General features: G+C 40.1%; 52 protein-coding genes, 1 tRNA gene and 1 pseudogene (1 of these 54 running past the window's edge). 19 read left to right on the top strand and 35 right to left on the bottom strand.

What is annotated here, in order from left to right; all coding sequences use genetic code 11:
* The 5 genes from I2F62_RS04970 to sdhC all read right to left on the bottom strand — a co-directional run.
* Positions 1-801, bottom strand: the start of a protein-coding gene (locus I2F62_RS04970; RefSeq protein WP_324625922.1) for a 2-oxoglutarate dehydrogenase E1 component. The gene continues 2,022 nt to the left of window position 1, outside the view; 801 of the gene's 2,823 nt are visible here — the first part of the coding sequence; its start codon is at positions 799-801; its stop codon lies off the left edge, out of view.
* 569 nt (positions 802-1,370) lie between these two features.
* Positions 1,371-2,081 (bottom strand): succinate dehydrogenase iron-sulfur subunit, encoded by a 711-nt coding sequence (locus I2F62_RS04965; RefSeq protein ID WP_324625921.1) that lies wholly within the window; start codon positions 2,079-2,081, stop codon positions 1,371-1,373.
* A 14-nt stretch (positions 2,082-2,095) separates the two neighbouring features.
* The gene (locus I2F62_RS04960; RefSeq protein ID WP_324625920.1) at positions 2,096-3,991 is read right to left on the bottom strand and encodes an FAD-dependent oxidoreductase; all 1,896 of its coding nucleotides are present in this window, start codon (positions 3,989-3,991) and stop codon (positions 2,096-2,098) included.
* Between the two features lie 12 nt (positions 3,992-4,003).
* Complete coding sequence (gene sdhD / locus I2F62_RS04955) at positions 4,004-4,369, bottom strand: succinate dehydrogenase, hydrophobic membrane anchor protein (protein ID WP_324625919.1); 366 nt, start codon at positions 4,367-4,369, stop codon at positions 4,004-4,006.
* The gene (gene sdhC / locus I2F62_RS04950) at positions 4,369-4,770 is read right to left on the bottom strand and encodes a succinate dehydrogenase, cytochrome b556 subunit (RefSeq protein WP_324625918.1); all 402 of its coding nucleotides are present in this window, start codon (positions 4,768-4,770) and stop codon (positions 4,369-4,371) included. Before sdhC ends, sdhD begins: the two co-directional genes overlap by 1 nt.
* A 902-nt stretch (positions 4,771-5,672) precedes the next feature.
* Here sdhC and gltA point away from each other — a divergent pair.
* The 3 genes from gltA to I2F62_RS04935 all read left to right on the top strand — a co-directional run bounded on the left by gltA (position 5,673) and on the right by I2F62_RS04935 (position 9,421).
* Complete coding sequence (gene gltA, locus I2F62_RS04945) at positions 5,673-6,947, top strand: citrate synthase (RefSeq protein ID WP_324625917.1); 1,275 nt, start codon at positions 5,673-5,675, stop codon at positions 6,945-6,947.
* Between the two features lie 69 nt (positions 6,948-7,016).
* Entirely contained in the window at positions 7,017-7,547 is a 531-nt protein-coding gene (locus I2F62_RS04940) for a hypothetical protein (protein WP_324625916.1), read from the top strand.
* A 248-nt stretch (positions 7,548-7,795) separates the two neighbouring features.
* Positions 7,796-9,421, top strand: a complete 1,626-nt coding sequence (locus I2F62_RS04935; protein WP_324625915.1) for an NAD+ synthase — start codon at positions 7,796-7,798, stop codon at positions 9,419-9,421.
* Between the two features lie 109 nt (positions 9,422-9,530).
* On the opposite strand, the gene I2F62_RS04930 is transcribed toward I2F62_RS04935, so the two are convergent.
* Both I2F62_RS04930 and I2F62_RS04925 read right to left on the bottom strand, forming a co-directional pair.
* Positions 9,531-9,607, bottom strand: a tRNA-Met gene (locus I2F62_RS04930).
* A 189-nt stretch (positions 9,608-9,796) separates the two neighbouring features.
* Entirely contained in the window at positions 9,797-11,275 is a 1,479-nt protein-coding gene (locus I2F62_RS04925) for a sodium:alanine symporter family protein (RefSeq protein WP_324625914.1), read from the bottom strand.
* Positions 11,276-11,723: 448 nt separating this feature from the next.
* On the opposite strand from I2F62_RS04925, the gene I2F62_RS04920 reads away from it, so the two are divergent.
* On the top strand, positions 11,724-12,431 hold the full coding sequence (locus I2F62_RS04920) for a nitroreductase (RefSeq protein ID WP_324625913.1): 708 nt from the start codon (positions 11,724-11,726) through the stop codon (positions 12,429-12,431).
* Positions 12,432-12,481: 50 nt separating this feature from the next.
* On the opposite strand, the gene I2F62_RS04915 is transcribed toward I2F62_RS04920, so the two are convergent.
* From I2F62_RS04915 to I2F62_RS04905, 3 genes are all read right to left on the bottom strand, one after another.
* Complete coding sequence (locus I2F62_RS04915; RefSeq protein ID WP_324625912.1) at positions 12,482-12,886, bottom strand: NUDIX hydrolase; 405 nt, start codon at positions 12,884-12,886, stop codon at positions 12,482-12,484.
* 2 nt (positions 12,887-12,888) lie between these two features.
* Positions 12,889-13,476, bottom strand: a complete 588-nt coding sequence (locus tag I2F62_RS04910; RefSeq protein WP_324625911.1) for a DUF2939 domain-containing protein — start codon at positions 13,474-13,476, stop codon at positions 12,889-12,891.
* 70 nt (positions 13,477-13,546) lie between these two features.
* Positions 13,547-13,885, bottom strand: a complete 339-nt coding sequence (locus I2F62_RS04905; protein ID WP_324625910.1) for a YegP family protein — start codon at positions 13,883-13,885, stop codon at positions 13,547-13,549.
* A 259-nt stretch (positions 13,886-14,144) separates the two neighbouring features.
* Between I2F62_RS04905 and I2F62_RS04900 the strand changes: the two genes are divergently transcribed.
* Positions 14,145-14,870 carry a folate-binding Fe/S cluster repair protein gene (locus I2F62_RS04900; protein ID WP_324625909.1) on the top strand — a complete coding sequence of 242 codons (726 nt, stop codon included), beginning with the start codon at positions 14,145-14,147 and terminating at the stop codon, positions 14,868-14,870.
* 157 nt (positions 14,871-15,027) lie between these two features.
* Complete coding sequence (locus tag I2F62_RS04895) at positions 15,028-15,741, top strand: DsbC family protein (RefSeq protein WP_420713725.1); 714 nt, start codon at positions 15,028-15,030, stop codon at positions 15,739-15,741.
* 43 nt (positions 15,742-15,784) lie between these two features.
* Here I2F62_RS04895 and I2F62_RS04890 read toward each other — a convergent pair whose 3' ends face one another.
* From I2F62_RS04890 to I2F62_RS04875, 4 genes are all read right to left on the bottom strand, one after another.
* Positions 15,785-16,771 carry a bile acid:sodium symporter family protein gene (locus I2F62_RS04890; RefSeq protein ID WP_324625907.1) on the bottom strand — a complete coding sequence of 329 codons (987 nt, stop codon included), beginning with the start codon at positions 16,769-16,771 and terminating at the stop codon, positions 15,785-15,787.
* 80 nt (positions 16,772-16,851) lie between these two features.
* Complete coding sequence (locus I2F62_RS04885) at positions 16,852-17,775, bottom strand: AEC family transporter (RefSeq protein ID WP_324625906.1); 924 nt, start codon at positions 17,773-17,775, stop codon at positions 16,852-16,854.
* Positions 17,776-17,795: 20 nt separating this feature from the next.
* Positions 17,796-18,938: an NADH:flavin oxidoreductase/NADH oxidase gene (locus I2F62_RS04880; protein ID WP_324625905.1), complete on the bottom strand. Its 1,143-nt coding sequence runs from the start codon at positions 18,936-18,938 to the stop codon at positions 17,796-17,798.
* Between the two features lie 12 nt (positions 18,939-18,950).
* Positions 18,951-21,020: a TonB-dependent receptor gene (locus I2F62_RS04875; RefSeq protein ID WP_324625976.1), complete on the bottom strand. Its 2,070-nt coding sequence runs from the start codon at positions 21,018-21,020 to the stop codon at positions 18,951-18,953.
* Between the two features lie 284 nt (positions 21,021-21,304).
* On the opposite strand from I2F62_RS04875, the gene mutM reads away from it, so the two are divergent.
* Both mutM and I2F62_RS04865 read left to right on the top strand, forming a co-directional pair.
* Complete coding sequence (gene mutM, locus I2F62_RS04870; RefSeq protein ID WP_324625904.1) at positions 21,305-22,138, top strand: bifunctional DNA-formamidopyrimidine glycosylase/DNA-(apurinic or apyrimidinic site) lyase; 834 nt, start codon at positions 21,305-21,307, stop codon at positions 22,136-22,138.
* 14 nt (positions 22,139-22,152) lie between these two features.
* Entirely contained in the window at positions 22,153-22,437 is a 285-nt protein-coding gene (locus I2F62_RS04865; RefSeq protein WP_324625903.1) for a peptidylprolyl isomerase, read from the top strand.
* A gap of 56 nt (positions 22,438-22,493) precedes the next feature.
* On the opposite strand, the gene I2F62_RS04860 is transcribed toward I2F62_RS04865, so the two are convergent.
* The 3 genes from I2F62_RS04860 to typA form a co-directional block, all read right to left on the bottom strand.
* The gene (locus I2F62_RS04860) at positions 22,494-22,835 is read right to left on the bottom strand and encodes a gamma-glutamylcyclotransferase family protein (RefSeq protein ID WP_324625902.1); all 342 of its coding nucleotides are present in this window, start codon (positions 22,833-22,835) and stop codon (positions 22,494-22,496) included.
* Between the two features lie 136 nt (positions 22,836-22,971).
* Complete coding sequence (mscL, locus tag I2F62_RS04855) at positions 22,972-23,412, bottom strand: large conductance mechanosensitive channel protein MscL (RefSeq protein ID WP_324625901.1); 441 nt, start codon at positions 23,410-23,412, stop codon at positions 22,972-22,974.
* A 273-nt stretch (positions 23,413-23,685) separates the two neighbouring features.
* On the bottom strand, positions 23,686-25,521 hold the full coding sequence (gene typA / locus I2F62_RS04850; RefSeq protein ID WP_324625900.1) for a translational GTPase TypA: 1,836 nt from the start codon (positions 25,519-25,521) through the stop codon (positions 23,686-23,688).
* A 170-nt stretch (positions 25,522-25,691) separates the two neighbouring features.
* Here typA and I2F62_RS04845 point away from each other — a divergent pair, with 170 nt between their 5' ends.
* From I2F62_RS04845 to I2F62_RS04835, 3 genes are read left to right on the top strand one after another with little or no spacing between them, the layout of a single operon-like run.
* Positions 25,692-27,065, top strand: coding sequence for a nucleobase:cation symporter-2 family protein (locus I2F62_RS04845; protein ID WP_324625899.1), 1,374 nt, complete (start codon positions 25,692-25,694; stop codon positions 27,063-27,065).
* 59 nt (positions 27,066-27,124) lie between these two features.
* Positions 27,125-28,144, top strand: a complete 1,020-nt coding sequence (locus tag I2F62_RS04840; protein ID WP_324625898.1) for a class I SAM-dependent methyltransferase — start codon at positions 27,125-27,127, stop codon at positions 28,142-28,144.
* Between the two features lie 15 nt (positions 28,145-28,159).
* On the top strand, positions 28,160-29,623 hold the full coding sequence (locus I2F62_RS04835) for an amino acid permease (RefSeq protein WP_324625897.1): 1,464 nt from the start codon (positions 28,160-28,162) through the stop codon (positions 29,621-29,623).
* Between the two features lie 395 nt (positions 29,624-30,018).
* Here I2F62_RS04835 and omp38 read toward each other — a convergent pair whose 3' ends face one another.
* A complete protein-coding gene (gene omp38, locus I2F62_RS04830) occupies positions 30,019-31,086 on the bottom strand; it encodes an outer membrane protein Omp38 (RefSeq protein ID WP_324625896.1) in 1,068 nt (355 codons plus the stop codon).
* A 358-nt stretch (positions 31,087-31,444) separates the two neighbouring features.
* Here omp38 and I2F62_RS04825 point away from each other — a divergent pair, with 358 nt between their 5' ends.
* Complete coding sequence (locus I2F62_RS04825) at positions 31,445-31,969, top strand: GspH/FimT family pseudopilin (protein ID WP_420713723.1); 525 nt, start codon at positions 31,445-31,447, stop codon at positions 31,967-31,969.
* Positions 31,970-32,034: 65 nt separating this feature from the next.
* Here the strand turns inward: I2F62_RS04825 and I2F62_RS04820 are convergent, their stop codons facing one another.
* The 4 genes from I2F62_RS04820 to I2F62_RS04805 form a co-directional block, all read right to left on the bottom strand.
* The gene (locus I2F62_RS04820; protein ID WP_324625894.1) at positions 32,035-32,520 is read right to left on the bottom strand and encodes a DUF934 domain-containing protein; all 486 of its coding nucleotides are present in this window, start codon (positions 32,518-32,520) and stop codon (positions 32,035-32,037) included.
* Entirely contained in the window at positions 32,513-34,156 is a 1,644-nt protein-coding gene (locus I2F62_RS04815; protein ID WP_324625893.1) for a nitrite/sulfite reductase, read from the bottom strand. Before I2F62_RS04815 ends, I2F62_RS04820 begins: the two co-directional genes overlap by 8 nt.
* A 167-nt stretch (positions 34,157-34,323) precedes the next feature.
* Entirely contained in the window at positions 34,324-36,729 is a 2,406-nt protein-coding gene (locus I2F62_RS04810; protein ID WP_324625892.1) for a glucose/quinate/shikimate family membrane-bound PQQ-dependent dehydrogenase, read from the bottom strand.
* 226 nt (positions 36,730-36,955) lie between these two features.
* Positions 36,956-38,203: a carbohydrate porin gene (locus I2F62_RS04805; protein WP_420713722.1), complete on the bottom strand. Its 1,248-nt coding sequence runs from the start codon at positions 38,201-38,203 to the stop codon at positions 36,956-36,958.
* A gap of 482 nt (positions 38,204-38,685) precedes the next feature.
* On the opposite strand from I2F62_RS04805, the gene I2F62_RS04800 reads away from it, so the two are divergent.
* Positions 38,686-39,636 carry an AraC family transcriptional regulator gene (locus I2F62_RS04800; RefSeq protein ID WP_324625974.1) on the top strand — a complete coding sequence of 317 codons (951 nt, stop codon included), beginning with the start codon at positions 38,686-38,688 and terminating at the stop codon, positions 39,634-39,636.
* A gap of 60 nt (positions 39,637-39,696) precedes the next feature.
* On the opposite strand, the gene I2F62_RS04795 is transcribed toward I2F62_RS04800, so the two are convergent.
* Positions 39,697-40,911 (bottom strand): SAM-dependent methyltransferase, encoded by a 1,215-nt coding sequence (locus I2F62_RS04795; RefSeq protein ID WP_324625891.1) that lies wholly within the window; start codon positions 40,909-40,911, stop codon positions 39,697-39,699.
* 103 nt (positions 40,912-41,014) lie between these two features.
* Between I2F62_RS04795 and trhA the strand changes: the two genes are divergently transcribed.
* On the top strand, positions 41,015-41,656 hold the full coding sequence (trhA, locus tag I2F62_RS04790; RefSeq protein ID WP_324625890.1) for a PAQR family membrane homeostasis protein TrhA: 642 nt from the start codon (positions 41,015-41,017) through the stop codon (positions 41,654-41,656).
* An 82-nt stretch (positions 41,657-41,738) separates the two neighbouring features.
* On the opposite strand, the gene I2F62_RS04785 is transcribed toward trhA, so the two are convergent.
* Genes I2F62_RS04785 through ppx form a run of 5 tightly spaced genes read right to left on the bottom strand, consistent with a single transcriptional unit; the run spans position 41,739 to position 46,852 of the window.
* Positions 41,739-42,308, bottom strand: a complete 570-nt coding sequence (locus tag I2F62_RS04785) for a YggT family protein (RefSeq protein WP_324625889.1) — start codon at positions 42,306-42,308, stop codon at positions 41,739-41,741.
* A gap of 13 nt (positions 42,309-42,321) precedes the next feature.
* Positions 42,322-43,164: a pyrroline-5-carboxylate reductase gene (gene proC / locus I2F62_RS04780; protein WP_420713724.1), complete on the bottom strand. Its 843-nt coding sequence runs from the start codon at positions 43,162-43,164 to the stop codon at positions 42,322-42,324.
* Between the two features lie 20 nt (positions 43,165-43,184).
* Positions 43,185-44,534 (bottom strand): tRNA lysidine(34) synthetase TilS, encoded by a 1,350-nt coding sequence (gene tilS / locus I2F62_RS04775; protein ID WP_324625887.1) that lies wholly within the window; start codon positions 44,532-44,534, stop codon positions 43,185-43,187.
* The gene (locus I2F62_RS04770) at positions 44,471-45,295 is read right to left on the bottom strand and encodes an acetyl-CoA carboxylase carboxyltransferase subunit alpha (protein WP_324625886.1); all 825 of its coding nucleotides are present in this window, start codon (positions 45,293-45,295) and stop codon (positions 44,471-44,473) included. The genes tilS and I2F62_RS04770 overlap by 64 nt, the downstream gene beginning before the upstream one ends.
* A gap of 36 nt (positions 45,296-45,331) precedes the next feature.
* The gene (ppx, locus tag I2F62_RS04765) at positions 45,332-46,852 is read right to left on the bottom strand and encodes an exopolyphosphatase (protein WP_324625885.1); all 1,521 of its coding nucleotides are present in this window, start codon (positions 46,850-46,852) and stop codon (positions 45,332-45,334) included.
* A 357-nt stretch (positions 46,853-47,209) separates the two neighbouring features.
* Between ppx and trxA the strand changes: the two genes are divergently transcribed.
* The 3 genes from trxA (at position 47,210) to I2F62_RS04750 (ending at position 49,759) form a co-directional block, all read left to right on the top strand.
* Entirely contained in the window at positions 47,210-47,533 is a 324-nt protein-coding gene (gene trxA, locus I2F62_RS04760) for a thioredoxin (protein WP_324625884.1), read from the top strand.
* Positions 47,534-47,856: 323 nt separating this feature from the next.
* The gene (gene rho / locus I2F62_RS04755; RefSeq protein WP_324625883.1) at positions 47,857-49,119 is read left to right on the top strand and encodes a transcription termination factor Rho; all 1,263 of its coding nucleotides are present in this window, start codon (positions 47,857-47,859) and stop codon (positions 49,117-49,119) included.
* A 403-nt stretch (positions 49,120-49,522) separates the two neighbouring features.
* Positions 49,523-49,759 (top strand): hypothetical protein, encoded by a 237-nt coding sequence (locus tag I2F62_RS04750; protein WP_324625882.1) that lies wholly within the window; start codon positions 49,523-49,525, stop codon positions 49,757-49,759.
* Between the two features lie 332 nt (positions 49,760-50,091).
* Here I2F62_RS04750 and I2F62_RS04745 read toward each other — a convergent pair whose 3' ends face one another.
* From I2F62_RS04745 to pheS, 3 genes are read right to left on the bottom strand one after another with little or no spacing between them, the layout of a single operon-like run.
* Positions 50,092-50,391, bottom strand: a complete 300-nt coding sequence (locus tag I2F62_RS04745; protein WP_324625881.1) for an integration host factor subunit alpha — start codon at positions 50,389-50,391, stop codon at positions 50,092-50,094.
* Positions 50,388-52,769 carry a phenylalanine--tRNA ligase subunit beta gene (pheT, locus tag I2F62_RS04740; protein ID WP_324625880.1) on the bottom strand — a complete coding sequence of 794 codons (2,382 nt, stop codon included), beginning with the start codon at positions 52,767-52,769 and terminating at the stop codon, positions 50,388-50,390. The genes I2F62_RS04745 and pheT overlap by 4 nt, the downstream gene beginning before the upstream one ends.
* Before the next feature lie 41 nt (positions 52,770-52,810).
* The gene (pheS, locus tag I2F62_RS04735; RefSeq protein ID WP_324625879.1) at positions 52,811-53,791 is read right to left on the bottom strand and encodes a phenylalanine--tRNA ligase subunit alpha; all 981 of its coding nucleotides are present in this window, start codon (positions 53,789-53,791) and stop codon (positions 52,811-52,813) included.
* Positions 53,792-53,948: 157 nt separating this feature from the next.
* Here pheS and I2F62_RS04730 point away from each other — a divergent pair, with 157 nt between their 5' ends.
* Entirely contained in the window at positions 53,949-54,944 is a 996-nt protein-coding gene (locus I2F62_RS04730; protein ID WP_324625878.1) for a hypothetical protein, read from the top strand.
* Between the two features lie 209 nt (positions 54,945-55,153).
* On the top strand, positions 55,154-56,281 hold the full coding sequence (locus I2F62_RS04725) for a hypothetical protein (protein ID WP_324625877.1): 1,128 nt from the start codon (positions 55,154-55,156) through the stop codon (positions 56,279-56,281).
* 61 nt (positions 56,282-56,342) lie between these two features.
* On the opposite strand, the gene rplT is transcribed toward I2F62_RS04725, so the two are convergent.
* The 4 genes and pseudogenes from rplT to I2F62_RS04705 all read right to left on the bottom strand — a co-directional run.
* The gene (rplT, locus tag I2F62_RS04720; protein ID WP_000124858.1) at positions 56,343-56,702 is read right to left on the bottom strand and encodes a 50S ribosomal protein L20; all 360 of its coding nucleotides are present in this window, start codon (positions 56,700-56,702) and stop codon (positions 56,343-56,345) included.
* A gap of 11 nt (positions 56,703-56,713) precedes the next feature.
* Positions 56,714-56,908, bottom strand: coding sequence for a 50S ribosomal protein L35 (rpmI, locus tag I2F62_RS04715; RefSeq protein WP_111859422.1), 195 nt, complete (start codon positions 56,906-56,908; stop codon positions 56,714-56,716).
* 202 nt (positions 56,909-57,110) lie between these two features.
* Positions 57,111-57,473, bottom strand: a pseudogene (locus tag I2F62_RS04710) (YqaA family protein); the annotation flags it as partial.
* Positions 57,474-57,500: 27 nt separating this feature from the next.
* A partial coding sequence (locus I2F62_RS04705; protein WP_324625973.1) for an IS1 family transposase occupies positions 57,501-57,671 on the bottom strand: 171 nt, incomplete at its 5' end.

The raw sequence follows: 57,671 nt of genomic DNA, 5'->3' as shown, positions 1-57,671 counted from the left end.
AAGCAAGTTTAGACGGCCGCGGTGTGGCATACCAATCACCACTTCTTTACAACCAACCGCACCTGCACGTTGAATAATTTCGTTCACCATAGGAATGAAGGATTCTCCACCTTCAATACCAAAGCGTTTTGCGCCAACGAACTTATTACCTAAATATTTCTCTAAGCCTTCAGCCGCAGTCAAACGCTCTAAGAAATGTTTCTTTTGTTCTGTGCTAAAACCAAATTGACCGCGTGCACTTTCTAGGCGTTGTTGAATCCAACGTTTCTCTACTGTGTCGACAATGTGCATATACTCTGCACCAATCGATCCACAATAAATCGCTTGCATAGTTTCTACCATTTCGCCAAGCGTTGCTTCATCTTTACCAATCGCCAAGTTACTTGTGTTGAACACTGTATCAAGATCAGATTTCGTCAAACCATGTGCACCCAGTTCTAAATCGGGTACATCTTCACGTTTCGCCAAACCAAGAGGGTCTAACTTCGCTTTTTGATGTCCACGATTACGATACGCGGCAATCAGCTGTAAGACACCAATTTGACGTTTTTCATGCTCGGTACTAATTGTACTTTGCACAACGGGTTGAATGCGGTTTGAATTACGACCAAGTAATAAAAATTGTTCACGCACAGTTCCGTGTGGTTGGTCGCCTTTAGGGAATTTATCAAAATATTGACGCCAGTCTTCACTGACCGATGATGGAGAAGTTAGGTATTGCTCGTATAACTCTTCAATATACGCTGCACTATCACCAGAAAGTTCAGTATCAAGACGCAATGCGTCAGCAACTTCTTGCATTTGTGGACCCATTTCCTATTGCAAAAACATTACAGATCACTCGATAAAGCAATCCATGACTCATAATGCCAGATTGCTAAACATGACATTATGCCTAATGACTTACGCCATTAGGATCGTGAGTTTAACCATTCAGGAAGATTACTCCCTGATGAGTTCAATGAATTATCACGCCCATACCTGGCATCATTACTCATTTCTTATACTCGACACACTGCCGAGCAATTTTTTGCAAATCGTCTTAGAAAAGATAAATAAATCATTTAGCTTTTCTAAGGCGGTTTTATTTTTCAGGTTGTTCTATTTTCTCATATTTTGAAATTGAAGTGTTATTTTAATACGCTTTTTTTTCAACATATGGATGGGCTAAATGCTAGCATGTTCTCCATCACGAATAAATTTTTTTACCCTATAGTTCCTATAAAAAATAAAAATATTAATAGCCATCAAATGGTTTACATATGTTGATCTATCTATGAAAAACTTGCAATTAGCAGCATTGAATATTTAACACAGCATGTACAAATAAAAAAAGCACACCCGAAGATGTGCTTTTTACAATCAAACCATTAACCCGCTTGATCGAACAACATATTACGAATGTGACCAATGGCTTTGGTTGGGTTTAAACCTTTCGGGCAAACCGACACACAGTTCATAATACCTTTACAACGGAACAAACTAAACGGATCGTCTAAACGCGACAAACGATCTTGCGTTGCTGTATCACGCGAATCAATGATAAAGCGATACGCATTTAACAATGCCGATGGACCCAAGAATTTATCTGGGTTCCACCAGAACGATGGGCATGAAGTTGAACAACATGCACACAAGATACATTCATACAAACCATCTAAATGCTCGCGCTCTTCAGGCGATTGCAAACGCTCTTTTGCAGGCGCTGGCTGATTATTGATTAGGAATGGCTGAATTTTGTCGTATTGATCGTAGAATTGGTTCATATCCACAACCAAATCTTTAATCACAGGCAGACCTGGTAATGGACGAATCACGATTTTTTCAGGTAAATCGTTTAAGTTCCACAAACACGCCAAGCCATTTTTACCATTAATATTCACACCATCTGAACCACAAATACCTTCACGGCAAGAACGACGGAATGTTAAGGTTTCATCTTGAACTTTTAACGCAAGTAACGCATCAAGCAACATACGGTGCTTATCGGTTAACTCGAGTTTAAACGTTTGCATGTACGGCGCTTTATCCTTATCAGGATCGTAGCGGTAGATTTCGAACGTACGCGTGCCTCTACTCATCTTATTTCTCCCGATTAGAATGTACGTGGCTTAGGTTCGATCGCTTCAACCGTTAATGGTTGATAACGAACAGGTTTATACTCTAAACGATTGTCTGATGAATACCATAACGTATGCTTCATCCACTCATCATCACGACGTCCGTATGGATAATCTTGATGATCTGGGTCTAATTCATAATCTACAACCGTATGCGCACCACGACATTCTTTACGTGCCGCCGCAGAAATAAGTGTCGCTTTAGCAACTTCATATAAGTTTTCCACTTCCAAAGCTTCAACACGCGCAGTGTTAAAGACTTTAGATTTGTCTTTTAAATGAATGTTACGAACGCGCGGCTCGATTGCCAAAATTTGCTTCACACCTTCGTCAAGCAATGCTTGAGTACGGAACACGCCTGCATGGTCTTGTACGATATCGCGAATTGCATCGGCCACGTCTTGTGCATTTTCACCCGCTGTCGTCTCATCTAAATGACGTACGCGCTGCAAAGTTTGTTCAAGAACATTGTTTGGCAATGGCTGATATTCATCGCCATGATGCTTGGTCACATAATCAATAATGTGCTCGCCCGCAGCTTTACCAAACACTACAAGATCAAGCAATGAGTTAGTACCTAAACGGTTTGCACCATGTACAGACACGCAAGAACATTCACCAATGGCATAAAAACCTTTAACTGGTTGAGTATAATCGCGGCTACCTTGGTACGAATAGGTTTTGGTCGCTTTGTCGTAATGTGCTGAGAATTCACCTTGCTCAGTACCGACTGGCACAACCACCTGACCATGAATATTGGTTGGAATACCGCCCATTTGATAATGAATGGTTGGCACTACAGGAATCGGCTCTTTGGTAATATCTACGTTGGCAAATTTCTTACCAATTTCAAATACCGAAGGTAAACGCTTCATGATGGTTTCAGCACCTAAATGCGTCATATCTAACAAGATATAATCATTTTTAGGGCCACAACCACGACCTTCTTTAATTTCTTGGTCCATTGAACGTGAAACGAAGTCACGTGGCGCCAAGTCTTTTAATGTTGGTGCATAGCGTTCCATGAATGGTTCGCCATCTTTGTTACGCAAGATTGCGCCTTCACCACGGCAACCTTCAGTTAACAATACACCCGCGCCAGCAACGCCTGTTGGGTGGAACTGCCAGAATTCCATATCTTGTAATGGAATACCTGCACGCGCAGCCATACCTAAGCCATCGCCAGTATTAATATAGGCATTGGTTGATGCACGATACACACGACCTGCACCACCGGTAGCAAATAAGGTTGCTTTGGCTTGGAATACCGCAATGTTACCGGTTTCTTGGTCGTAAGCTGTTACACCAAGTACATCGCCTGCTTCATTGCGGATTAAGTCTAATGCAATCCATTCAACGAAGAATTGAGTACCCATTTTCACGTTGCTTTGATACAAGGTATGCAATAGCGCATGACCTGTACGGTCAGCAGCAGCACAAGCACGTGGCACCGCTTTTTCACCATAGTTTGCAGAGTGACCACCAAATGGACGCTGATAAATCGTGCCATCTTTGTTACGGTCAAACGGCATACCTAAATGTTCTAATTCATAAACCACTTTTGGCGCTTCACGTGTCATAAATTCACACGCATCTTGGTCGCTTAACCAGTCACCACCTTTTACCGTGTCGTAAAAATGGTAGTGCCAGTTATCTTCTTGCATGTTACCTAATGACGCACCAATACCACCTTGAGCAGCAACCGTATGCGAACGTGTTGGAAACACTTTAGTTAAAACAGCAACTTTTAAACCAGCTTGCGCCATTTGATATGCAGCACGCATACCAGAGCCACCGCCACCCACAATCACAGTATCGAAAGTAAGGTTTTGGATATTTGAATAATCTTCTTTAGGGGTTAACGTACCCATGATTTCTTCCTATCAATTCGCCCAGAAAATCTGGCATGCCCAAATTGCATAAACAAAAACTGCAACAATCACCGCAGTTGTTAACACAAGGCGCAAACCGTTAGCGGATGGACCCATTTGGCGTGTAGTTACGTAGTCTGTAAACACTTGCCACATGCCAATCCATGCGTGTGCTACCAATGACAAAATAGCCAATAAAGAGAAAATCTTCATTGGTAAGGTTTTCATAAACCCTGTCCATTGGTCAAAACTAAAACCGCTATGGAAAACAATCCAACCAAATATCACAACGGTGTAGACTGCCAATATCACAGCACTCAAACGTTGGATATACCAATCACGAGAACCTGAACCCGTTAAACCTGTAGCACTTTTCATTAGATCACAATCCATACAAATGCCGCGATAATTGCAATCGCAGACAAGACCAATGAAACTGTAGCTGCAACCCGACCACTTTGTAGTTCTTCGTTAAAGCCAAGGTCAGCAAGTAAATGCTTAATCCCACCAATTAAATGGTAAATTAAACCTGCGACAAAAACCCAAACGATGAATCGTACAAAGAAATTCCCAAATATTTGTTCTTTGACATAAGTAAAGCCTTCAGGCGAAGACAATGACTTATCTAATATCCATAATAGTACTGGAACCAACAAGAATACGATGACACCAGATAAACGGTGCAAAATTGATGCAATAGCCACGGGTGAGCGTAAATTTACCGCTAACACTTGCCCCATGGACAAATTGACAGGTCTGTTGCTTTTCACAGCGGGCATCCTGTAGTAGAAACTCCATCCGGAGTTTGTAGATTAATTCGAAGGAAAGCTGGCATCTTTAGGCAAACCTTTGCCTAAATGTTTTTAACGACAATCAATTATAAAACGCAAAATGTCAAAATTCAAACAACTAATATTCAGTCAAACGCAATCACATTAAATAAATAATAATCATTATCAAATATATAGATTTAAATTAAGTGTATTCCTGATGAAATATCAACGACCTTCTTCATTCAATTAAATCTGCATGCAGATTTATTTGCAGTCAAAATAAATAAAAGTAATTCAAATACATTAGACTAAAGCAGAATACTTTATGTTCAAAATTTAACGCTTTTTATCGTTTTTCAAAAAGATAAAAACAATTAACAACCTGAAACCCCATATCGCACCAATTAGGTGCGTTTAAAAAATAATGTTGTTTTTTATCATTGAGTTTTCATTCGTAAAAGTTTTTTTCAATCAATCTAAATATAAAAATCAATTAAACATCAGCCAAATAGTTTAAATAATGAGTTTTTAAGAATAAAAGTTTTACCAAATATTTCCGTAACAAAAGCTATAAATATAAAGGTTTTCGCAACAAAAATGCTTATTTTACAAACAGCGAATCATCGTTTTTTTCTATTTTTTTGATTTTTTTTAAAAAGAGTTTCATGTTTTTTTTCGTATCTTGCTGTAAATTGATAGCGAAATAAGCCTCTCAGCTCAATTTTTGTATGGATACAAGCACGGAAGCAGTCGCTCAAAAAGAGACTAAACGCATTTATCCATAAGTATGATTGACATTTTTTGAGCAAAGAATAAGCTTAATTCGTTTTTTATCGTTCTGATGACGTTCATTAAAAGACTATTAATACGCATCAGTATCACATTCACCAGGACAGGAGATCTATTGAATGTCTGAAGCAACTGGCAAGAAAGCCGTTTTAAAACTTGATGGACAAGAAATTGAATTACCAATTTACAGCGGTACATTAGGTCCCGATGTCATCGATGTTAAGGATGTTTTAGCTGCAGGTCACTTCACTTTTGATCCAGGGTTTATGGCGACAGCTGCATGTGAATCAAAAATCACTTTTATCGATGGGAACAAAGGGATTTTATTGCACCGCGGTTACCCAATTGATCAACTTGCGACCAAAGCAGATTACCTAGAAACTTGTTATTTATTGTTAAATGGTGAACTTCCGACACCAGAACAAAAAGACGAGTTTGATACCAAAGTTCGTAACCATACGATGGTTCACGACCAAGTTAGCCGTTTCTTTAATGGTTTCCGCCGCGATGCTCACCCAATGGCGGTGATGTGTGGTGTTGTTGGTGCATTGTCTGCGTTCTATCACAACGGTTTAGACGTTGAAGACGTTAACCATCGTGAAATTACTGCAATTCGCTTAATTGCAAAAATTCCAACTTTAGCAGCTTGGACTTACAAATATACGATTGGTCAACCGTTTATTTATCCACGTAATGATTTAAATTACGCTGAAAACTTCTTACACATGATGTTTGCAACCCCAGCAGACCGTGATTATAAAGTGAATCCTGTGCTGGCTAAAGCAATGGATCGCATTTTCACACTGCATGCTGACCACGAACAAAATGCGTCAACCTCTACAGTTCGTCTTGCGGGCTCTACTGGTGCAAACCCTTATGCATGTATTGCTGCGGGTATTGCTGCCCTTTGGGGACCTGCGCATGGTGGTGCAAACGAAGCTGTTTTAACTATGCTGGATGAAATCGGTAGCGTAGAAAACGTTCCTGAATTCATGGAAAAAGTAAAACGCAAAGAAGTGAAGCTTATGGGCTTCGGTCACCGTGTGTATAAAAACTTTGACCCTCGTGCCAAAGTGATGAAACAAACTTGTGACGAAGTACTTGCAGCACTTGGTATCAACGATCCACAGCTTGCATTGGCAATGGAACTTGAGCGTATTGCGTTGTCTGATCAGTACTTCATTGAACGCAACTTGTATCCAAACGTTGACTTCTACTCAGGTATCATTCTAAAAGCGATTGGTATCCCAACAGAAATGTTTACCGTAATCTTTGCGCTTGCACGTACGGTAGGTTGGATCAGCCACTGGTTAGAAATGCATAGTTCTGCATATAAAATTGGCCGTCCACGCCAACTTTATACGGGCCCATCAGCACGCGACATCAATCGCTAATTTCCTCAGGGAAGCTGAAGAACGACAAAAAGACCGCGCCAGCGGTCTTTTCTGTTTGGAGATGAATCAATGAAACGTCAAACACGCGCTCTTTTTTATTTAAAGCAGGCGTTTTATTTTTATTGTCTCCGATTTTTTAAGATTACGCTTTTTCAGTATCGACACTTAACCGAAAATGAAATCAAACTGGCCTACCAAGTTTTTGGACCCAAACTAAATTATACCGAAATTTTAATTTTGAACATGCCATATTTACCTTGGCAACCAGTGAATCTGTTTATGGCGCCTACAGGGCGTTTATTTGTTAACCCTGAAAATTACAAAGCCGATTACAGTTTAGAGAGTTTAGCCTATAAAGGCATTTTTATTCACGAACTCACCCATATTTATCAATATCAACAAGGTATTCAGGTCTTGTTCAAAGGTGCAATTTTACAAACAGGCTACTATTTAAGCTTTAAGCGCTATAATCCATATCAATACACTTTCAAAGAAGGCAAAAGTTTTTGGGATTATAATATTGAACAACAAGCAGAAATTGCCAAAGATATTTTCTTAAATCGTATTCCCAATATTATTTTGGCACATCATCAAGATTAACTTTTCAATAAACCCAACATTTAAAAATTTTTGTGTGTTTTTTAATTGGCCATCTATAAAGCAAAATGTATATTTTTTTATACATTTCATGTAATTTTTTTTAATGTTTAAGCTTAATATCAGCTTGGATTCGTATATAGTATAGCAGCCTAGATAGACTTTATTTTTTTACTATTACCTGATGCTGAATAACTAAATTTATAAATCAGCAACATGTAATTCACCTATAGGAATAGGACTGAATTTAAATGAAAAATTTTAAAATTGCCCTTGCTCAATTTTCACCACACATTGGCAATATTGAAAACAATACTCTGAAGATGATTGAGCAAGCCAATCAAGCCAAAGCTCAACAAGCAGATATTATTATTTTCCCAGAACTGAGTGTGATTGGTTACCCTGCCGAAGATTTACTGTTACGTAGTAGTGTAAAAACGCGCACGCAAAATGCGTTATCACAACTTGCAGAAGTGAAAGATATTGTTTTGGTTTTTGGTTTCGTGCATCACACCGAAGATGGTCAGCGTTTTAACTCTGCCGCGGTGATGAAAGATGGCGAAGTGCTCGGTATTTACAACAAACAAAACTTACCAAATTATAGCGTCTTTGATGAAAAACGGTATTTTAATGCTGGACATCAGCATTTAATTTTTGAATATCTTGAACACAAATTTGGTGTTCTCATTTGTGAAGATGTTTGGAATATCAATACCGTACAACAATTGGCTCAACTCAATATCGATACCATTTTGGTGCTTAATTCATCACCTTACGAAGTCGGTAAACCGCAGCATCGTATTGCAACCATGACTGAACTTGCAAAACAACTGCGCCTAAATGTGGTCTACACCAACCAAGTGGGTGGACAAGACGATTTGATTTTTGATGGATCAAGTTTTGTTCTGGACCGCGAAGGTCAACTGATTTGCCGTGCAGAAAGCTTCCAAGAGCAAGTGCATTTTGCAGAATTCGATGCAGAAAAAGCCGCATATAAAGCCCAAGAAGCCAAACCTGAACTAGAAACCATGGCGGAGATTTATCAAAGCTTAGTCATGGCAACACGCGACTACGTACAACGTTCAGGCTTCCCGGGGGTTATTCTCGGTCTTTCTGGTGGAATTGACTCTGCCCTTACCCTTGCCATTGCGGTAGATGCTTTAGGTGCAGACAAAGTTCAAGCGGTAATGATGCCATACACTTATACCGCACAAATCAGCATTGAAGATGCCGCGGCGCAAGCCAAAGCTTTAGGCGTGACCTTCGGTGTGGCAGAAATTCACAATATCGTAAATAGCTTCATGCAAACGTTGTATCCATTCTTTGGTAATGCACCTGCAGATGCCACAGAAGAGAACTTACAAGCGCGCTCACGCGGTACGCTACTTATGGCGCTGTCAAATAAATTTGGCAATTTGGTGTTATCGACTGGCAATAAATCTGAACTTGCCGTTGGTTATTGTACCCTTTATGGCGATATGGTCGGTGGTTTTGCGGTACTCAAAGATGTTTACAAAACTATTGTGTTTGAATTGGCCAAGTACCGTAACAGTATCAGCGAAACACCAGTGATTCCTGAACGCGTGATTACTCGCCCACCTTCGGCAGAATTACGCCCTGACCAAAAAGACCAAGATTCACTCCCTGCTTACGATGTACTCGATGCCATTTTGTATGCTTATATCGAAGAAGATTTAAGCCAAAATGAAATTATTGCACGTGGCTTTGAGGAAAAAGTGGTAGAAAAAGTGATTCGCTTGGTCGACTTAAATGAATATAAACGCAAACAAGGTGTGATTGGCCCACGCATTAGCTCGCGTGCCTTTAGCCGCGAACGCCGCTACCCAATTGTGAATGGTTGGAAAGCGGGTATCTGAGCTCAACGAACTTCATAAAAAAAGCCTAAACATCATGTTTAGGCTTTTTTTTATATACGATGCAAACTGCACAAAAAAAGAAACCATGCTAGGTGCATGGTTTTTAAAATGGTGGCTATGACGAGACTTGAACTTGTGACCCCCGCATTATGAGTGCGGTGCTCTAACCAACTGAGCTACATAGCCGTAAACTGTGGGTGCATTATCTATAGTTATTCAGATTAGGTCAATAGACGGCAGAGTTTAGATGATTAGTAAACAATCAAATACTGTGTTTTTTTCTTTAAATGCTTAAAAATTATTATTTTTGCATAAGAATCAAAATTTTAAATTTAAAAAAACCAGTCCTATGACTGGTTTTTTATCTGAACTAGATTACCAAATATCTGAATCAACTTTTTTCTTCAATTCAGTGTGATCATCTAACTTAAACACAGGGTCTTTGACACCTTGTTTTAATTGACGACGATAATCCGTCAATAAAACTTTTAAATATGGCATCAATAATAAAATGGCAACAAGGTTAATGGTGGTCATTACACCCATCGACAAATCTGCAAATGCCCAAACCAACGGTACGCTAGTAATGGCACCGAAGTAGACCATGAGCAACACCGCAATACGGAACACCAACATTGATTTTGGACTGTTATGCAAGAACTGCATGTTACTTTCAGCATAGGCATAGTTACCTAAAATTGCTGAATAGCAGAACAAGAATAATAAGATGGCAAGGAAATCATCCCCATATTCGCCAATTTGCGTTTGAAGCGCGTATTGAGTTAATTCAATGCCTTGTAAACCACCGGTATGCGCATATACACCAGAAATTAAAATGATGAGTGCAGTACTAGTACAAATAATGAATGTATCTACAAAAACACCCAGCATTTGCACCAAACCTTGGTTGGCAGGATGTTTAACATCCGATGCGGCTGCGGCATTTGGCGCAGAACCCATCCCTGCTTCATTGGCGAATAAACCACGCTTGATGCCTTGCATCATCGCCATAGAGAACATGCTGCCAAAAAAACCACCTGCGGCTGCATCAAACTGGAATGCTTTAGAGAAAATCAAGCCAAAAACATGCGGTACAACTTCGTAGTTGCTAATACAGATGTAAAATGCAGTGGCTAAATAAAGACCCGCTTTTAAAGGAACAAACATTTCGGCAAAATGTGCAATACGCTTAATTCCACCAAAAATTGCCATTGCTGTTAGTGCAACCAGCACCAAACCAACCCATGAAATAGTAAGATTCAAACCACCTAATGGTAAAATGATATTGGCTTTATCCCATCCCCAAGCATGTGAACTTGAACCAATAATGGCATTGGCTTGCACCGAGTTAAATGCCAAACCATAAGTGATAATCATCGCCACAGCAAAAGCCAGTGCTAAAGGCTTACTTTTAATCCCTTTAATAATGTAGTACGCAGGACCGCCACGGAACTGTTTGCTTTCGTGATCACGAATTTTAAATAACTGCGCCAAGCTTGATTCGACAAAGGCCGAACTCATACCAAGTAATGCCGTCACCCACATCCAAAACACGGCGCCCGGGCCACCAATCGCAATTGCCATAGCAACGCCACCAATGTTCCCCACCCCAACACGACTGGCCAAACCTGTTACAAAGGCTTGAAATGAGGTAATGCCATGTTTATCTTCAGCACCTTGACGGCTTGAATACATCACACGGATACTTTGTACAAACATTCGAATTTGCACTGCGCGAGTGACAAAGGTATAAACGAAGCCCGTTGCCAATAAAAAAATAACTAAAAAATCCCACAAAGGTGTATTTAAAATATCAATCCATGATATTAAACGCTCAGTTAACTCGTGATTCACGCAAGTCTCCCTTTAGTAAAAATCTTTGTCCAACATTGCATTGCAACACACCCCAAAGGTAGAAATGTTAATCTTTTATGCAAGTGATCAGCCCAATTAATGTATCTTTCAAAAATTAAACAGCAAATTTATTGTCCATTTTTTGCACTAAAAATGCTCAAAAATTCACTTTTCGTTCAAAAAAGTGCAATTATACGCATTCACCCCTACATTCCAACTTTTTTTATTGTTTTGTGCACTATTTTGAGTGCGTTATTCTAAAAAATCACAGCAAAATAGCGCAAGAATAGAGCAATCAAACTGCAATACATGCTTGTCTATCACGTTTTAAAGGCTGTGGACTCACGCATATTTTTAAAAACAGGGCTTTTTTTCTGTTCATGCTAGTCAACCAATCAATAGATCGTTTATATTCGCCAAAACGACAAAATTAGAGCAAGGAATTTTTATGGATTTAAATCGTGTTCAAGCTGTTGATGATGCCATTCGCTCACGCCATTCGGTACGCGCCTTTTTAGATACCCCCGTTGCAGCGCAAATCATTCAAGACATTCTTGCCGTTGCAAGCCGAGCGCCTTCAGGCACCAATACCCAACCGTGGAAAGTGTATGTCGTGTCAGGAAAAAAACGCGATGAGATGGTGAACCGCGTCTGTGCAGCACAACTTGAAGTCAATGCAAATCCTGAACTGGCGCAGCAATATCAAGAAACGTTTGCCTACTATCCACAAACATGGATTTCTCCATTTATTGACCGCCGCCGTGAAAATGGTTGGGGATTGTATGGTTTGCTGAATATTCAACGTGGCGAAAAAGAAAAAATGGCCGCACAGCAGCTACGCAACTTTAAACTTTTTGATGCACCAGTCGGACTGTTTTTTACCGTCAATAAAGCCATGGGTATTGGTTCGAAGATGGATATTGCCATGATGATTCAAAATGTCATGATTGCTGCCAAAGCGCGTGGCTTAGATACTTGTCCGCAAGCGGCATGGAATCATTTCCACCCGATTGTACTCGATGTACTCAACGCGGCGGACGATGAAGAATTGGTGTGCACCGTAGCCCTAGGTTATGCAGACCCCGATGCCAAGGTGAATACATTTATTACTCCGCGCGAAGCGGTAGAAAATTTTGCGGTTTTTTTAGATGAATAATCCGCAGAAGAAAGATCAGTACTCAAAACGAGGCTGATCTTTTTTTATTTTTAAAAACTTCGGCTCAGCACCGTACCATCGAATGCGAAACAATCTTGCACGCGAATTTTCTGAACCGCTGTTAAATCTTGCAACTGAAACCATCCATACGCCGAATGTTCTGCACTTAATTGAATGTCTTGATTTGTTTTGAGCTGACAGCGAAAAATAAACGCATGTGAATGCACAGACGCATGATAATAAGCACCACTTAAATATAAGATTTCAATTTCACAGCCCAGTTCTTCTTTGCATTCCCGCATGAGGGCTTGATGAATGGTTTCACCAACATCTAAACCACCACCGGGCAATCCCCATGCACAATCGCCATAATTGGCTTTTAACAGCAAAATTTCATTCTGATGATTACTAATGACCGCATGTGAACTCATCCGATACAGATCCTGAAAGGCCATGTTTAATTTAGCCCTAAATCAATGGCGGTCATTTTCCAATTCCACCCTGCAACACGATTAAAAATAAATTGCGTGCGTTTGCCATTTTGACGAATTAACGACACCACAAAGGTATTTGGTGACGTATAAGCTGCATGATAAGTCGCATCTTGTTTTACAGTGGGCTCTACATAAATATTCGTATTTGCCTGCAACATATTTTGTGCCGAGTGCCGCTCTACCGATTTTTCAAATTGCGGAATTAATTCTGATAACTGCTTGCCTTGCATTAACAATTGTATGGTCTGATCGGATACCAATAAATCTAAAATTTGTCGACTAATATGTGTATCTAAAATAGCATGTATTCGCTGGTACCATTCTGAGTTCGAAGCATCTTGGCCCTCTTCTAAATGCGATAAAAAGACCGACTCAATTTGTGGCTGTAAGCTTTCTCGTACTTGTGCATAGTCGATATAACTGGAAATTTTCTCGCTCTGATTTTGTTCATATGCCTGTTTAAGTTGATATAACATCCAATATGGAGATGCAACCCATGTACCCAGTACAATCAGAAGCACCACACCCACACCGCCTAACCATTTTTTCATTCATTTCTTCTCGCAACTTTTAGGCGTAAAAAAAGCATGCCTAAGCATGCTTAATTTAACTAACTTGGCGTTAAGAAAGTGTGAGATCTTTTATTATTTGTGTAATACCATTGTTTTTCACCGACTCAACGCCTTTATCACGCCCTTGTTCGGTACTATACATTTGACTACTTCCAATGATTTGATGATTGGCGGCTTTTAAATTGAAATAGGCTTTACCATTTTTGGCAGTCAAACGCGCATAATGCACATCATCTGGGCTGTTCTTTTGTACCGATTCAATGCCATTCAGCGCCGATGCTTTCGCTTTATATAATTCGCTGGTTAAAACAACTTCACCATTGCCAGCCTTTAACACAAAACGATATTGTCCATCTGTAGCTTTAGAAATTTCATACCATCCACTCATAACAACCTCTTTATATTTACTTGTTTATGACTGCATTATCACCAATGTGATGTATTCAATATAAAAGAATTCAAGCTGTTCATTGGTGCTTGTTTTGTAATCGAATTTATATAATGAAAGCGCTTTTCACAGCAAAATGGCTTGCAGTGTTCAGGCTAAGTTACAAGGAAATCTTCAATTTTCTTGAATGGTTTAGCTGAATTTTTTTTGAATTTCATCCACAATAGAAGCATCTTCTTATTCGTAATTGCAAATTTATATGAACGATTTAGCATTTATCCGTTATCAATTAAAAGGTGTGGATGCACTGAAGTTTTTACAAGGACAAGTGACGGTGCATGTCGAACGTGTGCCATCGGATGTGCCTTGTTATACGGCCATTTGCGATTTAAAAGGACGAATTCAGTTTGGATTATGGTTAAAACAATATGACCCTGAACATTTCGAAATTGTGGTGACACAAAACCAAAGCGAAGAATTTGCCAAACATATCAAAAAATACGGCGCATTTTCTAAAATGACATTGTCTGACCCAAGTACGGTATATCCTAAATTTAACGCTGAAAACACTGTTTTTGTCGAGCAGGCAACAGATTTAACCGCTTGGCAATTACACGCCATTGAACTGGGTCAAGCCTTTATTGAACAAAGCACCGCGCACGAATTTCAACCCCAAGAATTACGGTTGCACCAACGCGCAGGCATTCATTACGACAAAGGGTGTTATTTAGGTCAAGAAATTGTGGCACGCTTATGGTTTAAAGCCAAACCGAAACATTGGTTACATTTGGTTGAAGGTCAAGGTGCTGTACCCAACATGGGCGAAAAATTAAGTTCCGATGTGCAAATCGTGAATAGTGCTGCTTATGGCGAAGGCTTTAAGGCGCTGGTGGTTGCCAAACCTGAATCGATTACCGCACTGGGTTTACACATTGTAGATTTACCAGATGCGTTAAATGGCGATGTGGCGCGACCAAAAACTTAAACAACGTCAAGGGAATCATTTTATGCCTGATTCCCTATTTTTTAGGGTTTATTGATATAAAGATAAAAAAAGATACAGTTTATGGCATAAATTTTAAGGAAAAACTTAGCTTTATGCTCTATAAGGAATCATCTATTTTAATTTATGAAAAAAGATGATGAACTTTAAAGCACTAACAACTGTATTGAGCCTGAGCCTTCTGGGTATGAGCACAGCATATGCCGACTCAAAAACCGTTGCACAAAACTTAAAACAAAACTTCCCTGAAATTCAGGTGCAATCGATCCAAACCACACAAATTCCCAATATTTATGAAGTGTATATGGATGGACAAATTGTTTATACCAATGATGAAGCGCGCTATTTCTTTTTAGGCAATTTGGTAGACTTAAAAAATAAAGTCAATTTAACCAGCGAGCGTGAACAAGAGCTGACGAAAATTGATGTAAAAACCCTTCCATTACAACAAGCCATTAAGCAAGTTAAAGGCAATGGCAAACGTGTGATGTATTTATTTAGTGATCCAGATTGTCCATATTGCCATGCCTTAGAAAAAGAATTGCAAAATGTTGATAACGTGACCATTTATCTATTTTTATATCCGTTAACCGCACTGCATCCAAACGCAGAAAAAGTGGCCACCCAAGTTTGGTGTGCAAAAGCCCCGTATCAAACATGGGAAAATTATGTGTTGAATGGCACACAACCCAAAGCTACGAAAACTTGTAATACGCCTATCGCTAAAAACTTAGAATTAGGCAAAAAACTTGCGGTGGATGGCACACCCACCTTCTTCTTAAAAAATGGTCATCGTATTTCTGGTGCGCGTTCTGCCAGTGAAATTAACCAATTACTCGATGCCGCAGAATAATTACGCGCTCACACTTAGCATAATGCCAGTAAAGATATTGGCATTATGCACTTTCATCGGTATTACTGTGTTGTGCAGCAAATTTACTGGCTAAGATGCCACAAACAATTAATTGAATTTGATGGAAAAGCATTAATAGTAAAATAATTAAACCAATGGGTTGGCTTGCAAAAATAATTTTTGCCATCGGCACACCACTGGCCAAGGTTTTTTTAGAACCACAAAATAAAATGGTAATTCGGTCTTCACGTTTAAAACCACAGGCTTTACTTAACACATTCAGCAGCAGCATCACCACCGCCAACAAAGAACAACTCAGTACAACTAAAATCATTAAGGTTTCAAATGAAACTTGATGCCAAATTCCCTCCGATACTGCCTCGCTAAATGCGGCATAAACCACCATTAAAATAGAACCTTGATCGACCATTTTAACCGCACCCGTGTGTTGTTTCAGTAGCGGAAAAATCTTGACGCGCAACAATTGCCCAAGCACAAAGGGAACCAGCAACAATAAAACAATATTTAATACCGCATCCCCTGAACTGGCCGATGCGTGTGCAGATTGGGCAATAAAAATGCTGACTAAAAATGGCGTAATAAACATGCCCAATAAATTTGAAGCAGAGGCACTGCACAAGGCGGCAGGCACATTGCCTTTAGCAATCGAGGTAAACGCAATAGACGACTGCACGGTAGACGGCAACATGCATAAATACAGCAATCCTAAATACAATGAATTTCCAATCAACGGCTCAATCACAGGTTTTAAAATTAAGCCCAGAATAGGAAATAAAATAAAGGTCGAGGCGAAAATAAACAGGTGTAACCGCCAATGCGTTAAACCTTGAATGACCGCTTCACGCGAAAGTTTTACGCCATGCAAAAAAAACAATAAGGCAATTGCTGCATTGGTAAGCTGATTAAAGACCACTGCGGCGTGACCTGCAATAGGCAGAAAACTCGCCAGAACAACCATTGCAATGATCATCAAACTAAAATTATCTGGTAAAAAACGTGGTCTTTGCATAAAAACGTCCTTGCTATTGATTGCATCGTACACATGGCTGAAGTGTTTTAACTTGCGTGCTTAAGCCGACCTAAGAAAAACTACCACCACCATACAATTAACAGGCTTGTACCAATAAAACCTAAAATGGTACTCAGCATTAACGCACTAAGGGTTTGTTTTTCCAAGCCATAAATTTGACCGATAATTCCAAAAAGAATTGGCATGGGCAATGCAGCAATCAGCGTTCCTGCATGTTTCATTTCATCCGACACATTCGGTAGCACAGTAAAAATGCCATAGATGATTAGCGGCATCAGTAAAATATTCGACAATACCACCGAAACCACTTGCAGATTAATGGCTTTAAATCCAAGCCCGACCAAACTGCCCCCAATCACAAATAAGGCCAATGGTGAAGCTGTTTTCCCCATCATCGTTAAGACTTCATCTACAATTTCAGGTAACTTAAATTGAAATAAAATACAAAAAAATGCGATAAAAATAGTAATAATCAACGGTGTTTTCAGCAAATTGGCAAGGGTTCTTTTAAGCATAATTCGCGTATTTTGCTGACCATGCAAGCCCATTTCAGCCAGTAAAAATACCATAGTAATCATGACGAGATTTTCAATAATCAACGTCAGAGAAAGATAAACCACCGCATGATTTGCAATAAGCAACGGTAAAATAGCCGTTCCAATCAAGCCTGTATTTGACATGGCTGCGCCCATCGACAAAACCGCCGATTGCGTCAGCGTATTTTTAAAAAAATACCGATACAGTAAATACGATCCCGCAAATAAAATTAAAGATCCGCCCATATAGGCAATCACATAACTGGGTAACCAAATATCATTGAGGTTTTTGTTGGCAAGGGCATGCAACAGATAGGCCGGTAAGGCAACCTTAATCACAAATGCCCCAAGCGCTTTAATTTGCTCAGAATTTAATACATTCAAGCGTACGCTGCCATAGCCGAAAAACATACACAAGAAAATTGGAGCCAAGATACTAAATAACAAAATTACCTCTATCCAACGGATTAACGACCATCATTGCAATCATCTTTAGTATGAAATGGTTGTAATAGTTGCTGATATCCCTGTGGTTGGCAGCGTAAATATTGCGGTGCAACCTGAATCGTTGCACCTAAACTTGCCGCTGCATGCCAAGGCCAACGTGGGTCATATAAAATTGCTCGAGCAATGGCAATTGCATCGGCATGGCCGCCACGTACAATCATTTCTGCTTGCTGCGCATCGGTAATTAATCCAACCGCTATGACCGATGTGTTAACTGTGGCTTTAATTGCCTCGGCAAAACCGACTTGATAATTGGGCTCAAGCTCAATTTTTTGGGTTGAAGATAAACCACCACTCGACACATGAATATATGCTACACCTAATTGTTCTAATTGTTGCGTCAAAATTAAGCTAGAGGCTAAATCCCAACTGGGCTCATTAGTATATTCCATCCAATCGGTTGCGGAAATACGCACTCCAACCGGATAATTTTCCGGAACAACCGCTAAAATTGCTTGGGTAATCTCTAAAGTTAAGCGAAGCCGATTTTCTAAACTTCCCCCATATAGGTCTTGGCGCTGATTGGATAAGGGTGATAAAAATTGATGCAACAAATAGCCATGCGCTGCATGAATTTCGATTAACTCAAAACCTGCCTCAACTGCGCGTATTGCGGCGGCAACAAAATCTTGTTTAATTTGTTCAATATCGTTAAGCGTTAATGCTTGTGGTGCAGCATCTTGGTCATGAAAAGCAATTGCACTAGGTGCAACGGTTTGCCAAGCTTGAGATGAATCTGTTATTTGACCACCACCTTCCCACGGCTTATTTATTGAAGCTTTTCTGCCCGCATGGGCAAGCTGCACTGCAAAAGGCATGGGCGAGAGGGTTTTGACTTTACTTAATAATGCTTTGACTTGGTCGCGCTGTTGGTCATTCCACAGCCCTAAGTCGGCATTAGAAATGCGCCCTTGTGCTTGAACAGCCATTGCTTCTACGATACAAAGCCCTGCACCAGACAGTGCGTAACTCGCCCATTGTTGTTCATGCCAATAGCTTATTTCTGCGTGTTCTGTCGCGGAATATTGGCACATTGGGGCAATAATAATTTTATTGCTTAAGTTTAATCTTCCAAACTGAATCGGTTGAAATAAAATTGACATGTCGATCCTTAATTAAAATTGCTTGGTTAAAGACAATCCTGCGCTCCAATTTCGTCCATCTGCGGGTTCAAAATAACGACTATTACCATCGTTAACAATCACTGAACCCACGTAGTTTTTATCAAATAGATTGTCGACACGCGCATAAGTATTAAATGCCCAGTCCTTTAATTTCCAGCTATATCCAATATTTACAGCAGTCGTACTGTAACTTGGTGCGGTGTCGGTATTGGTGTCGTTGGCATAGAGTTTATCCATATAGCGAAGCTCTACACCGCCATATAAACCTTGTTCGGGTTGCCATGCAAGACGTGCAAATGCCTGATTTTTCGCGACACCAGGAATTTGATTGCCCGATGTAATTGCTGCAGCAGATCCTTTTGCAGGCGTATTACTATCAAAAGTTGCATTTAAATAACTATAACTGGCTTGGGCCGTTAAATCTTTCCACAATTTCTTATTCCAAGATAATTCTAGACCTTCACGCAAGGATTTATCGGCATTTCTAAAAGTTGCACGACCATTTGATGTTCCCGCAGAAACGATATCATTACGTGTTTGGCTTTGAAACAGAGCTAAAGTGAATTGACCTAAACTATTATTCGACTTTAAACCCAACTCGTAATTGTCGCTTGAAGATGGATTTAAATCGAAATTGAAACCTGATCCACCATCAGTACGATATGCCATTTCGGTAAAGGTTGGCGTTTCAAAGCCTTTGGCATAACTTAAGTAAGCCAATAGTTCGGGTTGAATCTGCCAACTTAATGCAACCGATGGCAATACCTTAGAATAATCGGTTGAGCCACTATCATCACCATTACTTAAAAAGTGATCTTTAGATTTATAATGAACATTGCTATATCGTACACCCGAATCTATACGCCAAGTGGGTAAAAACTGCCAAGATGCTTGTAGATATGGATCGGCATTCCAAAGGGTGTTTTTTTCATTACGGCGTAAATTGCCTTTAACCCCATAGGTTGGAGAATTATTGACTGTAACGTAGTTTTCATATCCTTTGCGGTCTTCATCCATTGCATCAAGTGCAACACCTGCACTGACTGTAGTATTCGGCAGTAAATTTTTGCCTGTCCAACGTAAATCTAATCCATAATAATTGCGATCAAAATCGATTACGCCACCAGCCTGATTTTTATTTGCATCCTGTGTTGACTTTGGAATCGACTGATACTGTGTGACTTGACGATTCCCAACATATGCCATCGCATACAATTCATTTTGGTCATTTATCGGTTTTGACCACGTCACCCCTGTTTGGGTTTGCTGAATCTCTTTACGCACATCAAATTGCTTTAAAAAAGGCACTTGTTGTTTTGGATTGCTGCGCCACTGCTGCTCGTTTAAACCTTGTGGATCATCGGCATGGATTTTTACATAATTGGTTACCCAATTAATTTTAGAACCATCCGTTAAGTTCCATGTCAATTTGGCATTATTCAATATTTTATCGGCGGCGCTATGTTCACGATAACCGTTGGTATCGAAATAAGATGAACTCACCACATAACTGGGTTGATTATCTTGCTTCGCTCCACCTTGAAAAATCACTGCGCTACTATTTTTAGCGTGACTTCCACCAGCATAACGCATGCTCACCGAATCGGGGCCTGTGCCCTCTTTGCTGCTTGCCATCAACACACCACCCGATGAATTGCCATATAAAGATGAAAATGGCCCAGTTAACACTTCAACGTGATCTAAACTTTGTAAATCGATATTCGAGGTTTGCCCTTGTCCATCTGGCATGGTGGCAGGAATACCATCGACATAAATACGAATGCCGCGCACCCCAAAGGTTGAACGTGCGCCAAAACCACGCATCGACAGCTGTAAATCCTGCGCATAATTTTCACGATTATTTAACTGAAGACTTGGAACACCTTGCACAACCTCAGTTAAGTTCACGCCCAAATTGTTGGGCTGTTTCGCGGCATCTACACGAAACACCGAAGCAGGGGTTTGTAAATACGAGGTATCGGTATGTGTGGTTTGAACGTGAATCACGGGTAATAAGGTACTATCTTCAGCGCCATTGCTTTGTGCATAAAGCTGCTGCATGATACAGCACGACAAAAGTAACAACGCTGTTTTAGGAATTTGACGATTTAAAGATGAATGCATGTGAACTGCCTAATTTTATGAAAAGATAGAATTTTGAATCATGATGACGCTGTTTATACGAATTCTTCTCAGCGAATCAAAATACATAATTAAAACAATGATTACAGCATTTTATAAATGCTTTGAATAGAACTCAAGCCATCGCCGATTAAGCGACTTTACAATGCTTCATCATAAGTGAATTTCACGTACAATAGTGTTTTTTATACATCATTATTTATATGCCTGAATTACCCGAAGTCGAAACGACTAAAGTCAGCCTAGAACCGTTGTTAAATCAAACGGTAAGCCAAGTACTGGTTAGAAATTCTAGTTTAAGATGGCCCATTCCTGAAGATATTTCACAGCTTAAAGGACAAAAATTGCTTCAGCTCCATCGCCGTTCAAAATATATTATCGCTGCATTTGAACAGCAAAGTATGCTGTGGCATTTGGGCATGTCGGGTAGTTTTAGGCTTTGTCAGGCAAGCGATGAACTACGCAAACACGATCACTTAATTATTGATTTTGACAACAATACCCAATTACGTTATCACGACCCACGGCGTTTTGGCTGCATTCTATGGTTAAACGATGAAACAGAACAAAAATTGCTTCATCCGCTTGGTCCAGAACCATTAAGCTCTGATTTTAATACGGAATATTTATTCAACGCGCTTAAAAACAAAAAGGTTGGCATAAAAATTGCCCTTATGGATAATCATGTGGTGGTCGGTGTTGGAAATATCTATGCAACCGAAAGTCTGTTTAATTTAGGCATTCACCCTGCGCAACCTGCCAATAGTTTGAGTGAGCAACAGATTGATCATTTGGTGCAAGAAATCAAACGTATTTTGAAATATGCGATTGAGCTTGGCGGTTCGACCCTTCGTGACTATACCAATGCGATGGGCGAAAATGGCTATTTCCAGCAAACATTACTGGCTTACGGCCGTGCAGGTGAAATGTGTGTGAACTGTGAAACCACTTTAGAAAACATAAAATTGGGGCAACGCGCCAGTGTTTTTTGTCCGCAGTGCCAAGCATTGAAAAAGATACCAGCTAGCGCTGAATAGGAAGGAAAATTGTAATGAAAACAGCCATCGTAAGACACATTCTGGTTAAAGATAAAGACTTCGCGGAGCAGCTAAAAAAGAAAATTCATGACGGGGCAGATTTTGCAAAAATTGCGAAGCAACACTCGACTTGTAATTCGGCCAAACGCGGTGGCGAGTTAGGTGAAGTTAAAAAAGGACAACTTGTTCCTGTGATTGATAAATTGGTTTTTACCGCAGCAGAACGTGTGCTACACGGCCCAATTAAAAGTCAATTTGGCTTTCACTTACTTGAAGTCAAATTTAGAACCGATTTCTAAAAAATAGGCTTAAATACAATAGCCATTTAAGCCTTAAGGTTTTATCGCGGCAATATTCATTCCGCTTTCGCGTTGGGATTCATCTGATACGTCCATGCTTGAATCCAATCGCCAGATTCAAGTTTCACATCAACCAATACGCGTTGGTACTGAAAACCTTCAAACTCATCTAACATTGGCCAGTGTTCATCTAACGTATCACTCGTAAAAAGCAGTCCATCAACCAATGTTACCGAAGGATCTAAAACAAGTGCAGGCAAGCCTGAATCTGGTCCCCAATCTAAATTATGGATCGTGCCATGCACCCATGCTTTTTGCCACTCTCCGCCTACTTTTTCTAAAATATGCGCATTGGGCTGATTTGGACGCAATGTGCCATAAGCAAATAATCGGTTCATATTATATTACCTTTTCCCTTTTAAGTTTCACGAGTGTACATTTTGCAGCTCAAGATTTATAGCATCAGACAATGTATAAAAGACAACGCATAAAAAACGGTGCGTTATTCGCACCGTTTTTTATTTGCATCGAGAATTAAACTTGTGGACGATTTTTTAATTCATCACGAATTTCACGTAATAATGCAATATCTTCTGGGGTTGGTGCAGGTGCAGCTGGTGCTTCTTCCTGCTTACGGCGCATACGGTTAATCAATTTCACCATTAAAAACACCACCCACGCCAAGATGAGGAAGTTAATTAAAATGGTTAAAAAATTACCGTAAGTCAGTACATTTACGCCTGCTTTTTGCAAAGCATCTAATGATTGTAAATTATCAGGATTATGACCAAGTACAATGAATTTTTGGGTAAAGTCGACACCGCCACCTGTAATCACAGAAATCAACGGCATGATAATATCTTTGACCAATGAATCGACAATCTTACCAAATGCACCACCAATAATGACACCGACCGCCAAATCAATCATGTTGCCTTTTACAGCAAACTCTTTAAATTCTTGAATAATACTCATTAAAACTCTCCCATTCGGATGGAATAAACGATTAGATTTTTCATTACAAATGAAATGAATAATGCTTGGCTTGAATTCTACGTTTTAATGTAATGTTTTTGCTTAAAAAAGAAAGTTTTATCACACTTTAACAACATAACGACGAGAAGTAACTGAAGTAAGACTTAAAAAATGCTGCACTCATTCATGTACCGATCAAGCCATAATGATGAGCTATAAAAAAACCGCTAAATGACTTTAGCGGTTTTTTTCAATTCAACGAATAATCGTGAATTATTTATCGCGGTTACGTTTACGTTCGTTTTCAGTTAAATAACGCTTACGAATACGGATTGACTTAGGTGTTACTTCAACTAACTCATCATCTTCAATGAATTCAAGCGCTTGTTCAAGCGTGTATTCGATTGCAGGTGTTAACGTTAACGCATCATCTGTACCAGATGCACGAACGTTAGTTAATTGTTTCGCTTTGGTTGGGTTAACCACCATGTCGTCAGAACGTGAGTTAATACCCACGATCATGCCTTCATAGACTTCTAACTGTGGTTTAGCAAACAAACGACCACGGTCTTGTAAGCTGAACAATGCATAGCCCAAGCAAGTGCCTTGAACCATTGAAATTAAAACACCGTTTTGACGCTTCGCAACAGTACCTTGTTTAACAGGACCATAATGCGAGAAGCTAGATGTCATAATCCCTGTACCAGAAGTCATGGTTAAGAATTCTGAACGGAAACCAATCAAACCACGTGAAGGAACAGTCGCTTCAATACGGATACGGCCTTTACCGTCAACTTCCATATTGGTCATGTCGCCTTTACGGTGACCCATTTGCTCCATTACCGCACCTTGATGTTGTTCTTCAACGTCAAAAGTTACGTTTTCGTAAGGCTCTTGTTTTTCACCATCAATTTCTTTGATGATGACTTGTGGACGTGAAACGCCCATTTCGAAACCTTCACGGCGCATGTTTTCAATTAAGACTGAAAGGTGAAGTTCACCACGACCAGACACTTTGAAACGGTCTGGACTGTCAGTATCTTCAACACGTAATGCAACGTTATGAATCAATTCGCGGTCAAGACGTTCACGAATGTTACGTGAAGTGACGAATTTACCTTCTTTACCTGCAAACGGTGAGTTGTTCACTTGGAATGTCATCGAAACTGTAGGTTCATCTACAGACAATGGTGGCAACGCTTCAACAGCTTTCGGATCACAAATCGTGTCAGAAATGTTTAGTGCATCAATACCCGTGATACATACGATATCACCCGCAGATGCTGAATCAACATCCACACGCTCTAAACCGTGGTAACCCATGATTTTTAAGATACGACCGTTACGGGTTTTACCTTCTTTATCAATCACAGTGACAGGTGTGTTCAAGCCAATTGAACCACGTTGAATACGACCAACACCAATTACACCTACGAAACTATTATAGTCAAGTGATGAAATTTGCATTTGGAAAGGACCATCAACGTCAACTGCTGGTGGTTCAACGATGTCTACAATCGTTTGGAATAACGGCGTCATGTCGTCTGCTAATTCTTCTGGAGAAGGACCGGCAACACCACGTAAGCCTGAAGCATAAACCACTGGGAAGTCTAACTGTTCGTCAGAACCACCAAGGTTATCGAACAAATCGAATACTTGGTCAATCACCCAATCTGGACGCGCGCTAGGCTTGTCGACTTTATTGATAATTACGATTGGTTTCAAACCACGTGCGAACGCTTTTTGCGTTACGAAACGAGTTTGTGGCATTGGACCTTCTTGTGAATCTACAAGAAGAAGTACGCAGTCAACCATCGACATTACACGTTCTACTTCACCACCGAAGTCGGCGTGTCCCGGGGTGTCGACGATGTTAATACGGTATTCTGTATTGGTACGTGCATCTAACCATTTAATTGCAGTGTTCTTTGCAAGAATGGTAATACCACGTTCGCTTTCAAGCGCATTCGAGTCCATGACACGCTCAATCTCGCCTGCACGATCGCCAAGTGCACCTGATTGTTGTAACAGTTTGTCTACAAGAGTGGTTTTACCGTGGTCAACGTGCGCAATGATGGCAATGTTGCGGAGAGTTTTAATATCTGACATGTAAATTCGATACGCTTTAAATTTGAGGGCAAATTATACTAAAAAAACTCATCAAAGAGTAGTGACACTTGTCAGAGTGCTGAATTTTTTTAAAACTCTGTTGCTTTTTATTTTATAAAGCCGAATAACTCGATTAGAATACCGCCATCTTTGCCGATTTTCCTGCCCACATGTCGAATTTATCTCCCACCACCAACAAATCAGCAACAAATTCAGATTTAGTCCTTGGTTTAGATGATAAACCCCAACTCACACATGCCTTACTTGCCGCATTCCAACATTTACTGGCGATTATCATTCCTATTTTAACGCCGGGATTACTGATTTGTGGTGCTTTAAAAGTTCCTGCACATGAAACCACCATGATTTTATCCATGTCGTTGGTCATTTCAGGGATCGCAACTTTTATCCAAAGTAAAAAAATTGGCCCTTTGGGTGCAGGTTTACTCATTGTTCAAGGCACAAGTTTTAACTTTATTGCACCAATTATGACCATTGGCAGTTTAATGATTGCCCAAGGCACGCCATATCAACAAGTTATGGCGGCCATTTTTGGTGTGGTCATTGCGGGTGCATTCATTGAAATGGGCGTATCGCGCATTTTACCGTGGGTGAAAAAACTGATTACGCCGTTGGTCACCGGCATTGTGGTGCTGATGATTGGTCTAACTTTAATTAAAGAAGGACTGATTAGCATGGGTGGTGGTTATGGCGCGATGGCAGATGGCAGCTTTGCTAGCATCGACAACTTAATTATGTCTGGGCTGGTGTTGGGTTTAATTATTCTGCTTAATCGCATTTCGATTGTCTGGATTAAAAGCTCTGCTATTTTAATTGCCCTAGTGGTCGGCTACATTGTTGCAGGGTTGATGGGACACTTAAATTTCAGTGCGTATCAACAAGCGCCTATTTTTCAGCTTCCAACTCCATTACATTTTGGCATTAGCTTTAATTGGTCATTATTTTTACCGCTGGCATTTATTTATTTAGTGACATCGTTAGAAGCGATTGGCGACATTACCGCAACCAGTAAAATTTCTAAACAGCCAGTTTCCGGCCCAATTTGGATGCAACGTATTAAAGGTGGCGTGTTGGTCAACGGTGCCAATTCTTTACTTGCAGGTTTATTTAACACTTTCCCAAGTTCAGTTTTCGCCCAAAATAACGGCATTATTCAATTGACCGGTGTGGCAAGCCGTTATGTCGGAATGTGGATTGCCGCATTATTGGTCTTATTCGGTTTATTTCCTAAAATTGCAGGGCTGATTCAAGCCGTTCCACAAGCAGTTTTAGGTGGTGCGGTGATGGTGATGTTTGGTGCGGTTGCTGCATCGGGCATTAACATTTTAGCAAGTATTAAACTCGACCGCCGTGCGCTACTCATTATTGCTATTTCATTGGCTTTAGGCTTAGGTATTGCGCAAGTGCCTGACTTTTTAAAACACATGCCTGAATTACTACAACACATCTTCAGTTCAGGTGTTGCCACAGGCGGCATTAGCGCCTTGATTTTAAATATTGTCCTACCTGAACAACGGGACTAATACTTATTTTTGTTTTTGCCCAGTGTTGCACTGGGCATTGTTGTTTTTAAAGGTCGATTATGGATCCTCGAAGTGAAGTTATTTTACGTCAACAAGACTATTTAAAAGGACGTGTTCTGCTGATTAACGCCCCTGCTGATGGCTTGATTGCCGAATTGCCTGCAACAGTTACAGATACAACGCTTTGGACATGGAATTTTGCGACTCATCAAGCTCAGCAACAACAAGGCTTAAATAGCCACTTTGATACCAATTTACCCGCAGGTGAGTTCGATCAAGTTGTGGTTTATATTCCAAAATCCAAAGAATTGCTCAATTATCTGCTGTACCAAATTGCAAGCCATCTTCCACAGGGTACATTGGTATTACTGGTGGGTGAGAAAAAAGGCGGCATTGAAGGCGCGGCTAAGCAAACGCTAAAATATGGTAAAGCCATGAAGCTTGACAGTGCGCGACATTGTCAATTGTGGTGCTATCGTTTAGAAGCAGCAATGCCAATTAAACCATTAGAATCTTGGTTAAAATCTTATAGCCTAAAAAATCAGGGACTTGAATTAGAAATTTTTGCCTTACCCGGTGTATTTAGCCAAGAACGACTCGATGTCGGAACAGCCGTACTTCTCCCCTACCTGTCACAAGTAAAATCAGGTAAACTCGCCGACTTTGGTTGCGGTGCAGGAATTATCAGTTGTGCTTTAGCAAAAGCCCATCCAAACAATATCGTCTATGCCTTAGATGTGGATGCCTTTGCACTTCAGTCAACAAAAATCAGCAGCCAACGCAATGGTCTTGCGGAACAAATACAGACTTTAGCCGTCACAGGAATCTACGATGCACCGACCGCACTGGATGCCCTAATTAGCAATCCACCGTTTCACCAAGGTATTCACACCGATTACCAGGTCAGTGAAAATCTATGTCGAAGCAGCAAAAAACATTTAGCTGCCGCAGGTGAACTTTGGATTGTGGCAAACCGTTTTTTAAATTATCCCACTTTAATTGAACAGCATTTCGGACATTGTACCGTCAAAGCAGATCAACAAGGCTTTAAAGTGTTACATGCCTGTGCAAAACAGTAACAAAAAGGAATCTAGATGAGTGACTCAAATCAAACAGAGCATCTACAACGAAGGCTAGGTGCCCGCCACTTAAATATGATTGCCATTGGTGGCTCAATTGGCACAGGCTTATTTTTAGCATCCGGCTCAACCATTGCCACCGCTGGCCCTGGTGGTGCACTGCTTGCCTACGCTTTAATTGGCATTATGATTTATTTCTTAATGACCAGTTTAGGTGAACTTGCCACGCATAATCCAACCTCAGGCGCTTTTTTTACTTATGGTAATAAATATGTCGAAGAAGGTTTTGGTTTTGCTTTAGGTTGGAACTACTGGTACAACTGGGCGATTACGGTCGCGTTTGAATTAGTCGCTGCGCAATGGATTATGGGTTTTTGGTTCCCTGATATTCCAGGATTCTGGTGGAGTGGTTTATTCCTCGTTATCATTTTTGCAATTAACTCAATGACAGTTAAAGGCTTTGGTGAAAGTGAATTTTTATTCTCACTAATTAAAGTGCTTGCGATTATTACCTTTATTGTGATTGGTCTTGCAAGTATTGTAAAAATCATGCTCACACCGAATGTGCATGCGTTTGCCAACTGGACCTATAAAGATGCACCATTCGTGGGCGGCTTCCAAGCCATGATTGGCGTTGCCATGATTGCTGGTTTCTCGTTTCAAGGCACTGAAATGGTTGGTGTGGCTGCGGGTGAATCTAAAGATCCGAAAAAAACCATTCCTTTGGCGATTAAACAAATTTTTTGGCGTATCTTACTGTTTTATATTGTGTGTATCTTCATCATTGGCACATTGGTCAGCTATGACGATCCACATCTCATTCAAGCGGCAAGCAATAACAATATTGCATTATCACCTTTTACCTTGTTGTATGAAAAAGTGGGATTAGCTTTTGCTGCAAGCTTAATGAATGTGGTGATTTTAACTGCAATTTTATCTGCGGGTAACTCTGGCATGTATTCATCAACACGCATGCTTTGGGATATGGCCAAAGAAGGACGCGCACCACGCTGGTTCTCACAACTCGACAAACGTGGCGTACCCATGCGCGCGCTTTATGCAACTACAGCGATTGCGGCACTATCTTTACTCACAAGTTTTGTTGGTAAACAGGAAATTTACAACTGGTTGCTTAATATGTCAGGCATGTGCGGTTTTATTGTATGGCTTGGCATTGCCATCTCACATTATCGTTTCCGTAAAGGCTATATTGCGCAGGGTCATCAATTAAAAGACTTGGCTTATCGGGCTAAATTTTTCCCATTTGCGCCATGGTTTGCTTTTATTTTGTGTACCATTATTATGTTGGGACAAAATTATCAAGCCTTACTAGGTCCAAAAATTGATTGGCTTGGGTTATTGGCAACCTACATTACCCTACCACTGTTTTTAATTATTTGGTTAGGATATAAAGTAAAATATAAAACCAAACTTATCCCTTATGACAAAATGGATGTCCGCCCGCTGCAAGACGACTAAGCAGTGGCATCCAAAGCTAAAGCGCAATTTCGATTGCGCTTTTTTATGGTCTTGCATTCTCCTTTAATCAAAAAGGATCTCATATAAATCTTTATGAATTGAAGTCAAAATGGCTTCTATCCACTTAAGGTTAAAGATAACGCAGGATCGAGAATATGACTGAGCTTCATACAACTGTTTAAATGATCCATAGGTAGGATTACATTTTAATATCTTATTTTTTTACAATCTAGAAACCGTAGAGCGTTTATTTTTTAAATCATCAGTCTGCATCTACTTTCACCAATGTAAATCGGCTAAATAATCTAATGAATCTAAAAAGCAATATTGATAAAAAACAGAATAAAAAAAGCGGCTCATCAAGAGCCGCTTTTTTACAGATCAATAATTAATAATTATTGAGCTGCTGGTTGAGCTAGAACTGTGCGGCTACCAGTAATTGTAGCAAATACGCGACGGTTCATAGCACGACCTTCTTTAGTTTTGTTATCAGCGATCGGTTGATCCCATGCAAAACCTTGAGTTGATAAGCGAGATGCATCAACGTTGTATTCGGTTACAAGTGCAGATTTAACAGAGTTAGCACGCGCTAAAGATAAACGTTCGTTTAACTTACGTGGGCCAGTGTTATCTGTGTGACCTTCAATGCGAGCAGTCGCATTCGGGTATTCAGATAATTTTTCAGCAACTTTTGCAATTTCAGGCTTGTACTGTGCTTTGATGTTAGATTTGTTTGTATCAAAGAACACACGAAGTTCCATGTTCAAATCTTCAGTCAATTCTTGTGGTTGAGGCTGAGGTTGAACAACTGGCGCTGGTTCAACTGGTTGAACATCAACTACAGGTGCAGCAGGTTTCAAGTGACCACCGATCACTACGTTTAAGCCTGCAAGCGCTGTATAGTTCCAGAATTTCTCATCAAAGTTATACGTTCCACGAGCTTCTGTACGAAGAGACAATGCATCGTTTAAGCGCCAGAAAGCACCGATACCTGCGTTACCAAGAGTACCTTCTTCTTTCAAGCCACGACCAGCACGACCAAATTGAGTATCTGTAGCACCGTCAAATTTGTATTTATAGTGACCAGCACCTAATAATACATAAGGCTTGATTTTGCTGTCATAGTTTTTAGTGATCAAATCAGAAGTAGCATAGAAGTTACCATTGATTTGTTGTTGCTTGTATTCAGCACCAGGAAGAGTACCGTCAACATCACCTTTCACTTGAAGGTATTCAGCTTCAAAACCTAACCAAGGTGTTAATTCAACACCAAGTGCTGCACCAACTGCAAGATCGTCTTGAATTTCAGGACCATTTGTTAGGCTGCCTTTATTACCACCATTGTTATGCTGAGTGTCTTGGAAAGTGTAACCAAGCAACAATGGAGTTACGGTAACACCCGCATTTGCAACAAATGGAGATGCTGCAAGTACTGTAGCAAGAGCAATACGACTTAATTTCATGGATATCCTCCAAAGATAACAATTTTTTTTTAAGCGACGCTTAAAATTTTTGTCAATTCCCTGAAATAATAAATTATTTCAGTTTGTTTTTTCAACTGATTATTTTGCCTGAATTAGTCACCTGAGACAACGATTCAAGTCACTGATACTTTTAAGTAATCGAATTATTGACAAAAATTCTTACAATTTCCGTTGTAATTCGGTAACTTTTCACTCAACTCGTACAAAATAACAGCTAATTACTATACTGAGTTATATTTTAACAATAATCTATCGAGTTTCGTAATTTTTTATCATTCAAAATTTCAATATGTAATTATATAATCTTTGAGATAAAAACAATGATCAGATAAAATTTATGAAAATAAAAATGTGTTACGGTATGACGCTCATCGAATTGGTTTGTGCAATTGCTGTTTTAGCGATTATTACCAGCATTGCTCTACCTCACTACCATAGCTTAAGAGCCAAGCAAGAAGCACAATACATTCCAACGATTTTGCATCAATATCTGTCACAAGCCAAATATCTTGCACTTACTCATCGTAATAATTTAGTTATATGTTCAAGCAAAGATTTAAAAAACTGCGAACAAGATGCATGGAATCATGGTTTTATTCTGTTTTTAGACAGCAATCAAAATAAAATACGAGATAACAATGAACTTATTTTGGCGCAACACACCACACATTTAAACTATGGCACCTTGTCATGGCGCGGAAGTTTAAGACTACCCTCGATTACGTTTCAAGGCGATACTGGCTTGCCTAGAGGATCGATGGGCAGCTTTTATTATTGCTCATCACAACTTGATGTACAGCATCGCGTGGTTTTGAACATGCTGGGTAATATTCGAAAAGAAAGCGATTCTAATAAATGCTAAATCTAAAAATGTAAAAAACCTTTCATACGAAAAGTTTTTTACTTCAACATACATTGAGTAAGAACTTATCGGCCAGCTTGATAACCTGCGTTTGGATTGGCTGTCGAAATTTGATATGGATTAACAAAATCATTCAAGCCTGCTGCGGCTTCATGAATGTCCTTGCCCTCTTTAACCACAAAACTATCAAAGCCTGAACGTTTTAGATAATTCAAGACATCTTTAAAGATATCTCCTACAGCGCGCAATTCACCCTGAAAACCTTGACGACGTAATAACGCGGCAAACGAATAGCCACGACCATCGTTAAAGCCTGCAAACTCAATCAAAATGGTGTCAAGTTCAGTCAATGGAAATTCATTCAGTTCAGGTGAGCTATCTACCGTAACCAATAAAGCTTTTTTACCTGAAATTTTTGTAAGATGTTCAAGTTGATCGGCTTGGAGCACAACATCACCATTTGGGATGCTGCCATCTTCAGCAATCACTTGATAGCTATTGTCTAAAATGGTGCCATCTTTATAAAGTACGGCCAAAGATGTATTAAGCATATGCACGCTCCTTAAATGGCGCAATGCCAACACGGCGATAAGTTTCAATGAATTCTTCACCTTCTTGACGCAAATCAAGATAGGTGTTCAAAATCTCATCCACCACATCTGGCACAGCATCGGCAGCAAAAGATGGCCCTAAAATATCGCCAATTGAAGCATCATGGTTGGCATTACCACCCAAAGTAATTTGGTAGAATTCTGCGCCTTTTTTATCAACCCCTAAAATCCCAATATTCCCAACGTGATGATGACCACAGGCATTCATACAGCCTGAAATATTTAAATCTAGGCGGCCTAAATTATAAATTGTGTCGAGATCATCAAAACGGCGAGAAATTGCTTCTGAAATTGGAATCGACTTTGCATTGGCAAGCGAGCAGTAATCACCACCTGGGCAGCAAATAATATCGGTAATATAACCAATATGCGCACGCGCCATATTTTCTTGCTCTAAGGCTTGCCACAATTCAAACAAATCTTTTTGCGGAACATCGGCAAGTGCAATATTTTGTTCGTGCGTGGTGCGTAATTCACCAAAAGTGTATTTGTCCGCCAAGTCTGCAATAAAATGCATTTCTTGGGTGGTCATATCGCCTGGCGCAACACCTGCACGTTTCAAACTAATGTTTACAATGCGGTAACCTTGCACTTTATGTGCATGCGTATTCACATTAAACCATTGCTTAAATTTAGGATGCTGCTGGAACAATGCAGTGAAATCTTCATCAGCCAAGTTTTGGTATTCAAATGGCGTAAACACATAATCCATTTTTTGCAACAGTTCTGGCTGCACTTGTAAATTTTGACGCGTATACGCAAATTCAGCTTCGACTTTTTCAGCAAAAACCGCGGGGGTCATCGCTTTAACTAAAATCTTAATTCGCGCTTTGTATTTATTATCACGGCGGCCATGTAAGTTATACACACGTAGCACCGCTTCTAAATAAGCGATTAAATCTTCACGCGGTAAAAACTCGCGGATAATGCTACCAATAACTGGAGTACGACCTAAACCGCCCCCCACTTTAATTTTATAACCCACTTCGCCTTGTTCATTTTTTACGATATACACGCCAATATCATGAAAAGAAGTCGCAGCGCGGTCTGTTTCTTCTAAAGCAGAAACTGCAATTTTGAACTTACGCGGCAAAAAAGCAAATTCTGGATGAAACGTACTCCATTGACGAATTAACTCACAAGTTGGACGTGGATCGGCAATTTCACCAGCAACCACACCTGCATATTGGTCGGTGGTGGTATTACGAATACAGTTACCTGAGGTTTGAATAGCATGCATTTGTACTGTTGCTAATTCAGCTAAGATTTCAGGCACATCTTCGAGCGCTGGCCAATTCAGCTGAATATTTTGACGTGTTGAAACGTGTGCATAACCACGGTCATATTCCGTTGCAATATCTGCAATTTTACGTAATTGCTTGGTATTCATTAAACCATATGGCACAGCAATTCGTAGCATTGGCGCGTAACGCTGTACATAAAGCCCATTTTGCAAACGTAACGGACGATACTCATCCTCGGTTAATGTTCCGGCAAGGTAGCGTTCGGTTTGGTCACGGAATTGTGCAACTCGTTCATTTACCAGTTGTTGGTCGTAATCAGTATACAAATACATGGCTTTCAGCTAGTAAGTTCAATATGACAGCTATAGCATAAAGGGCTTTAATTCATCAACAAAATGCTTTTTTTACATATTTAATAGCGGTTTTATTGATAAAGCATTTTTAAAGACAATAAAAAAGCCCAGCCGAAGCTGAGCTTTTTAAATTTTAAGATGTCATCTTATTTCAAATCAGGTAAAGCATAGGCCACTAAATAATCACCCATTTTGGTACCGAATGAACCATGACCACCGGCCATAATCACTAAATACTGTTTACCATTCATTTCATAGGTCATTGGTGTTGCTTGTCCACCTGCTGGTAAACGTGCTTCCCAAAGTTTTGCACCATTGCTGACGTTATAAGCACGGATATAGTTATCTTGCGTACCTGCAACAAACATTACATTACCTGCAGTTGAAATTGAACCGCCTAAACCAGGCACACCAATTTTCAACGGTGGCAATTGGAACAAGTTTGGTAAGCTGTCACGGATAGTACCGATACGTTTTTTCCAAACAACTTGATGCGTATTTAAATCCACACCTGCCACAAAGCCCCAAGATGGTTGCTTACACGGTAAACCAATTGGTGACAAGAACGGTTTAATTTCCACACCGTATGGCACGCCATACATTGGTTGAATGCCTTGTTCTGTGCCTGCACCTTTTGCAGTTTCAGCACGGTCTGCTTTTTCAGGAATCAAACGACTTACAAATGGCAAGCCAATTGGATTCATCACCGCAACCTGACGGTCTACGTTGACAGACATACCACCCCATTCAAACACACCCAAGTTGCCTGGGAATACCAAAGTACCGTTTTCAGATGGTGGCGTATAAATACCGTTGTAGTTCAATTTCTTGAAGTAGATACGACATGCTAACTGGTCAAACATTGTGGCACCCCACATTTGTTTGTCGGTTAATTTATCTTTTGGTGCTAAATCAAGGTCAGAGAACGGTTGAGTTTTTGAATACCACTCACCTTTGGTTTGTGGGCCACGCTCGACAGTTTGCGGAACTGCACGCTCAGTGATTGGCACAATGGCTTTACCATTACGACGATCAAGAACAAAGACATTACCCGTTTTGGTTAATACATAAATTGCAGGAACAGTTTGACCTGATTTATCTTTAACATCCGCTAAAGATGGCTGAGAAGGTACATCCATATCCCACAAATCGTGATGTGTAGTTTGGAAGTGCCACACCAATTTACCGGTTGTGCCATTTAATGCCAACATTGAGTTTGCATAACGTTCTTTCAGATTGTCACGGTTACCGCCCCAAATATCTGGCGTACCTACACCTGTTGGAACATAAACGATGTCTAATTTAGAGTCGTATGCCAATGGTGCCCAAGCATTTGGCGAGTTGTGAACAAATTTTTGACCAGGAGCAGGAATTGCATTTGGATCTTGTGCGCCTGTATCAAATACCCACAACAACTTACCAGTATTCACATCGTAACCACGAATCACACCCGATGGTTCTTTGGTTGAATAGTTATCGGTTGTTGAACCGGCAATAACAATGGTTGTACCCGTTACCACTGGTGGAGACGTTGGGTTATAACCGCCTGCATAGGCATACGGCATATCTTTTTGCAAGTCCACTTCGCCATTGTGACCAAAATCGGTACAACGCTGACCATTGTCGGCATTGATTGCCACTAAACGACCATCGTTTACAGGTAAAATGACTTTACGTGGACATTGCGTCGAGCTTGATTGCTTATGCTGCAAACTTGCTGCGAATTCAGCCGTGTTGTTCGCATCATAATAAGAAACGCCACGACAAGTTAAATGTTGGAAGCTTGGATCTGTTTTTAATTTTGGATCGAAGCGCCATTTTTGCTTACCTGTTGCAGGATCAAGCGCCACCAATTGTTGATGTGTTGTACACATAAACATGTTATTACCAATTTTAATTGGCGTGACTTGGTTCGTGGTTTCACCCGAATCGTTTGCAGTTTTTAAATCGCCAGTACGGAAAGTCCACGCAACTTTCAAATCTTTGACATTTTGGTCATTAATTTGTGTTAGTGGCGAGTAACGAACACCGCCTTGGGTACGACCATACGCAGGCCAATCACCTTCAGCAACACCATCTACCGCTTGTGCTTTTTCGGGTTGTTTGGTGGTAATTGTGCCGTTAATTTCTTGAGGGTCATTAAAAATTGAATAGACCATCACCAAAATAGCGAACACTAAAGTTGCCGCTAAGCCTTTACGTGCTGCTGCAACTGCTTGTACACCGCGTGTCGCAATAGGAAAACACAGCCATACGCCTAAAACACCTAAAATGCCTAAACGTGGGGTTAATCCCCAAAAATCAGTACCCACTTCCCAAATGCCCCAAACGGTTGTACCAAGCATTAAAGCTGCATACATCCAAAGTGCATTTGCCGAGCGACGTACCAATAATATTGCTGCAATTAGAAGCACAAGGCCGGTAATTACATAGTAGATCGAGCCACCAAGTGCGCCTAAATATAGGCCACCACCCAGCAGAATCAAACCAATTACCGCTAATACCACCGCAGTAAAGGTTCTTATGCCCGAACTTTGTGAGGGTTGAGTCATAAAAATACCTCTATTTTTCCCATATGAGTACAAACAATTCAGCACAAAAAAGAACTTTTTGTGATAAATCTATAAAATAAATTTGCTTTTGTATAAAAAAAACACATCACCACTGATGAGGAAAGCCCTCATTTGTTTATTTTTCGTTTAAAAAAATAAACCGCAGTGGTGATGCTTAAAATAGTCGCGCGACTTTAATCACTTATATATGAATAATTGCGTTCAATTAGAAGGCGGTAATAAATTTCACACCACCAACCCACGCATTGTTTCCATCTTTAAGTGCGCCAACGTGACGAACATATTGCACGTTTGGACGTACTGTTAACCAATTGGTTGCAGAAATACCATAGTAAATTTCTGAGTTATATTCAGTATCAACATTCTTAGCAACATAAGCGTCTTTATTTACGTTAAGTTGAGAGAAGCCAATTGCTAACTCATCTTTTGGACGTGCATCTAACAAGCCTTTATACGCAACAGAGATGCTTTGCATGTTTTTCATCTTACTTGTATCTGCATCAAAGAATGCAGCTTGACCAGTAACACTTAAACCGCGTGACGCATCGCCATTTACACTGGTTAATTGTTGTGTGAATGACACCCAACCGCCTTGACCATGGTCAGTTTTGGCAGCATTGTTAATCACAGCAGCATCAGCCGTACTGTAGTAATAACCAACGCGATATTCGCCCGGTAAACCATTCACTGTAGATTTTGGCTGCCAAACTAATTCAATAGGAAGTACCGCACCTTTTGAACCATCTGTGCTTAAATTGAAGCCTTTGCTACGTTTTACATTTTCTGGGTTATATTCATACACACCCACTTGTGCAAAAACTTCAGGAGTAAAGTTATATTTTACTCGCGCAGCCCATTGGCTTACTGGCCAGTTGTGAATTTGATCGCCGGCATCCCAGTTACCAATTTGACCGCCACACAACCCAAGGTTTTGGAAATCACAAGCTGCTTGGTTAAAGTCTTCACCTTCGCCAAAACGACCAACTTTTACATCTAATTTTTGATCTAAGAATTTTTTCTTGATCCACAAATCAGTTAAACGTGTGGTTTGACCACGACCATAAACTTCTTGAGTTGAACTCAATTGTCCATTTAAAGCATCTGCTTTGTTTTTAACATCGTGTCCATCACGGTTGGTAATGGTGATTTGTGCTTCAGTATCTTGCCAACCTAAGATTTTTTGTAAATCAAAATGCGCACCCAAAGCCACTTGGCCAGAATAGGCAGTGCCATGATTTGAGGTATCTTTAGAGTCGAGTACGTTAGCGGCTTCGCCAGTGTAGCCTAATGAAAAATCATAGCCTTGGTCTTTCAGCGCTGTACGTTGACCATTCCAGTCGCCTAGCATATATGGACTATCGGCATCGAATGCATTTGCGGCATGAACTTGCCCCACCATTGCAACAGCCAATGCGCAAAGAGAGAAACGGAAAAATGGAGAAATTTTAGTCACAACTATAATCCTTTGAGCTTGCGAACGCGCGTAGGATACTATTATTTTTGTAAAAAAGGTTGATCAATTTGTTAATCGGCCATTTTGACATTCTATTTCAGCTATTTTTGGTAATTTCATCGTCTAACAACGCAGATCTATTTTTAGTAAGGTCGTATTTTAAACCTAATTCAGTGCCGCAAAAAATCATTAAAGCTCATCATCTAGATTTGGACGTGAGCAATCTTTATAGAATACACCGCGCTAAACTCAAGCAAAGCATTCAAGATATTTACAAAATAATGTCATATTCCGCCATTTTTGTCGCATTTTTCTGCATTTACAATATTTTCAGCTTTACAGTATATTAAATTTTATAAATCATTCCCCATCTTCATTTAGGTCAATTATTTGTGAATATCAAAACGATTGAAGGAATCAATGTCAGCCGTGACACGATTAGCATTCATTTTGTCAATGCTGCGTTAACTGGCGTAAAAAAAATGGGCATGGATGTTGAGTCCTTACTTTCACACGTTGGAATCGAAGCGGAATTACTCAACCAACCCAAAGCACGGGTTTCACCAGAACAATACACGCGTTTTATTCAAATGTTGTGGATGGTCACCCAAGATGAACATGCTGGCTTTTCTCCCCAAGCCAGACGTTTAGGCAGTTTTGCCATGATGTGTCAATTGGTGATTCATGCCAAAACACTTGGTCAAGCACTGGAACTTTCCGAACAGTTCTACCGTTTATTTAGTGACGATTGGTTTATTGCTATTGAACGCGATAAACACGAAGCACGCTTGATTTCACTGATTCCCAAAGCGCAAGATCCAGACCATTTCATGACTGAAAGTATGCTTATGATTTGGCATGGCTTGGCATCATGGTTAATTGACCGTCGAATTTCACTGGAACGCGTGAACTTTGACTACCCTCGCCCAGAACAAGCCGATGAATACGATGCACTGTTCTTTGCACCCTTAATGCAATTTGATGCGGCGCGTACGGAAATTACCTTTGCCGCAGATTATTTAGATTTGCCAATTCGTCAAAACGAAGAAAGCTTAGAAGAGTTCTTAAAAGCCGCACCAGCTCAGCTTTTGGTGAAATTCAAAAATACCAATTCGTTAACTTCACGCATTCGTGATGTCTTAAAAAGTCATATTGGCGAAGAAATGCCGACTTTAAATGATGTGGCATCCATGTTGTATTTATCACCGCAAACGCTGCGCCGCCGTTTAGCCTCTGAAGGAAAAAGTTATCAAGGTGTGAAAGATGCGCTGCGCCGTGATGCCGCCATTCACTTGCTTTTACAACCCAAACTTACCCTTGAAGATGTCGCGCAGCAAGTCGGTTTTAGCGAAACCAGTACTTTCCACCGCGCCTTTAAAAAGTGGACGGGGGTAACGCCGGGGTTGTATCGTCAATTACATGGTACGCTGTAACTGTAAAATATATGCAAAAAAAGCTCAAGTTAAACCTTGAGCTTTTTTTATTTTTCACGATTAACAGCGACAACCCGCTCGGTCTTGATCAACCAATTCATCTTCAAGTAAGCGTTGCAAACTTTGCTGATGAATACCATACATGGTTTTTAACGCTTCAATCTGTTGCATAATTTTCGCATCAGGTTCTGTGACATGTTTTCGCTTAATTGCCAAAATCATTTTATTTTTACTGGTATGCTCAAGCCCAATAAACTCAAACACTTTAGTTTCGTAACCATACGCATTTAACAACAAGGCACGCAAACTGTCGGTGAGCATTTCAGCTTGCTGCGCTTGGTGAATGCCAAATTGCAACATCGGTTTTAACACTTCAGGGCTGCTCAATTGTGGACGCAATTCTTTATGACAACATGGTGCGCACATAATCATATTTGCTCCCAATCGAATGCCACAATGAATGGCAAAATCGGTTGCAATATCGCAAGCATGTAATGCCACCATGACATCTAGTTTTTCCGGCTGATAACTGCGTACGTCGCCCTCAAAAAAGCTTAAATGTTTAAACTGATTTTTTTCTGCCACGTGTTGGCAAAATTCAACCAAATTATGCCGCAGCTCAACCCCTGTAATGTGTGGTTGGAAGCCTTGTTGTTGCAAATAATCATACATTGCAAAAGTTAAATAGCCTTTGCCTGAACCAAAGTCGACAATATTCAAACGCTTTTGCTCGGTTGGTAAATCGATCACAGCATTTGCAAAAATTTCTGTAAATTTATTAATTTGCTTCCATTTTTTGGCCATACTCGGAATCAATTTCGCGTTTTGATCGCTAATGCCCAAATCTTGCAAATACGCTTGGTTTAAATTTAAATGACGTTGTTTTTCCCGATTATGCGTTGCTGTAATCTGGTTCGATGGCTGGCGTTTGCTTTGAATCAGTTGTACTTTCTTTTTATTCTTTTTTAGCTGTAATTCAGCATCGCTGAGCAATAAATTGGCTTGTTTAGACACCGCCATTAACTGCTGAATTTGTAATACGGCTTCATCTAAGGCATAGTTTTTGGTCACATCTTGCGTTTTATAACGATAGGTGCAACTCAATTTAACTTGCTGCTGCAATTCAACCATTTTAAAAATAATTTTTTCAAGTTCAGCGTCATCGCCATGATATTGACTTAAAATCAATCGCTCAAAGCGTTTTTCATCTAAAGCTTGTTTTAACGCTAAAAACCATTGTTGTTCTTGCTCAGAACCTTGTTGCAATATCGACATAAAACTGCTGACCTGTATCTATTTACAAATCAATTGTAAATGCTCTTACCTTAAAAGCAAAATTAAATTAATATACAAGTGTATTTTTAATATAGTGCCGACAATGCCCAAACCACCCATTCCAATCAGTTACGATGCCACCGAAGAACACTTAAATGTCATCAGTCATGGCTTTGGTGCATTAATTGCGCTCATTGCAAGCATTGTGTTATTGACTCAAACGGCTCAGCTTGCCTTACCACAATGGTTAGGCATTTGGGTATATTGTGCGAGCCTGATTTTAATGCTGAGCAGCTCAACGTTATATCATTGGTCTAAAACTGAACAAAAACGACATTGGTATAAAAAGCTGGATCATATCGCAATTTATTATTTAATTGCAGGAACCTATACACCCTTTTTAAGCATTCAAATTCCAACTGCCAAAGCGCATTATTTACTGATTGCACTGTGGCTGATTGCTGCAATTGGCACCATTTTTAAACTCGGATTCGCGCATCGTTTTGGCAAATTCTCCTTAGCTGCGTACTTATTAATGGGTTGGTTCGCAATTTTAATGATGGATGATATGCGGCATTACCTTGCCACGGGCTGTTTAAGACTGTTAGTGATAGGTGGTTTATTTTATAGCATTGGTGCCATTTTTTATGCGCTTAAAAATATTCGATACACGCATGCCATTTGGCATATTTTTGTCTTGCTTGGCGCAGGTGCGCATTTTTTAGCAATCTTTTGGTATATTTAAAACAAAGATAAACCCTTAAAATAGAAGCAATTTCACAAATAAAAAACCAGCACATTGGCTGGTTTTTTATGTCTTCACTATTTTACAAACCAATCAATAAAAGCTTGGCAACTTCATTCATCAAAATTTCTGCAATATATAACGATAAGAAAGCTAAAATTGGCGATAGGTCAATCATGCCCATATTCGGTAATAAACGGCGAAATGGCGCGAGCAATGGCTCGGCAAGTTCTTGCACCACGTCAATATAGGGCGAGCGCGATTGAGTAAACATCACCACCCAACTCAGAATAATCGTTGCAAAAATCAAATAACGACAAATGCGGATTAAATCTTGAATCATGCCGACAAACGTATAAATGAGCAAATAAACCGCACTATTCGGTGGACTTCCCGCAAAATACATTTCGCCAAAGTTTTTCACTAAGCATAAAACAATCAATAAAGCCAATGCCGCTAAATTGACTCGACCTTTGGCTAACGTTGGAAAAATTCGACCAAAGATATCCACAATTTTTGTGGACTTAACTGTGGATAACACCACTGGATTATATGGATTCACAGCAGCCAATTGCATTAGAAAGCGGAAAAACACCAATAGTATTGCGACATTCATCAAAACATTAAAAATTAGCGCAATATTTAAACTCATTCGCGGGCTTCCTTTAATTTCTTGATTGCTGGACTTTATCGCTCAATTCCTGAGCAATTTCTTGACTGCGCTTTTGTGCCGCAGCCAATGCCGCTTGAATATTTTGCGAAATTTGTGCGCGATCAAAAACTTCTAATGCAGCCTGAGTGGTTCCATTCGGCGAGGTCACATTTTGACGCAAAACAGATGGTGATTGATCACTACTAATTGCCATTTGTGCTGCGCCTAATGCAGTTTGTAAGGTTAAAGCAGTCGCCACTTTTTCATCTAAACCTAAATTTTTACCCGCACGAATCATACTTTCCATTAAATAAAAAAAGTATGCTGGCCCAGAACCCGACACAGCGGTCACAGCATCAATTTGTGATTCTTCATCGACCCATAAACCCAAACCTGTTGCAGCTAGAATTTGTGTAGCTAATTGGCGATCTTGCTCTGAAACCGATGCATCTGCATACATACCATGTGCGCCAGTTTGTACCAATGCCGGTGTATTTGGCATAACCCGTACAATTCGTGCTGCACCTGTAAGTTGTTGAATGGTTTCAATCGTCACGCCCGCAACAATGGAAATAATTAATTTATTTTCAAAAGCGCCTTGTAAAGGCTCTAACACGCTGGCTAAAACTTGCGGTTTTACCGCTAAAACAACGACGTCTGCCGGTGCTATGGCTGCGGTATTATCCGCATACACTTGAATTTTTCGTTCTTGTAAAACCGCGCGAATTTGTTCTACAGGATCAGCCACTCGAATTTGAGATTGTGCAAATCCTCTAGAAATAAGCCCACCAATTAAGGCTTGGGCCATATTCCCACCACCAATAAAACTAATATTACAATTTAAAGCGACATTCATATTCACGCTCGGCAATGCTTTTATAACGCTGATATTTGCTTGGGTTTCCATCCACCTAACTGACAATAAGATGACTGTGCCAACCAAAACCCATTCGGACTAAATACCCCTAGAATAACATCATCTTTCGATAAAATTTGTACTTGATGACGTAACCATGGAAAAATTTTTGCGTCTTGAATCGCCTTTTTCAGCGGCCATGTGCCCACGCGACCATACAAATGGACTTTTTCTCCGCCACGTCTTGGGTGTAGGGTTAAGTTCTGCCCAATTAAAGAGAGCGCAAGCCCCATGTCTTGATCTAAAGCCAGTGCATAAGCGCCTGACGCGGTAACAATTGTTTGCTGAAGCTGACAACATATTGTTTCATCAACTAAACTGGACTGGTCTGCCAAATACTCTGCGGCACTCAGGCGATAAATTTTTTGTTGGAATCGGACAAAATAGATTGAATTGAACGACAATACCGCTTGTGAATCGGCTTTGGAGTCAATCACCTCGCTTTGCAGGCGATTGACCATGTCTAAACTGGGGCGATAAACCAAATCGCCTTTCATCCATAACGATAAAAGCTGACGCTGCCGTGCAGCAGACAATGTGGACAACGCGGCTAAATCTAGCGCGTTTGCATCACCACAATGCAGCCAATCTTGCTGTGCAACTTCATTTAAAATTTCATCGGCATCTTGCATTAACGATGCTGTTCGTGCAACGGCATTTTGCATTTGTGCAAAGCGTTGTTTTAGCATTGGCCAAACAGTTTCACGGCACCAAGCGCGGTCATAATGCTGATCTTGATTGGTTGGATCGACCACGTAAGGTAAGTTTAACTCAGCAACCCAGATTTCAATTTGTTCGCGGCTCAAATCTAAAATTGGGCGCCAAATATGCATATTTTCACGCCAATCTTGCTGTCGCATGCCAGAAAGACCAGCCACTCCCGCGCCAGAAAATAAACGCAACATCACTGTTTCGGCTTGATCTTGCTGATGATGGGCCAATAGCAAAACCTCATTGTGGTCAATGCTATCTTGAAATGCAGCATAACGCGCATGGCGCGCTTGTTGCTCTAAATTACCCTGCTCAACATGGACTGCAAAAATCGAACACGGAATGTTCTGCGCTGTACAATATTGATGAACCATCTCGCCCCAAGCGCTACTTGGTGCTTGTAATTGATGATCGATATAAATAGCACGAATTTGATGAGGAAAGAGCACAGACATTAAATGCAGCAAAAGCATGGAATCCATGCCCCCGCTGCATCCAATAACGAACTTTTTTTGAGGATAGCGCTCAGCTTGTTTTAAGACACGAGCCCTAAGTTGCTGCTGCCAAATTTCATTAAACGTTGATAACGTGCTTCGCATCGTGTATCTGCATCCATCGTTTGTAGTTCAGCCAAAGTCGTTTTAAGCACTTCACGAAGTTTTTCCATGACTTGCTCAGGGTGCAAGTGCGCACCTTCACCTTCATCAACCACCGACTCTACAATACCAATGGCTTGTAATTTATCTGCCGTTAATGCCAAAGCCTCACTGGCTTGCTCTGCTTTGTCTGCGGTTTTCCACAAAATAGAAGCACAGCCTTCTGGTGAAATCACCGAATAAATACTATGCGACAACATAATGACGCGGTCAGCAACACCAATACCAAGTGCACCGCCAGAACCGCCTTCACCTAATACCGTTGCAATCACAGGAACTTTTAAACGCGAAAGTTGGGCAAGGCTTGTCGCAATTGCTTCAGCCTGACCACGTTCTTCTGCACCCACACCCGGATATGCCCCCATGGTATCGATAAAAGTTAAAACAGGCAGATTAAAACGCTCGGCTAAATCAAGTAAACGCTGTGATTTACGGTAGCCTTCAGGGTTTGCCATACCAAAATTGTGCTGCAAACGTTCACGCGTAGTACGACCACGATGCTGCCCAACCACCATAACAGGTTGTCCATTAAAACGAGCAAGACCACCAACCATTGCACCATCGTCACCAAACAGACGATCGCCATGCAAGATATCTAAGTCATCAAATAATTCATTTGCATAATCTAAAAATTGTGGACGCTGTGGATGACGTGCAATTTGCACCGTTTTCCATGCTTTAGACTGAGCAGCTTTATTTTTCATAGGTCGAATATTGTCCTTAAATTAATCAACACACAGTTAATCAATAAATTTTTCCGACTGAATGATCAAATCAATATCCCAATGTTTAAATTGCTCTTGCTCATCGTGCAAGTCTGCAATTAACAATGGCCATTGTTTTGCATCACCAGAAACTGTTAATTGCCATTGTTGCTCATTCACGGCCTTTAATTCAATGGCAGGAAGCATCTGATCGCTACGACTATGATTGAGCAAAACGGCCAATCGCAACAACAAACATAAATAAACTAAGGTGTGACTTCCCACCTTTAAAACATCGGTTTTGGTTTCAATGCGCAACTTTCTACGATGATGCGCAACCAAATGAGACAGATGATTTTGGTCAATTTGTGAAAAGCCAGGAATATCCGAATGCTGCAACAAATATGCCCCATGGCGATGATATCCACCATGGCTAATCGCTAAACCAATTTCATGCAAATACGCAGCACGTCTTAATAAGTCCCTGTCTTCATTGGTTAATTTTAAATCTTTAGCCACAAAATCAAATAAATTTTGCGCGGTTGCAACCACACGTTCTGCTTGTTTTGGATCGGCATTATAACGTCCAATTAAGGCTTGCACACTGCGGTCACGAATATCTTCATGTTTAAAACGACCCAACAAATCGTACATTACGCCTTCGCGAAGTGCACCGTCGGAATACATGAGTCGGTCGATGTCGAGTACTTCAAATACCGCATACAAAATTGCCATGCCCGCTGGCAAAACTGCTCGCCGATCTTCTTTTAATCCATCAAAATCGATATCAGAAATATGCTTAAATTTAAGTAATTTGTCTTTGAGTTTTTCTAATCCTTCGCGGGTGACGCTTTCTTGCTCGTCACTTAAACCCATGTTCACCATAATTTGGCGACAAGCTTTAATGGTTCCGCTTGAACCCACAACCGTATCCCACCCTGCCGACTTATAAGTATTGGCAATTGCAGAAAGTTCCTTACACGCAGCGACAAATGCTTTGTTAAAGTTTTTATGGTTGATTTCGCCATCTGAAAAATAGGCTTTGGTAAACGACACACACCCCATTTGTAACGATTCGGTGTGAATCGGCTCAAATTCTTCACCAATAATTAATTCTGTTGAACCACCACCAATATCGACCACTAAGCGGCGACCACCATTGGCCATGGTATGAGAAACACCTAAATAAATTAAGCGCGCTTCTTCACGTCCAGCAATAATTTCGATGGGCTTTGGCAAAATTTCAGCGGCTTTTTGAATAAATTCATGCCCATTTTTGGCTTGACGCAAGGCATTGGTTGCCACAATTCGTAATCTGTTGGCTTGAACCGAGCTTAAACGCCCAACAAAACGTGCAAGGCACGATAACCCACGTTGTTGTGCTGCTTCAGTTAAATTCTTATTTTCATCTAAGCCTGCGGCAAGTTGCACTTTTTCCGACATTGAAACAACTTTTTTTACTTCGCCATGATCCACGCGTGCAATGGCAAGGTGGAAGCTGTTTGACCCCATATCAATGGCAGCGAGTAATTCTTCATCAATTAAAAAATCAGACATGGTGCGCAAACGAATCAAATTTAATTGTTCCCTAGAGTAATTCACTCGCCTTTAATTGGAAAGTGCTTTTCCCTACGAATATTAAGATTTTATGTCAAATCGGATATTCATGGTTGGCATGCTCAAAAAAATTGATCAAAAAGTCAAATACTCAAACCGATATAAATTTTAATCACATTAAAATTCAATATATTAAGTTTAAACCATAGTAACAGCCGATATTGTGTATCGTAATCGCCCATTAGACAAAGTAACGCAAATTCACCATAATTAATTACATATACTATGTCATTGAAATTTGTGTTGTAATCCTTATATCTAAAGATAAACACTTTTCAAATCTCTTGGAGTTTACTCATGTCAAATCTTATTAACACCTCAGATGCAGACTTCCAAAATGATGTTCTAGACGCTGAAACCCCAGTTTTGGTCGATTTCTGGGCAGCTTGGTGTGGTCCATGTAAAGCCATTGCGCCTGTACTTGAAGATTTATCTCGTGAATACGAAGGTAAAGTCAAAGTAGTGAAAGTAGATGTGACTGCGTGCGAGCAAACTGCGGTGAACTACAACATTCGTAACATTCCAGCATTATTGTTATTCAAAAACGGTGAAGTGGTTGCACAGCAAATTGGCGCAGTGCCACGCTCTAAATTAGTCTCTTTCATTGACGAAAACATCTAAGCGTCACCAAAGACCTAAAAATAGCAAAATACACTTTTTCGTGTATTTTGCTGAATCTTAAATTGACAATTGCGTCTGTGTCGCTTATATTCCAAAATCAAGAAAGACAAAGCTTTTCGCAAATCCTTTCTTAGAACAGACAACAGATAAGATCGCCGCTCGGCACTGCAATTGTTATCTTATACCTTCGAAACAATTAAACAGACCTTTGTTTTTGTATTGTGCAATTTAAATTGTTCATTCCTAACAGCACGCGGCTGATTTTTGCATTTTTTATTTTCCAGAATCGACTCTCCAGACGTTCTTATATTAACTGACCTCCTATGAATTTAACTGAACTCAAGAAAAAACCGATTGGCGAACTCATTAAAATTGCTGAGTTTATGGGCCTTGAGGGGATGGCACGTAACCGTAAACAAGATATCATCTTCGCAATTTTAAAACGCCATGCCATGAATGGTGAAGAAATTTTTGGCGATGGTGTTTTAGAAATTCTTTCAGATGGTTTCGGTTTCTTACGTTCTGCTGCTGGCTCTTATCTTGCTGGACCAGACGACATTTATGTAAGCCCGTCCCAAATCCGCCGTTTTAATTTACGTACCGGCGACACAATTACAGGCACAATTCGCCCACCAAAAGAAGGCGAACGTTATTTTGCATTATTAAAAGTGAATCAAATTAACTACGATACGCCTGAAAATTCACGTAACAAAATTCTGTTTGAAAACTTAACCCCACTTTTTCCAACTGAACAATTGATCATGGAATTAGGTAATGGTTCAACAGAAGACCTAACTGCGCGTGTGGTCGACTTGATTGCCCCAATTGGTAAAGGACAACGTTCAATTATTGTTGCACCGCCAAAAGCGGGTAAAACCATGTTGTTGCAAAACATTGCACAATCGATTGTTCGTAACAACCCTGAAGTGTTCTTAATCGTCCTTTTAATTGACGAACGTCCAGAAGAAGTTACCGAAATGGAACGTACAGTTCGCGGTGAAGTCGTTGCATCGACCTTTGATGAAGCACCAGCCCGCCACGTTCAAGTTGCAGAAATGGTGATTGAAAAAGCCAAGCGTTTGGTTGAACACAAAAAAGATGTTGTCATCTTACTTGACTCAATCACTCGTTTAGCCCGTGCGTACAACACCGTCATTCCATCATCAGGTAAAGTTTTAACAGGTGGTGTCGATGCACATGCGCTAGAACGTCCAAAACGTTTCTTTGGTGCTGCACGTAATATTGAAGAAGGTGGATCACTAACCATCATTTCTACTGCTTTAATTGAAACAGGCAGTAAAATGGATGATGTGATTTACGAAGAATTCAAAGGTACGGGTAACCAAGAAATTACACTGGATCGCCGAATTGCTGAGAAACGTGTCTTCCCTGCTATGAACCTGAAAAAATCGGGTACACGCCGTGAAGAACGCCTCATGAGCGAAGATAATCTTCGTAAGGTCTGGATTTTACGTAAACTTCTTCATCCGATGGATGAATTAGCAGCAATGGAATTCTTACTTGATCGCATGAAAGAAACCAAAACTAATGATGATTTCTTCGAGCAAATGAAACGCAAGCAATAAAACCGTTTACCGCAGATCATTGACCCAATGGTCTGCGGGTTGACAACAATTACATACAATAACAAAGAATTAGAATCCCTGTTACTTTATTTAAATCGCTTCAATATTTTTAAAATTTAAACCTTAAAACTTTGTTTATTTTTAACAACTTATTCAATCTATTATCCAAATATAAAACCAGTTTTGATTGTTATTTTCTGTTAAAAATAGGCTAAAAATATCAATTTTTTTCGTTTTTTTTTCATTCACTAGTAGCAATTCAATATAGGCAGTGATAGCATATCGGTACACCAGTTAATCTGCTCCAAGCGTTGTTACCTATCGAACGTGTAGGGATAATTAAAGCACAAACAGGTTAGCTTTGGTTTTTTTATGTCTTATGACTTAATTTGAGAGTGATGCCATGTTATTCAAAAAATTCGCTATCGTAGCTGCAGTTGCTACAACTTTAGCTTTCGTTGGTTGTGCAAAGAAAACTGAAGAAGCTGCTGCTGCTTCTGCTCCAGCATCTGAAGCTGCTGCTGCATCTGAAGCTACTGCTGCTGCATCTGAAGCTACTGCTGCTGCATCTGAAGCTACTGCTGCTGCATCTGAAGCTGCGTCTGACGCTGCTCCTGCTGCATCTGAAGCTGCTCACTAATCGATTCTTCGATTTAGTAGAAAAAGAGAACCCTAACCGGTTCTCTTTTTTTATGCTTAAAATAAAATATAGTCAAAAATATCAACTAAGCATTGATCAAAACCTACATCGAACTCAATAAACCACCACAACGCAAGTACTCAATCTAAAAATAGAATTTAAACGTGGATCAAGAATCCGTATTTTACGCATCCTTTGTTTCACTAGCCCATCTGCTTAAGCTTGCAATCTAAATCACGCAGCTTCAATCTGGTGACGATCCAAATAATACAGATAAAAAAATAAGGGGGTGATATGCAATCCCCCCCCCTTATTTTCAACAAGAATATTTATTAATCTTGCTCAATTTCATTACCTACGCGCTGTCTAAACTTTTGCCCAGCGCGGAAAGTCACAACACGGCGCGCAGAAATTGGAATCTCTTCGCCTGTTTTTGGATTACGACCAGGACGCTGACGTTTATCACGCAACTCGAAATTTCCAAACCCTGAAAGTTTGACTTGCTCGCCTGCAATTAAAGCCTGACTAATTTCATCAAAAAATAATTCAACCATTTGTTTTGCTTCACGACGGTTCAGATTCGTTTCTGCACTTAAATGATCTGCCATTTCTGCTTTTGTTAATGCTGTCATGATGCCCTCAATGTTGCTTGATAAGTGCTTTGTAACACTTCAATAATATGATCCATACCTGACTTAATTTCAGCATCTTCTAATGTGCGTGAAGTGTGTTGCCACAATAACGCGAATGCCAACGAGCGCTTACCAGCCTCAACACCTTGTCCTGTATATACATCGAACAACCATGTTGAATCAAGAAGCTCCCCACCTGTTTTTTGAATAAGTTGCTGAATCTCTCTTACAGCAATCTTATCACTAATTAAAAGTGCAATATCACGTCTAACCGATGGAAAACGTGATAATTCTGTAAAATTAGATACATAAGATTGCAAAACTGCGTTTTGATCAAGTTCTGCAACCCACGTTACACCCAAATCGAGTTCATTTTCAAGTGATGGATGCAAACGACCTAAATAACCAATACTTTTACCATCTAAAATAATTTCGGCAGATTGTCCAGGATGCAGCCAAACACGACTAGAACGTTGGTATTCAACCTGTACACGACCGGCAGCTAAAATTTGCTCTATTTCACCTTTAAAGTCGAAGAAATCCATCGCTTGTGCTTTGGCATGCCATTGTTCTGGATCTTTTGAGCCGACTGCAATTAATGCAAGCGTTGGAATTTGCTGTAAATCTTGAATCGACTGTGCATTTTGATAATCAAAACGTAAACCTAATTCAAAGAACCGTACACGAGATTGCTGACGGTTTAAATTGTGCTGTACACACGGAATTAAACTTGAAAGCAATGTGCTACGCATTACCGCTAAATCACTTGAAATTGGGTTTGCCAATGCCAACGGATTCACCTGCGGATTTAACTGCTTTTCAAGTTTTAAATCGGCAAAACTAAAGCTAATCGCTTCTTGATAACCTAAAGTGGTAATGGTTTGACGCAGTTGTGACAATTCAAATTGATCTTGATGCTTGGCCAATTGCACATCCATTTTTGGCAAGCTGATTTGAATATTGTCGTAACCGTGAATACGAGCAACCTCTTCAATTAAATCTTGATAAATTGCCATATCATAACGATGTGAAGGCGGCACAACCAACCATTCCCCTGCCGCTTTTACAGTCACAATACAACCTAAACGGGTCAGAGCATCTGCAATAAATTCAGCATCAACACGATAACCTAACAAGGCATCGACCTGTGCTTGTGTTAATGCAATCTCTTGGCGGGTAGGTAATTCTGCTGCTTGTTCAGCCACTGAAATTGGGCCAAATTCTCCACCTGCCAAATCTTGAATTAATTGTGATGCGCGCTGCATAGCAAGCAATGGCAATTCAAAATCGACACCACGTTCAAAACGTTGTGATGAGTCGGTATGTAAACCAAAACGACGTGCACGTCCAGCAATGGCAAGCGGCGCAAAGAATGCACTTTCTAAGAAGATGTCTTGGGTTGCATCGGTTACGCTCGACTCAAGTCCACCCATAATCCCTGCGATGGCTAAAACTTTAGCATCATCAGCAATGACCATAACTTCTTGGTTTAACTCAACATTTTGTTCATTCAACAAGTTGAGCTTTTCTTGTGGTTGTGCTTGACGAACCTGAATATTGCCATCTAACTTTGCCAAGTCAAAGGCATGCATCGGCTGACCCAATTCCATCAACACATAATTGGTGATATCCACCAAAATGCTATGGGTACGAATGCCTGAACGGGTTAATGCTTGCTGCATCCATTCAGGTGTTTCAGCTTTCACATTCACATTTTTAATCACACGCCCCAAATAACGTGGTGCGCCCGTTGTGGTAACGTTAATGCCTTTTTCATCAGCAATGCTTGCTGCAACGTCTTTAATTTCAGGCTGTGTTACCGCCAATTGGTTAATTACCCCAATTTCACGGGCAATCCCACGAATACTGAAGCAGTCGCCACGGTTCGGGGTAATTGAAATATCAATCACGTTATCATCAAGTTTGAGATAATCTCGGATATTGACACCAATTGGCGCATCGCTTGGCAACTCAAGCAAACCATCAACTTTATCTTCTAAATCAATTTCTGATGCACCGCATAACATGCCGTGTGATTCAACACCACGCAACTTGCCTTTTTTAATTTTAAAATCGCCCGGTAAAACCGCACCAACAGTAGCAACAGGTGCTTTCATTCCCACGCGTACATTTGGCGCGCCGCATACAATTTGCAAAGTTTCAGCCGCGCCAATATTCACGGTTGTTACGCGTAAACGGTCAGCATCGGGATGCTGTTCAACCGTTAAGACTTCACCAATTACCACGCCAGTAAATGGTTTCGCAACAGGCGCAAGTTCATCTACCTCTAAACCTAACATGGTCAATTGATTTGACAATGTTTCACTATCAATTGCAGGGTTAACCCATGTACGTAGCCAATTTTCGCTAATTTTCATCTTTATAAAACCTTATTTCATCCTAAGCAATATGTGTGTTTTTAAGCAAACTGACGTAAGAAACGTACATCGTTTTGATAGAACATACGCAAATCGTTAATGCCATAACGCAACATTGCAAAACGCTCTACACCTAAACCGAATGCAAAACCTTTATATTTTTCAGGATCAATCCCCGCAGCGCGCAGTACATTCGGATGCACCATGCCACAGCCTAAAACTTCTAACCAGCGCCCACGTTCATCCATAATATCCACTTCGGCACTCGGTTCGGTAAATGGGAAATACGATGGACGGAAGCGAACTTTTAAATCTTTTTCAAAAAATTCATTCAACAAATTAACCAATAAACCTTTTAACTCGGCAAAACTGGTGTTTTCGGCAACATATAAGCCTTCAATTTGATGAAACATTGGCGAATGTGTTTGGTCAGAGTCGCAGCGATACACACGTCCCGGACACACAATACGAATTGGCGGCTGTGAGGTTTCCATGGTACGAATCTGCACGCCTGATGTATGCGTACGTAGCAAATGATTAACATCAAAATAAAACGTATCGTGCATGGCGCGTGCAGGATGATGCCCCGGAATATTTAACGCTTCAAAGTTATGATAGTCATCTTCAACTTCTGGGCCAGTGGCAACGCTAAAACCCGCTTTAGTAAAGAACTGACAAATACGCTCTTGCACTTGGGTCACAGGGTGAATACTGCCAACACTTTGACCACGACCAGGAAGCGTAATATCGATGGTTTCACTAGCAAGCTTTGCCAATAATACTTGTTGTTGTAAATTTGCTTGATGTTCGGTTAAGGCTGCATTAATCGCCTCACGTACCGCATGAATTTTCGCGCCTTCAACTTTACGTTGTTCAGGGTCCATTTTTCCTAAAGCTTTGGATTGCTCTGCAAGTTGACTCTTTTTACCTGTAAACTGCACTCGGACTTGGTCAAGTGTAGCAAGATCTTGCGACGCAGCAATTGCGGCCAGTGCATCAGTGGTCAGGGCTTCCAGTGACATAATTACTCTCAAAGCGTAAATGTTAAAAAGATTGAATAAACTGCCTATTCTAGCAGTTTTTATCTATTTTGATGAAGCTTTCCGGTTCATGAAAATTTTCTCGCACTTGGTTTTATAAACAAGATAAAATATTTAAAGTTGAGCACAGAGAATAACCATGGCATTTGATTCAATTTGGCAGCAGCAACTTACCCTCGTTTGCTATGGTAACGAGTTTTTATCGAATAAATTAAGTATTGCAGACTGGAAGCAACACACTATTTTTAATCAACATTTACTGCAATTTAAAGATTTACTCTCGCAACATTTATTGGCACAACATTTTGAAATTTGGCTAGAGCACTTAAAGCAACAAGGCGTGACTCGCTTAAGCTTACATAGCTCAAGCCTGCTAAATGAAGAAAAAAATCCGAATCCGAATGTGGAATTGCTGCCATTTGCCCATTTTATTGTCAGCCACGGGCCCAAAGAAAATACAGCATGGATTTTAGGCAAAGAATTGCCTGTATGGTACACGGCAGATAACGATTATATCGCCCCATTAAATCAGCAAAATCCACTTCGCGATGAAGTTTTATGGCGTTTTGAATTGCCTGCAAAATTAACCAAAAAGATAAAAGCAGACTTACAACAACCCGATTGGGAACAAATTGAAGCGTATTTACACACTGAAATTTTGCATAGCCCTTATGCTGTAACGCAAAATTCGAGTCTGTATAAGGACTATATTGGCAATTGCGTAGAAGAAGCCCACGAAACAACTATTCCTCAAGCCTTACTTCCCACTCAATATCACGCTCAACTGGCTAACGATTTATTATTTCAACTGACGCAATTACAAAACACATTAAAGCAGCAAAAACAGACGCAAGCCGCAGAAGATGGCACCACGCAATCGCCAGAACAACAACGAGAATTGCTGCATTTTTCAGAAAAAGTCGATGAGTTGTTTGCCAAATTGATTGTTAAAATTGCCAATCATTATCAAACAGCGCAGCGTAAAGTAACGGCCTCGCCTTTAGATGACAGTACAGATCATGTGCTTGAATTTAAGTCGAAAAAACAACAGCATCAGGTGTCGAATAAAAATGTATTTACGCTTATTTTGATTACCCTGTTAATTTGTATTGCTGCTTATTATTTTGGGTTTTAAAGTAGCGCCAGATCAAATCATAAGATTATTCAGATGAGCATCTTAAATGAATTAAAAATGTTCAATAATTTATTAGGTGCATTGATATTTATCCATAAACTGGTCGGTTCATTATGTTTTGAAGCTGACATAATTTACGTATTTTTTAGATCGGGCAACCTATAGAATACAACAATGAATATTTGATAATAACCGTGATTTATAAAACGATGATCGATAATTACTGGAAGTTTATATTAGGTTTGCAACATAATGCGCAGCGCTATTTTGATCATAAAATTGCTGAATATAATATCGAACATGACTGGTGTGATATAACTCATGACCTCTTTATGGTACGTGATTTAGAAACCAATGAATTACTTTACGATTCAATTCCTCATTTAATTGTCGATCTCAAAGATCAACAGATTCAGGATTGCCAGCTCATCCCTTCTGATCTACTCTTTCCTGAATTTACCCAGCATTTTAAACAATTCATTTTTGATACAAGCAATTATCCTATAGCCGTCTTCTTAGGAAGAGATCAAAACTTTGCTTTAGTTAAAATACATGCAGAAAAAGTAAAGAAATTTTCGATGTCTACAGATCCTCGTGAATTTAGTGGTTTTGCATCCTCTCAAAACTATAATAAATATCTATTATTTACTCTAATCAGATTAGATCAAAAACAATTAACCATTGTTGATGAGTTTAAGAAAAGTGCGAATTGGAAAAATTCACATGAGCATTTTCAAAGCATGTTTTTGGATAGTCCATTTAATTTCAGGCAAGATAAAAGTTTAAGATTAACCAATAACTTATTTTTAAAAAATGAAATAACCGAATATCCTTTTCTTGATGAGCCTAGTCCTGAATTCAATTTAGCATTCTCTTGGATAAATAGACTCTGTGATTTACAAGAGCAAATCAAAACTGAAGTCGCAATGACACTGGATTCCAGATCACCTTATTCAAGTATCATTGACCAAAATTTTTCAGCAATTAGCCTTTTCCAAGAAGACCTAAACAACGCATTAATTAACTTGGTTTCACATAGTGCGAATAGCTATGAGAAAGCATATGTGAACGAAGACCTTTCCTATATTCCATCAAACTCACTTCAACACAAGACCCAGATCAATATTGAAGCAAATAATGAGTTTAATAGTGATAGCACGACAGATGAAAAGCCAACATCTGTTACTGCATCGACGCTTTATCTCATCTTCTTTTTAGCTGTGGTCATTGGGCTTCTCTACGGGGTGTTCTGGTTGGTTAACCATTATGAATTTGCCAAATTTATGGTGATCACCGCTGGCGTTATTATTTTCCTGATGATGTGGTCTAAAAAGTAAAAGTGAATGTTCTAAAAATAAAAAAGACCGCTAAAAAGCGGCCTTCTTTGAATCTCTAAGCTTATGCAGCTAAAGCACCTTTAGCTTTTTCAGCTAAAGCAGCGAAAGCAACTGCATCATGCATAGCGATGTCAGCAAGTACGCGACGGTCGATGATCACTTGAGCTTTTTTCAAGCCATCGATCATACGGCTGTAAGACAAACCGTTTTGACGAGCACCAGCATTAATACGCGCAATCCATAGAGCACGGAATTGACGTTTCTTTTGACGGCGGTCACGGTAAGCGTATTGACCAGCTTTGATTACCGCTTGGAACGCTACGCGGTAAACGCGTGAACGAGCACCATAGTAACCTTTAGCGCGAGCAAGAATTTTTTTGTGACGACGATGAGCCACTACACCACGTTTTACACGAGCCATTTATAATCTCCTTAGATGTATGGGCACATACGACGAACTGAATTCATGTCAGACACATGAACCATTACACAGCCGCGTAATTGACGAATACGTTTAGCAGATTTTTTGGTCAAGATGTGACGTTTGAACGCTTGCTTACGCTTAAAACCGTTTGCAGTCGCTTTAAAGCGTTTAGCTGCACCACGACGAGTTTTCATCTTAGGCATAACAACAACCTCTTTTGAACACCTGTTCGGCTCGTTTGCACCATTACAAATCGACCTGCAGGTAAGGAAGGCGACATTTTATAGTAAATGCGGCTGAAAAAAAAGCATTTTGCACGGTTTATTTTAAATGCTGTACTGATTTAGCAAATGAAAAAAATCTCTAGCGTTGCAACAGTTAGCATTCGATGATGAATACCCTAAATTACATTGTGCGATGATAAAACCAATACATTGCATAAATGAACAGGTATCGACCACATTTGGCAATAAAAACCAACACAAGGAATCGAGAAAAGCGTTCGTTTAAAACCCCAGCAACCAGCGTAATTGGGTCGCCAATAACGGGCAACCAACTGAATAACAAGGCGTAAAATCCATAACGATGATAAATGGATTGTGCTTTTTGCAATTGCTGCGCAGAAATAGGAAACCATTTTTTACTTTTAAAATGCTCAATTTTTTGACCTAACCACCAATTCACACAGGAACCCAGAACATTTCCCAGTGTGGCGACCGCCAATAGTGCAACTGCTAAATTTGGATGTAAAAGCAATAAAGAAAATAAGGTGGTGTTTCAAAAAGTATGCTGGCATTAGACGGATCCATTGTTGATATAAAAGAACACTAAATCAAACGCTTTGAAATGATTCTCAAGCTTTTTGGAGAAGTTACAGCTTCTCCTAAATCCTCGCCTGATGCGATGCCTCAATCGACAATTATTTCCTTCAATACCCACAGTGAAAAACTTACCAATCAATTGTTT

The sequence above is a fragment of the Acinetobacter sp. MD2(2019) genome (assembly GCF_035615615.1).
Taxonomy (GTDB): domain Bacteria; phylum Pseudomonadota; class Gammaproteobacteria; order Pseudomonadales; family Moraxellaceae; genus Acinetobacter.
The sequence above is the reverse complement of the archived record's forward strand: the minus strand, read 5'-3'. Positions and strand labels throughout refer to the sequence as shown.

Excerpts from the sequence above, each read along its gene's own strand:
- I2F62_RS04915 (WP_324625912.1), bottom strand. The coding sequence starts at position 12,886 with ATGGCCTTTCAGGATCTGTATCGGATGAGTTCACATGCGGTCATTAGT.
- I2F62_RS04895 (WP_420713725.1), top strand. The coding sequence starts at position 15,028 with ATGAACTTTAAAGCACTAACAACTGTATTGAGCCTGAGCCTTCTGGGT.
- I2F62_RS04725 (WP_324625877.1), top strand. The coding sequence starts at position 55,154 with ATGATCGATAATTACTGGAAGTTTATATTAGGTTTGCAACATAATGCG.
- I2F62_RS04835 (WP_324625897.1), top strand. The coding sequence starts at position 28,160 with ATGAGTGACTCAAATCAAACAGAGCATCTACAACGAAGGCTAGGTGCC.
- I2F62_RS04910 (WP_324625911.1), bottom strand. The coding sequence starts at position 13,476 with ATGAAAAAATGGTTAGGCGGTGTGGGTGTGGTGCTTCTGATTGTACTG.
- I2F62_RS04880 (WP_324625905.1), bottom strand. The coding sequence starts at position 18,938 with ATGTCAATTTTATTTCAACCGATTCAGTTTGGAAGATTAAACTTAAGC.
- rpmI (WP_111859422.1), bottom strand. The coding sequence starts at position 56,908 with ATGCCTAAGATGAAAACTCGTCGTGGTGCAGCTAAACGCTTTAAAGCG.
- I2F62_RS04820 (WP_324625894.1), bottom strand. The coding sequence starts at position 32,520 with ATGCTTAATACATCTTTGGCCGTACTTTATAAAGATGGCACCATTTTA.
- I2F62_RS04810 (WP_324625892.1), bottom strand. The coding sequence starts at position 36,729 with ATGACTCAACCCTCACAAAGTTCGGGCATAAGAACCTTTACTGCGGTG.
- proC (WP_420713724.1), bottom strand. The coding sequence starts at position 43,164 with ATGAATGTCGCTTTAAATTGTAATATTAGTTTTATTGGTGGTGGGAAT.
- omp38 (WP_324625896.1), bottom strand. The coding sequence starts at position 31,086 with ATGAAATTAAGTCGTATTGCTCTTGCTACAGTACTTGCAGCATCTCCA.
- sdhD (WP_324625919.1), bottom strand. The coding sequence starts at position 4,369 with ATGAAAAGTGCTACAGGTTTAACGGGTTCAGGTTCTCGTGATTGGTAT.
- I2F62_RS04920 (WP_324625913.1), top strand. The coding sequence starts at position 11,724 with ATGGATTTAAATCGTGTTCAAGCTGTTGATGATGCCATTCGCTCACGC.
- I2F62_RS04750 (WP_324625882.1), top strand. The coding sequence starts at position 49,523 with ATGTTATTCAAAAAATTCGCTATCGTAGCTGCAGTTGCTACAACTTTA.
- trxA (WP_324625884.1), top strand. The coding sequence starts at position 47,210 with ATGTCAAATCTTATTAACACCTCAGATGCAGACTTCCAAAATGATGTT.
- rplT (WP_000124858.1), bottom strand. The coding sequence starts at position 56,702 with ATGGCTCGTGTAAAACGTGGTGTAGTGGCTCATCGTCGTCACAAAAAA.
- I2F62_RS04905 (WP_324625910.1), bottom strand. The coding sequence starts at position 13,885 with ATGAGTGGATGGTATGAAATTTCTAAAGCTACAGATGGACAATATCGT.
- trhA (WP_324625890.1), top strand. The coding sequence starts at position 41,015 with ATGCCCAAACCACCCATTCCAATCAGTTACGATGCCACCGAAGAACAC.
- typA (WP_324625900.1), bottom strand. The coding sequence starts at position 25,521 with ATGTCAGATATTAAAACTCTCCGCAACATTGCCATCATTGCGCACGTT.
- I2F62_RS04890 (WP_324625907.1), bottom strand. The coding sequence starts at position 16,771 with ATGCAAAGACCACGTTTTTTACCAGATAATTTTAGTTTGATGATCATT.
- I2F62_RS04865 (WP_324625903.1), top strand. The coding sequence starts at position 22,153 with ATGAAAACAGCCATCGTAAGACACATTCTGGTTAAAGATAAAGACTTC.
- ppx (WP_324625885.1), bottom strand. The coding sequence starts at position 46,852 with ATGTCTGATTTTTTAATTGATGAAGAATTACTCGCTGCCATTGATATG.
- I2F62_RS04815 (WP_324625893.1), bottom strand. The coding sequence starts at position 34,156 with ATGTATTTGTATACTGATTACGACCAACAACTGGTAAATGAACGAGTT.
- tilS (WP_324625887.1), bottom strand. The coding sequence starts at position 44,534 with ATGCGAAGCACGTTATCAACGTTTAATGAAATTTGGCAGCAGCAACTT.
- mscL (WP_324625901.1), bottom strand. The coding sequence starts at position 23,412 with ATGAGTATTATTCAAGAATTTAAAGAGTTTGCTGTAAAAGGCAACATG.
- I2F62_RS04960 (WP_324625920.1), bottom strand. The coding sequence starts at position 3,991 with ATGGGTACGTTAACCCCTAAAGAAGATTATTCAAATATCCAAAACCTT.
- I2F62_RS04785 (WP_324625889.1), bottom strand. The coding sequence starts at position 42,308 with ATGAGTTTAAATATTGCGCTAATTTTTAATGTTTTGATGAATGTCGCA.
- pheT (WP_324625880.1), bottom strand. The coding sequence starts at position 52,769 with ATGAAAATTAGCGAAAATTGGCTACGTACATGGGTTAACCCTGCAATT.
- I2F62_RS04800 (WP_324625974.1), top strand. The coding sequence starts at position 38,686 with ATGGGCATGGATGTTGAGTCCTTACTTTCACACGTTGGAATCGAAGCG.
- I2F62_RS04795 (WP_324625891.1), bottom strand. The coding sequence starts at position 40,911 with ATGTCGATATTGCAACAAGGTTCTGAGCAAGAACAACAATGGTTTTTA.
- I2F62_RS04860 (WP_324625902.1), bottom strand. The coding sequence starts at position 22,835 with ATGAACCGATTATTTGCTTATGGCACATTGCGTCCAAATCAGCCCAAT.
- pheS (WP_324625879.1), bottom strand. The coding sequence starts at position 53,791 with ATGTCACTGGAAGCCCTGACCACTGATGCACTGGCCGCAATTGCTGCG.
- I2F62_RS04730 (WP_324625878.1), top strand. The coding sequence starts at position 53,949 with ATGGCATTTGATTCAATTTGGCAGCAGCAACTTACCCTCGTTTGCTAT.
- rho (WP_324625883.1), top strand. The coding sequence starts at position 47,857 with ATGAATTTAACTGAACTCAAGAAAAAACCGATTGGCGAACTCATTAAA.
- sdhC (WP_324625918.1), bottom strand. The coding sequence starts at position 4,770 with ATGCCCGCTGTGAAAAGCAACAGACCTGTCAATTTGTCCATGGGGCAA.
- I2F62_RS04940 (WP_324625916.1), top strand. The coding sequence starts at position 7,017 with ATGAAACGTCAAACACGCGCTCTTTTTTATTTAAAGCAGGCGTTTTAT.
- I2F62_RS04900 (WP_324625909.1), top strand. The coding sequence starts at position 14,145 with ATGAACGATTTAGCATTTATCCGTTATCAATTAAAAGGTGTGGATGCA.
- I2F62_RS04935 (WP_324625915.1), top strand. The coding sequence starts at position 7,796 with ATGAAAAATTTTAAAATTGCCCTTGCTCAATTTTCACCACACATTGGC.
- I2F62_RS04965 (WP_324625921.1), bottom strand. The coding sequence starts at position 2,081 with ATGAGTAGAGGCACGCGTACGTTCGAAATCTACCGCTACGATCCTGAT.
- I2F62_RS04840 (WP_324625898.1), top strand. The coding sequence starts at position 27,125 with ATGGATCCTCGAAGTGAAGTTATTTTACGTCAACAAGACTATTTAAAA.
- gltA (WP_324625917.1), top strand. The coding sequence starts at position 5,673 with ATGTCTGAAGCAACTGGCAAGAAAGCCGTTTTAAAACTTGATGGACAA.
- I2F62_RS04875 (WP_324625976.1), bottom strand. The coding sequence starts at position 21,020 with ATGCAGCAGCTTTATGCACAAAGCAATGGCGCTGAAGATAGTACCTTA.
- I2F62_RS04745 (WP_324625881.1), bottom strand. The coding sequence starts at position 50,391 with ATGACAGCATTAACAAAAGCAGAAATGGCAGATCATTTAAGTGCAGAA.
- I2F62_RS04825 (WP_420713723.1), top strand. The coding sequence starts at position 31,445 with ATGAAAATAAAAATGTGTTACGGTATGACGCTCATCGAATTGGTTTGT.
- I2F62_RS04845 (WP_324625899.1), top strand. The coding sequence starts at position 25,692 with ATGTCGAATTTATCTCCCACCACCAACAAATCAGCAACAAATTCAGAT.
- mutM (WP_324625904.1), top strand. The coding sequence starts at position 21,305 with ATGCCTGAATTACCCGAAGTCGAAACGACTAAAGTCAGCCTAGAACCG.
- I2F62_RS04770 (WP_324625886.1), bottom strand. The coding sequence starts at position 45,295 with ATGAAAAATAAAGCTGCTCAGTCTAAAGCATGGAAAACGGTGCAAATT.